Annotated in this window: 51 protein-coding genes, 1 tRNA gene and 1 pseudogene (1 of these 53 running past the window's edge); 39 read left to right on the top strand and 14 right to left on the bottom strand. The window is 36.1% G+C overall.

Annotated features, from left to right (window positions below):
- The 12 genes and pseudogenes from LQV47_RS21095 to LQV47_RS21040 all read left to right on the top strand — a co-directional run.
- Positions 1-189 (top strand): annotated as a pseudogene (locus tag LQV47_RS21095) (four helix bundle protein); it begins 166 nt to the left of the window's first position.
- A gap of 40 nt (positions 190-229) precedes the next feature.
- A complete protein-coding gene (locus tag LQV47_RS21090; RefSeq protein WP_230041096.1) occupies positions 230-1,360 on the top strand; it encodes a 3-hydroxyacyl-CoA dehydrogenase NAD-binding domain-containing protein in 1,131 nt (376 codons plus the stop codon).
- Complete coding sequence (locus tag LQV47_RS21085) at positions 1,272-1,745, top strand: hypothetical protein (protein ID WP_230041114.1); 474 nt, start codon at positions 1,272-1,274, stop codon at positions 1,743-1,745. Before LQV47_RS21090 ends, LQV47_RS21085 begins: the two co-directional genes overlap by 89 nt.
- 1 nt (position 1,746) lies before the next feature.
- Entirely contained in the window at positions 1,747-2,160 is a 414-nt protein-coding gene (locus LQV47_RS21080) for a hotdog fold thioesterase (RefSeq protein ID WP_230041095.1), read from the top strand.
- 109 nt (positions 2,161-2,269) lie between these two features.
- Positions 2,270-3,475, top strand: coding sequence for a 3-oxoadipyl-CoA thiolase (pcaF, locus tag LQV47_RS21075; protein WP_230041094.1), 1,206 nt, complete (start codon positions 2,270-2,272; stop codon positions 3,473-3,475).
- A 194-nt stretch (positions 3,476-3,669) separates the two neighbouring features.
- A complete protein-coding gene (locus tag LQV47_RS21070; RefSeq protein WP_230041093.1) occupies positions 3,670-4,263 on the top strand; it encodes a transferase hexapeptide repeat family protein in 594 nt (197 codons plus the stop codon).
- 253 nt (positions 4,264-4,516) lie between these two features.
- Positions 4,517-5,344 (top strand): alpha/beta hydrolase-fold protein, encoded by an 828-nt coding sequence (locus LQV47_RS21065; RefSeq protein ID WP_230041092.1) that lies wholly within the window; start codon positions 4,517-4,519, stop codon positions 5,342-5,344.
- A 141-nt stretch (positions 5,345-5,485) separates the two neighbouring features.
- A complete protein-coding gene (paaZ, locus tag LQV47_RS21060) occupies positions 5,486-7,981 on the top strand; it encodes a phenylacetic acid degradation bifunctional protein PaaZ (protein WP_230041091.1) in 2,496 nt (831 codons plus the stop codon).
- A 133-nt stretch (positions 7,982-8,114) separates the two neighbouring features.
- Entirely contained in the window at positions 8,115-8,738 is a 624-nt protein-coding gene (locus tag LQV47_RS21055; protein ID WP_230041090.1) for a transposase, read from the top strand.
- A 79-nt stretch (positions 8,739-8,817) separates the two neighbouring features.
- Positions 8,818-9,351, top strand: a complete 534-nt coding sequence (locus LQV47_RS21050) for an SMI1/KNR4 family protein (RefSeq protein ID WP_230041089.1) — start codon at positions 8,818-8,820, stop codon at positions 9,349-9,351.
- A gap of 303 nt (positions 9,352-9,654) precedes the next feature.
- Complete coding sequence (locus tag LQV47_RS21045) at positions 9,655-10,431, top strand: DUF4241 domain-containing protein (protein ID WP_230041088.1); 777 nt, start codon at positions 9,655-9,657, stop codon at positions 10,429-10,431.
- 7 nt (positions 10,432-10,438) lie between these two features.
- On the top strand, positions 10,439-11,125 hold the full coding sequence (locus tag LQV47_RS21040) for an SMUG2 DNA glycosylase family protein (protein WP_230041087.1): 687 nt from the start codon (positions 10,439-10,441) through the stop codon (positions 11,123-11,125).
- Positions 11,126-11,205: 80 nt separating this feature from the next.
- On the opposite strand, the gene LQV47_RS21035 is transcribed toward LQV47_RS21040, so the two are convergent.
- Entirely contained in the window at positions 11,206-12,027 is an 822-nt protein-coding gene (locus tag LQV47_RS21035; protein WP_230041086.1) for a T9SS type A sorting domain-containing protein, read from the bottom strand.
- A 19-nt stretch (positions 12,028-12,046) separates the two neighbouring features.
- Positions 12,047-12,592: a tail fiber protein gene (locus tag LQV47_RS21030; RefSeq protein WP_230041085.1), complete on the bottom strand. Its 546-nt coding sequence runs from the start codon at positions 12,590-12,592 to the stop codon at positions 12,047-12,049.
- Positions 12,593-12,869: 277 nt separating this feature from the next.
- On the opposite strand from LQV47_RS21030, the gene LQV47_RS21025 reads away from it, so the two are divergent.
- Positions 12,870-13,634, top strand: coding sequence for an enoyl-CoA hydratase/isomerase family protein (locus LQV47_RS21025; RefSeq protein WP_230041084.1), 765 nt, complete (start codon positions 12,870-12,872; stop codon positions 13,632-13,634).
- Between the two features lie 70 nt (positions 13,635-13,704).
- On the opposite strand, the gene LQV47_RS21020 is transcribed toward LQV47_RS21025, so the two are convergent.
- Complete coding sequence (locus LQV47_RS21020) at positions 13,705-14,229, bottom strand: hypothetical protein (protein ID WP_230041083.1); 525 nt, start codon at positions 14,227-14,229, stop codon at positions 13,705-13,707.
- A gap of 142 nt (positions 14,230-14,371) precedes the next feature.
- Between LQV47_RS21020 and LQV47_RS21015 the strand changes: the two genes are divergently transcribed.
- The 9 genes from LQV47_RS21015 to LQV47_RS20975 all read left to right on the top strand — a co-directional run bounded on the left by LQV47_RS21015 (position 14,372) and on the right by LQV47_RS20975 (position 19,793).
- Positions 14,372-14,989, top strand: a complete 618-nt coding sequence (locus tag LQV47_RS21015) for a hypothetical protein (RefSeq protein WP_230041082.1) — start codon at positions 14,372-14,374, stop codon at positions 14,987-14,989.
- Positions 14,990-15,034: 45 nt separating this feature from the next.
- Positions 15,035-15,325 (top strand): transcriptional regulator, encoded by a 291-nt coding sequence (locus tag LQV47_RS21010; protein ID WP_230041081.1) that lies wholly within the window; start codon positions 15,035-15,037, stop codon positions 15,323-15,325.
- 71 nt (positions 15,326-15,396) lie between these two features.
- The gene (locus LQV47_RS21005; protein ID WP_230041080.1) at positions 15,397-15,693 is read left to right on the top strand and encodes a hypothetical protein; all 297 of its coding nucleotides are present in this window, start codon (positions 15,397-15,399) and stop codon (positions 15,691-15,693) included.
- A 14-nt stretch (positions 15,694-15,707) separates the two neighbouring features.
- Positions 15,708-16,193 carry a ubiquinone biosynthesis protein COQ4 gene (locus LQV47_RS21000; RefSeq protein WP_230041079.1) on the top strand — a complete coding sequence of 162 codons (486 nt, stop codon included), beginning with the start codon at positions 15,708-15,710 and terminating at the stop codon, positions 16,191-16,193.
- An 11-nt stretch (positions 16,194-16,204) separates the two neighbouring features.
- Positions 16,205-16,498: a hypothetical protein gene (locus LQV47_RS20995; protein ID WP_230041078.1), complete on the top strand. Its 294-nt coding sequence runs from the start codon at positions 16,205-16,207 to the stop codon at positions 16,496-16,498.
- 37 nt (positions 16,499-16,535) lie between these two features.
- Entirely contained in the window at positions 16,536-17,906 is a 1,371-nt protein-coding gene (locus tag LQV47_RS20990; protein WP_230041077.1) for a DUF4153 domain-containing protein, read from the top strand.
- Positions 17,907-17,913: 7 nt separating this feature from the next.
- Positions 17,914-18,603 carry a DUF1361 domain-containing protein gene (locus LQV47_RS20985; protein WP_230041076.1) on the top strand — a complete coding sequence of 230 codons (690 nt, stop codon included), beginning with the start codon at positions 17,914-17,916 and terminating at the stop codon, positions 18,601-18,603.
- Positions 18,604-18,682: 79 nt separating this feature from the next.
- Entirely contained in the window at positions 18,683-19,222 is a 540-nt protein-coding gene (locus tag LQV47_RS20980; RefSeq protein WP_230041075.1) for a hypothetical protein, read from the top strand.
- A 58-nt stretch (positions 19,223-19,280) separates the two neighbouring features.
- A complete protein-coding gene (locus tag LQV47_RS20975) occupies positions 19,281-19,793 on the top strand; it encodes a hypothetical protein (protein WP_230041074.1) in 513 nt (170 codons plus the stop codon).
- Between the two features lie 57 nt (positions 19,794-19,850).
- On the opposite strand, the gene LQV47_RS20970 is transcribed toward LQV47_RS20975, so the two are convergent.
- The 3 genes from LQV47_RS20970 to dtd form a co-directional block, all read right to left on the bottom strand.
- Complete coding sequence (locus LQV47_RS20970; protein ID WP_230041073.1) at positions 19,851-21,503, bottom strand: S8 family peptidase; 1,653 nt, start codon at positions 21,501-21,503, stop codon at positions 19,851-19,853.
- Between the two features lie 260 nt (positions 21,504-21,763).
- Positions 21,764-22,360 carry a hypothetical protein gene (locus LQV47_RS20965; protein ID WP_230041072.1) on the bottom strand — a complete coding sequence of 199 codons (597 nt, stop codon included), beginning with the start codon at positions 22,358-22,360 and terminating at the stop codon, positions 21,764-21,766.
- Between the two features lie 8 nt (positions 22,361-22,368).
- On the bottom strand, positions 22,369-22,818 hold the full coding sequence (gene dtd / locus LQV47_RS20960; protein WP_230041071.1) for a D-aminoacyl-tRNA deacylase: 450 nt from the start codon (positions 22,816-22,818) through the stop codon (positions 22,369-22,371).
- Positions 22,819-23,099: 281 nt separating this feature from the next.
- On the opposite strand from dtd, the gene LQV47_RS20955 reads away from it, so the two are divergent.
- Positions 23,100-23,936 (top strand): GLPGLI family protein, encoded by an 837-nt coding sequence (locus LQV47_RS20955; RefSeq protein ID WP_230041070.1) that lies wholly within the window; start codon positions 23,100-23,102, stop codon positions 23,934-23,936.
- A 38-nt stretch (positions 23,937-23,974) separates the two neighbouring features.
- Here the strand turns inward: LQV47_RS20955 and LQV47_RS20950 are convergent, their stop codons facing one another.
- Positions 23,975-24,415, bottom strand: coding sequence for a hypothetical protein (locus tag LQV47_RS20950; RefSeq protein ID WP_230041069.1), 441 nt, complete (start codon positions 24,413-24,415; stop codon positions 23,975-23,977).
- Positions 24,416-24,525: 110 nt separating this feature from the next.
- On the opposite strand from LQV47_RS20950, the gene greA reads away from it, so the two are divergent.
- The 9 genes from greA to LQV47_RS20905 all read left to right on the top strand — a co-directional run bounded on the left by greA (position 24,526) and on the right by LQV47_RS20905 (position 34,044).
- On the top strand, positions 24,526-24,996 hold the full coding sequence (gene greA, locus LQV47_RS20945; RefSeq protein ID WP_230041068.1) for a transcription elongation factor GreA: 471 nt from the start codon (positions 24,526-24,528) through the stop codon (positions 24,994-24,996).
- A gap of 56 nt (positions 24,997-25,052) precedes the next feature.
- Positions 25,053-25,442 carry an HIT family protein gene (locus LQV47_RS20940; RefSeq protein WP_047496696.1) on the top strand — a complete coding sequence of 130 codons (390 nt, stop codon included), beginning with the start codon at positions 25,053-25,055 and terminating at the stop codon, positions 25,440-25,442.
- A 64-nt stretch (positions 25,443-25,506) separates the two neighbouring features.
- Positions 25,507-26,694 carry an ATP-dependent Clp protease ATP-binding subunit ClpX gene (gene clpX, locus LQV47_RS20935; protein WP_209804660.1) on the top strand — a complete coding sequence of 396 codons (1,188 nt, stop codon included), beginning with the start codon at positions 25,507-25,509 and terminating at the stop codon, positions 26,692-26,694.
- Between the two features lie 73 nt (positions 26,695-26,767).
- Entirely contained in the window at positions 26,768-28,723 is a 1,956-nt protein-coding gene (locus LQV47_RS20930) for a T9SS type A sorting domain-containing protein (protein ID WP_230041067.1), read from the top strand.
- 5 nt (positions 28,724-28,728) lie between these two features.
- Positions 28,729-28,941, top strand: a complete 213-nt coding sequence (locus LQV47_RS20925; protein WP_230041066.1) for a signal peptidase — start codon at positions 28,729-28,731, stop codon at positions 28,939-28,941.
- 61 nt (positions 28,942-29,002) lie between these two features.
- Complete coding sequence (locus LQV47_RS20920; RefSeq protein WP_230041065.1) at positions 29,003-30,295, top strand: TlpA disulfide reductase family protein; 1,293 nt, start codon at positions 29,003-29,005, stop codon at positions 30,293-30,295.
- Positions 30,296-30,339: 44 nt separating this feature from the next.
- Positions 30,340-30,413 (top strand) — tRNA-Met (locus LQV47_RS20915).
- Between the two features lie 524 nt (positions 30,414-30,937).
- Positions 30,938-32,674 (top strand): hypothetical protein, encoded by a 1,737-nt coding sequence (locus LQV47_RS20910; protein ID WP_230041064.1) that lies wholly within the window; start codon positions 30,938-30,940, stop codon positions 32,672-32,674.
- A complete protein-coding gene (locus tag LQV47_RS20905; protein WP_230041063.1) occupies positions 32,671-34,044 on the top strand; it encodes a hypothetical protein in 1,374 nt (457 codons plus the stop codon). The genes LQV47_RS20910 and LQV47_RS20905 overlap by 4 nt, the downstream gene beginning before the upstream one ends.
- A 61-nt stretch (positions 34,045-34,105) precedes the next feature.
- Here the strand turns inward: LQV47_RS20905 and LQV47_RS20900 are convergent, their stop codons facing one another.
- The 7 genes from LQV47_RS20900 to LQV47_RS20870 form a co-directional block, all read right to left on the bottom strand.
- Positions 34,106-35,404, bottom strand: coding sequence for an HlyD family efflux transporter periplasmic adaptor subunit (locus LQV47_RS20900; protein ID WP_230041062.1), 1,299 nt, complete (start codon positions 35,402-35,404; stop codon positions 34,106-34,108).
- Between the two features lie 54 nt (positions 35,405-35,458).
- On the bottom strand, positions 35,459-37,651 hold the full coding sequence (locus tag LQV47_RS20895; RefSeq protein WP_230041061.1) for a peptidase domain-containing ABC transporter: 2,193 nt from the start codon (positions 37,649-37,651) through the stop codon (positions 35,459-35,461).
- Between the two features lie 345 nt (positions 37,652-37,996).
- Positions 37,997-39,505, bottom strand: a complete 1,509-nt coding sequence (locus LQV47_RS20890; protein ID WP_230041060.1) for a vitamin K epoxide reductase family protein — start codon at positions 39,503-39,505, stop codon at positions 37,997-37,999.
- A 705-nt stretch (positions 39,506-40,210) separates the two neighbouring features.
- Positions 40,211-41,167, bottom strand: a complete 957-nt coding sequence (locus tag LQV47_RS20885) for a DUF3810 domain-containing protein (RefSeq protein ID WP_306552799.1) — start codon at positions 41,165-41,167, stop codon at positions 40,211-40,213.
- A gap of 91 nt (positions 41,168-41,258) precedes the next feature.
- Positions 41,259-43,028, bottom strand: coding sequence for an MFS transporter (locus LQV47_RS20880; protein ID WP_230041059.1), 1,770 nt, complete (start codon positions 43,026-43,028; stop codon positions 41,259-41,261).
- Positions 43,029-43,068: 40 nt separating this feature from the next.
- Positions 43,069-43,797 carry a lysophospholipid acyltransferase family protein gene (locus tag LQV47_RS20875; RefSeq protein ID WP_230041058.1) on the bottom strand — a complete coding sequence of 243 codons (729 nt, stop codon included), beginning with the start codon at positions 43,795-43,797 and terminating at the stop codon, positions 43,069-43,071.
- A 3-nt stretch (positions 43,798-43,800) separates the two neighbouring features.
- Positions 43,801-44,259, bottom strand: a complete 459-nt coding sequence (locus LQV47_RS20870; RefSeq protein WP_230041057.1) for a GtrA family protein — start codon at positions 44,257-44,259, stop codon at positions 43,801-43,803.
- A gap of 233 nt (positions 44,260-44,492) precedes the next feature.
- Here LQV47_RS20870 and LQV47_RS20865 point away from each other — a divergent pair, with 233 nt between their 5' ends.
- From LQV47_RS20865 to LQV47_RS20835, 7 genes are all read left to right on the top strand, one after another.
- Complete coding sequence (locus LQV47_RS20865) at positions 44,493-44,756, top strand: hypothetical protein (RefSeq protein ID WP_047496631.1); 264 nt, start codon at positions 44,493-44,495, stop codon at positions 44,754-44,756.
- An 84-nt stretch (positions 44,757-44,840) separates the two neighbouring features.
- Complete coding sequence (locus tag LQV47_RS20860; protein ID WP_230041056.1) at positions 44,841-45,692, top strand: ATPase; 852 nt, start codon at positions 44,841-44,843, stop codon at positions 45,690-45,692.
- A 15-nt stretch (positions 45,693-45,707) separates the two neighbouring features.
- The gene (locus LQV47_RS20855; protein ID WP_230041055.1) at positions 45,708-47,993 is read left to right on the top strand and encodes an NADP-dependent malic enzyme; all 2,286 of its coding nucleotides are present in this window, start codon (positions 45,708-45,710) and stop codon (positions 47,991-47,993) included.
- Between the two features lie 210 nt (positions 47,994-48,203).
- A complete protein-coding gene (ruvA, locus tag LQV47_RS20850; protein WP_230041054.1) occupies positions 48,204-48,788 on the top strand; it encodes a Holliday junction branch migration protein RuvA in 585 nt (194 codons plus the stop codon).
- Between the two features lie 57 nt (positions 48,789-48,845).
- Positions 48,846-55,871, top strand: coding sequence for a cell surface protein SprA (gene sprA, locus LQV47_RS20845; RefSeq protein ID WP_230041111.1), 7,026 nt, complete (start codon positions 48,846-48,848; stop codon positions 55,869-55,871).
- A gap of 328 nt (positions 55,872-56,199) precedes the next feature.
- Positions 56,200-56,577: a glycine cleavage system protein GcvH gene (gene gcvH, locus LQV47_RS20840; protein WP_047496612.1), complete on the top strand. Its 378-nt coding sequence runs from the start codon at positions 56,200-56,202 to the stop codon at positions 56,575-56,577.
- A 55-nt stretch (positions 56,578-56,632) separates the two neighbouring features.
- A complete protein-coding gene (locus LQV47_RS20835; RefSeq protein WP_354961382.1) occupies positions 56,633-56,929 on the top strand; it encodes a VanZ family protein in 297 nt (98 codons plus the stop codon).
- Positions 56,930-57,671 lie beyond the last annotated feature (742 nt).

The following is a 57,671-nucleotide window of genomic DNA, read 5'->3' as shown; positions in this document are numbered from 1 at the left end:
CAGAAAGCAGGGCCGATTTTATTCATAAAGTAAAAATTGCAGCTAAAGAAAGCTGATGAAACAGAATATTGGTTATCATTGTGTTTGCAATCAGAATATTTGTGTTCACCTGATGAGAAGTTATTTAAAGATTTAAGAGAAATTATATTAATTCTGTCTAAAATTATTTCTACATCAAAATTTAAATAATTTTCAAATTAACTCATTTTCAAATTTTCAAATTAAAACTATGAATATTGGAATTATTGGGGCAGGAACTATGGGCGTAGGAATAGCTCAGGTAGCTGCCACAGCAGGATGCAAAGTTGTTTTATTCGACGCTAATGCTCCACAAATAGACAAAGCACTTTCAGGCTTAGGAAAAACACTTCAGAAACTGGTTGAAAAAGGCAAAATTTCTCAGGAAAAAGCCTCTGAAATCAGAAACAACATCGTAAAAGGAGAAGTCCTTCAGGATTTAAAAGATTCAAATCTGGTTATTGAAGCGATTATTGAAAACAAAGATATTAAGACCAAGGTTTTTACAGAGCTTGAAAATTATGTTTCAGAAGACTGTATCATCGGTTCCAATACCTCATCCATTTCCATCACTTCCCTCGGGGCAGAGCTCAAGAAACCGGAGCGTTTCATCGGAATTCACTTTTTCAATCCTGCTCCATTGATGCCTTTAGTGGAAGTTATTCCTTCTTTATTAACAGAACAAACGTTAGCTGAAAAAATATATAACCTCATGAAAGTATGGGGCAAAATACCTGTTATCGCCAAAGATATTCCGGGGTTCATTGTGAACAGAATTGCCCGTCCCTATTATGGGGAAGGGTTAAGAATTGTTGAAGAAAATATAGCCACACCGGAACAGGTAGATGAGGCAATGAAAACATTGGGTAACTTCAAAATGGGGCCTTTTGAACTCATGGATCTTATTGGTATTGATGTCAATTTTTCAGTAACGACAACGGTTTACAAAGATTATTTCTATGATCCAAAGTATAAGCCTTCTTTACTTCAGCAAAGAATGTCTGAAGCTAAGCTCCATGGCCGGAAAACAGGAAAAGGATTCTATGATTATAGTGAGGGTGCACAAAAACCGGTTGCTCAAAAAGATGAGGCATTGTATGAGCAGATTTTCTTAAGAATTATTTCAATGTTGATCAATGAAGCTGTTGAAGCTAAAAGATTAGGTGTTGCCAATGATGATGATCTTGAACTAGCGATGCAGAAAGGAGTTAATTATCCAAAAGGACTGTTAAGCTGGGGTAAAGAAATCGGATATGCAAAAGTTTCGGAAACCCTACAGAACCTTTACGAAGAATATCGGGAAGAAAGGTACAGACAGAGCCCTTTGCTTCGTAAAATATAAAGAAATACGGCCATGTATCCGTTGTATAATAACAGCAACTGGTGCATTGCTCAATTATGATAGTGAAGAATTAATGAATATAGATGAATTCAGAGCCGAATTGGGAGTGAGGCTTTCAATAGAGAAAGATTATTTGATTCAGGAGGCTGCTTCTATTGAAGATCAGGAAAGGCTTGAATTATTGGGAAAGTTTAATGAGAAATATAAAGAGCTGATCAAAAGATTGGCCAATGAAAACGGAATTGATTTAAGTGCTTCTTATCCAACTGAAAATTCATCAGGTTCATCAAATCTCTCCTATGAGCAAATCATTCTGGGTAAAACGATGAGTGTTTACGATAGATTATCGGATGAATTATATGAAGAAATAACAAACGTACAGTAAAATGAATCCAAGACAGGTAGCAGATTATATGTTCAATCAGGATTATTTTTCCCAGTGGATGAATATCAAAATGATTGAAGTAAAAGAAAATTATTGTTTAATAGAAATGCCCATTAAGAAAGATATGATCAATGGGCTTAAAACAGTTCATGGTGGGGTTACATTTGCTTTTGCAGATTCAGCACTGGCATTTTCATCCAATAATACAGGGGATGCTGCTGTAGCTTTGAATTGTATTATCAACTTTACCAAAGCCGGAAAAGAAGGCGATGTTTTCAGAGCAGAAAGTATCTTGGTGAATGATACCAGAAAAACAGCTGTTTATGATATTCAGATTACCAATCAAAATCAGGAGCTGATAGCAAAATTTGTAGGAACAGTTTACAAAATCGGAAAAAAAGTAACAGAATTATAAAGAATTTGAAAATTTGAAGATGAGGTAATTTGAAAATTATCGAACACCTTTAATTTTACTTCCCTTAAATTTTCAAATTCTCAAATTGACTCATTTTCAAATTAAAAATATGAACAACGTATACATCATAGACTATGTCAGAACTCCTATTTCAAAACTGCAGGGAGGATTATCAGAAGTAAGAGCAGATGATTTGGCTGCTATTGTTATCAAAGAAGTGGTGGCAAGGAATCCTGACGTTCCCGTACATGAAATTGAAGATGTGATTTTCGGATGTGCCAATCAGGCAGGGGAAGATAACAGAAATGTGGCAAGAATGGGGCTTTTATTGGCTGGTCTTCCTTATAAAATTGGAGGTGAAACGGTAAACAGACTTTGTGCTTCCGGGATGTCGGCTGTAGCGAATGCTTTTCGTTCCATTGCTGCAGGAGAAGGTGAAATTTATATTGCAGGTGGAGTAGAGCATATGACGCGTTCTCCGTATGTAATGTCAAAACCAAGTGCGGCGTTTGGCAGAGACAGTCAGCTATTTGATACTACTTTCGGATGGCGTTTTGTGAACCCGAAAATGAAAGAAATGTATGGCGTTGATGGGATGGGAGAAACTGCAGAAAATTTAGCAGATATGCATCAGATCAGCAGAGAAGATCAGGATAAATTTGCTCTTTGGTCTCAGCAGAAAGCTACCAAAGCACAGGAAAATGGAAGACTGGCAGAAGAAATTGTAAAAGTAGAAATCCCTCAGAGAAAAGGTGATCCTGTCATTTTTGAAAAAGATGAATTCATTAAACCTGCATCATCCATGGAAGGTCTGGGGAAACTTCGTCCGGCTTTCAGGAAAGAAGGAACGGTAACAGCCGGAAATGCATCGGGAATGAATGATGGAGCTGCTGCACTTATTTTAGCAAGTGAAGAAGCCGTTAAAAAATATGGATTAAAACCAAAAGCAAAAATATTAGGATCTTCCGTAGCAGGCGTTGAACCAAGAATTATGGGAATAGGACCGGTAGAAGCTACTCAGAAACTATTGAAAAGACTGAATCTTTCACTGGAAGATATGGATATTATTGAACTCAATGAAGCATTTGCTGCACAGGCCCTGGCGGTAACAAGAAGCTTAGGTTTAAAAGATGACGATGCAAGAATAAACCCGAACGGAGGTGCTATTGCCATTGGCCACCCACTGGGAGTTTCTGGAGCAAGAATTGTGGGTTCTGCGGCTATAGAATTACAGAAGCAGGATAAAAAATATGCATTGTGCACCCTTTGTATTGGTGTTGGACAAGGCTATGCAATGATCATTGAAAAAGTATAATCAATTTGAAAATGGGATAATCTGAGAATGTGAAAATGTTTATTGGAAGATACTCCGTAAAGAGCAGCTGCTTTGTAGGACTTTGGACAGTATAGTCAAAAGACAAACATCGAAAAACAGAAACATTATTTAATTGATTTTCAAATTATCTCATTTTCAAATTATCTCATTTTCAAATTTTCAAATTAATAAATATGAATATCTACTCATACCATGGTATCCGTCCCATTATAAAACCCTCTGCTTACATTCATCCGCAAGCAGTCATTATCGGGAATGTAGAAATAGGTGAAGAAGTCTATATTGGGCCCAATGCGGTAATTCGCGGCGACTGGGGGAAAATTATCATTAAGGATGGGGCTAATGTACAGGAAAACTGTACGCTTCATGTTTTCCCAAATATAGAAACCATCTTAGAAGAATCTGCACATATCGGTCATGGGGCAATTATTCATTCCGGACATATCGGGAAGAATTGTTTAATAGGAATGAATTCTGTAATAATGGATAAAGCTTATATCGGTGACGAAAGTATTGTCGGTGCTTTAGCTTTTGTTCCTGCTAATTTCAGATGCGAACCGAGAAAATTAATTGTAGGAAGCCCCGCAAAAATCATCCGTGATGTTTCTGATGAAATGATCCACTGGAAAACAGAAGGTACAAAATTATACCAGGAATTGGCCAGAGAAGGGAAAGAAGCGATTTTACCTTGCGAGCCCTTTACAGAATACGTACAGCAGATCCCAACAAAAATTGTTGATTACAGCATTTGGGATGATGTAAAATAATTGTCTAAACCTTATAGGTTTTTAAAACTTATAAGGTTTGAATTCAGTAAAATAAAACACAAAATGAGAAATAAATGGTTAATAATACAGAAAGTTTTGAATGAGGGTATATCTATCATATATATTCCCACGCTAATGGAAAAGATTTGATTTTCCGTGAAGATGAAAATTATCAGTTTTCTAATGTGGAATATGATTGTATGGATTTAGAATAAAAATTTCTAAGAATAAACGAGAAGACAAAAATTAAATTATGATTAAAAAAGCTTTTATTATCTGCAGTATACTGCTTGCTGCCAATTTTACGGTATTAGCGCAAACTGCAACAGTAAAACCGCTTACGGTGGGAGAGGTAAGGACCATTAAATCTAAAACTCTGAATGAAGAAAGAACTCTAAATATCTACCTGCCTCAAGGTTTTGATAAAGCTAAGTCATATCCGGTGATCTATTTGTTGGACGGAAGTATGAATGAAGACTTTATCCATGTTTCAGGATTAGTGCAGTTCTTTAATCAAATGTACTCGATGCCGGAAACAATTGTAGTAGGAATTGCTAATGTTGACAGAAAAAGAGATTTCACATTTCATACAGATTTAAAGGATTTGCAGAAAGATTATCCTACCACAGGGCATTCTGATAAGTTTATAACGTTCCTTGAAAAAGAATTAAAGCCTTACATTGAAAGCCAGTTTAAAACGACGGAGAAGTATCTGTTCGGACAATCTCTAGGTGGGCTGTTAGCAACAGAAATTCTTTTGAAAAAACCGGAAATGTTTAACAATTATTTTATCATTAGTCCAAGTTTATGGTGGGATGATGAAAGTTTACTAAAACAGGCACCTCAATTACTTGCAAAGTCTCCCGATACTAAGAAATTTGTTTATGTTTCTGTGGGAAAAGGAGAACATCCTGTCATGATTAAAGATGCAGAAACGTTCTATGATATTCTTAAAAAATCAAATAAGAAAAACTGGACATTAGAGTATAAAATGATGGAAACGGATAATCATGCAACCATTCTTCACAGAAGTTTGTATGAAGGATTAGTGAAACTGTTTCCATATCAGGAACAGAAGTAAATTAGTTTCAATTGATCAAAATTCTAAAAAATAATGGCTTTTAGTATTGATATTTTAATCATATATGTACGGACTCAAACCTTATAGGTTTTTAAAACCTATAAGGTTTCAACAGAAGCAAAAAATAAAGTAAAAATAAATATGGAAAAACTAAAAAACTATATCTACGGAGAATGGGTAGAAGGATCCGGAAACGGCATCCCTTTATACAATGCCGTTACAGGAGAGCAGGTAGCTGTTTCAGATACGGAAGGACTTAATTTTGAACAGGCTCTTGATTATGGAAGAACAGTAGGATACAAAAACCTTTCTTCCATGACTTTCTATGATCGTGGGGAAATGCTGAAAAAAGTAGCGTTGTATCTATTGGAAAGAAAGAAAAAATATTACGAATTATCATATAAAACAGGAGCTACGCATGTAGATTCATGGGTAGATATTGAAGGAGGTTTCGGTACCTTCTTTACCTATTCGGGACTGGCAAAAAGAATGCTTCCCAATACTCCGTTTTGGGTAGACGGAGATACACAGAAAATTTCAGCAAACGGAACTTTCTTAGGAACTCATATTCTGACTCCAAGTGAAGGGGTTTCAGTACAGATCAATGCTTATAACTTTCCTGTTTGGGGAATGCTGGAGAAATTATCAACGTCATTATTGGCGGGTGTTCCTTCTATTGTAAAACCTTCTCCTTTTGGTTCTTATTTGACAAATGCTGTTTTTCAGGATATGATTGAGAGTGGAGTGCTTCCTGAAGGAGCCGTTCAGTTGGTATGTGGGGAACCTGGAAATATCCTGGACTATATTAAAGACGGAGACTCTGTATTATTTACAGGTTCAGCTCATACAGGCCGAAAATTAAAATCAATGCCTTCTATCGCTGGGAATGCAGTACGTTTCAATATGGAGGCGGATTCTCTGAACTGTTCAATCCTTGGATTGGAAGCAAAGCCGGGAACTCCTGAATTTGATTTGTTTATCAAAGAAGTTCGTAACGAAATGACCACGAAAGCAGGACAGAAATGTACGGCTATCAGAAGAATTATTGTTCCGGAACATTTAATCGGTGATGTTCAGAATGCTTTGTCTAAAGCTTTGGATCAGACAAAAATAGGAAATCCATTAAGCAGAGAAACCAAAATGGGTTCTTTGGTGGGAAGACAGCAATACGAAGAAGTAGTAAGAAAAGTAAATATTTTAAAAACAGAAACAGAGCTTGTGTATGACGGAAAGCATGAACTGGTAGATGCAGATTATGAAAACGGAGCATTTATGAGTCCTAAACTATTCCTGAATGATAAGCCTTTTGAGAAAAATATCTCTCATGATGTAGAAGCTTTCGGGCCGGTATCTACATTAATGCCGTATAAAGATGCTGAAGAAGCAGCTGCACTGGCAAAGAGAGGAAAAGGAAGTTTAGTGGGATCCATCATTTCTCATGATGAGAACTTTATTGCAGAAACGTCATGGAAAATGGCTTCCCAACACGGAAGAATCTTTGTCCTGAACAGAGATAATGCTAAAGAAAGCACAGGGCACGGTTCACCACTTCCTACGCTGATGCACGGAGGGCCTGGCAGAGCAGGCGGAGGTGAGGAAATGGGAGGTTTGAGCGGTCTTCATTTCTTCTTGCAGAAAACAGCAATTCAGGGATCTCCGGATGTACTGAAAGCAATTACCAAGATTTATCAGCAGGGTGCTGAGAAGAAATTCTCAGACAAACATCCTTTCCAGAAATATTTTGAAGAAGTTGAAGTGGGAGATTCTCTAGAAACAGCTGGCAGAACCGTTACCGATGCAGATATCGTTAACTTCTCCAATGTTTCATGGGATCACTTCTATGCTCATACAGATGCTACGAGCTTAACAGGAACTATTTTTGATAAAACTGTTGCCCATGGATATTTCATCCTTTCAGCAGCAGCAGGATTGTTTGTTTCCGGTAAAAAAGGACCTGTTATTGCCAACTACGGATTAGAAGAATGCAGTTTCTTTAAACCTGTATATGCTGGTGATACCATTACTGTTTACCTAACAGCAAAAGAAAAAATCAACAGAGGAGTAAAAGGCAGAAACATTCCTTCAGGAGTTGTTAAATGGCTGGTTGAGGTGATAAATCAAAGAGATGAGATCGTATGTGTAGCTACAATTTTAACATTAGTAGCGAAACAATCTCCTTTCATTGATCTGAATGTGAAAAATGTTCAGAAAATACTGAATGGTTTAACCGAAAATACTTCCTCTCAATGGGGGAAAATGTCTCCACAACAGATGATTGAGCATTTGGAACACGGAATTTTAGTAAGTCTTGGAGAACCGGAAGCTGAAAAATGCTTCACTCCGGAGGAGAATATTGAAAAATACCAGGACTCTCTTTACAACCACAGAAAAATGCCGAAAGAATTTATTGCTCCGTTCTTACCACAGAATGGCTCACTTCCGGCACTCACACATAAGAATCTGGATGCAGCAAAACAGTCATTCATTGATAACCTGAAGCGATTTGTGATCTACTACAAAGAAAATCCCCAGGCAGAACATCTGAATTTTGTGTTTGGGAAGTTAAACAGGGAAATGTGGGAACTGATGCATAAAAAACATTTTACCCATCATTTTGAGCAGTTTGGATTAATTTAATTCAAAATATAAATTTATAGTCCCTTTAGGTTTTTACTTAAAGGGATTTTTTTAACCGTGTCAAGGTTCAAAACCTTGACACGGTTAAATTTAAAAGTTTTTTTTATCTTTCTAAGATTAAATTAAAAACACAATGATGGCAGATATCAGAACTACTCCAATTGAAGCAGACTGTTTTTACCATATTTATAATCGTGGTATTAACGGAGAAAATATTTTTAAATCGGATCGAAATTATTCATTCTTTTTGAATAAAGTAGTTGAATTTCTTATTCCCACCTGTGATGTATATGCATATTGCCTTATGCCTAATCATTTTCATCTTTTAGTTAAGATTAAATCTGATCTTGAATTGAGTAGCCTTGTCAAGGTTCAAAACCTTGACAAGGCTACTCAAACAGGACTTCATTCTCCCCAGAATATTTTCTCAAAACAATTTGCCCGACTTTTCAATTCTTACTCCCAATCTTTTAATAAGGAATACAAAAGACATGGTGCTCTTATTGAATCTCCATTTAAAAGGAAATTGATTATTTCGGATAAATATTTAATTAATATGATAATTTATATTCATCAAAATCCGCAAAATCACTCTATCGTGCATCGGTTTTCAAAATATAATTTTTCCTCTTACCAATCCATTTTGAGTACGTCGCGCACTCTTTTAAAAAGAGATGAGATTATTGAATTATTTAATGGTGTAGAAAATTTTAAGCTGTCCCATCAAAGGACAATTAACCTTAAAGAAGAGTTTTAGTTTTTATCCGTGTCAAAGGCTTAAAACTTTACACGGATAATACTTACCTTTATATTACAATATCACTTATTGAAACAATATGGAATTACAATTTTTCAAGGACTTTGACTTTACAGGCTTCTGGGATCAAAGTACTTATTCACAAAGAGATTATATCGAAGATCTTCCCAAAGACGAAATGATAGCTTCAATAGAAGAAGAACTGGGATATAAACTTCCTGCTTCATATATCGAATTGATGAAAATTCAGAATGGAGGAATGGTAGACAGATGTTGCTTTCCCACCACAGAACCTAATTCCTGGGCTGATGATCATATTGCTGTTACCGGAATTATGGGGATTGGAAGAGAAAAGACCTATTCTGTTTGTGGAGAACTGGGAAGTCGGTTTATGATGGAAGAATGGGGCTATCCTGATGATGGAGTTTATATTGGAGATTGCCCTTCAGCAGGTCATGATATGATTCTTCTCGATTATACAAAATGTGGAAAAACGGGGGAACCGGAAGTGGTACACGTTGATCAGGAAGATAATTACAGGAAAACATTTCTGGCTAAAGATTTTGAGACCTTTATTAAAGGACTGAAAGATGAAGATGATTTTGACAATTGATTACGAACTTGTTTACACTTTTTATTTTAACCACAAATCGAAGATTGGACGTAGTCAAAAGTCACAAAGTTTCTTGAACACTTAAGCTTAATAAAGCTGTGAAAATAAGCTCACGTAAGTTTTAAAAAAATCAAAGATTTTTTGCTTAAGTGTACTTTTTATTTTCAATCAGTTTAAACTTAAAATAAACTAAAGTGTTTATAGTGTTTTACTCAGCTTTTGTGATTCAATTTCTAATTAGTTTAAGCAGGCTTTACATAAAAAAGTATTTTTAAATTTTAATACAACTATAAACATAAAATTATGAATGAGGCATGGATGCAAAAATGGGAAGAGGTAAAAGATAGACTTATATCCCCTGTAGATATTGAAACCTATTTTACTGCTGATGAAATTATGGATCAGAAAATGGAGGTGATGGAAATAGGAAATGTTTCCCTGCCTTCCGGAAAAGTAATTGTAAGAGATCCTTTAGTCTATTTAAATACAAGGGAAAAACCCTATTTTGTTGATGTACCCAAAGGTAATTTTCCCGTTAAGATTGCTGTGGCAAAATTAGAAGATTGGGGAAACCGTTATGCTGCCGTAAAAGTAGAATTTACAAAAGAAAAGGCTGTTGTATACAGAGAGGCATTAATAGGAGAAGAAGAACTTGGGGACTCTGAAGAAGAAGATTATTTTGGCTTTGTAGTAGACGCGGGGTTGGCATGTATTACAGATACACAGGTAGTACCTTATGTGGATCAGTTTATTTCAGAACTCGATGTAGAGAATATTTATGATGATTATTTTGCAGAACTTTTTGCGAAAAATTACAAAGAAAATCCAACAAATCAGAGAGATTTAGGAGATTGGATCAATTGGAAAGTACCGGAGACAGAATATCATATTCCAATATTTGCAAGTGGTTTGGGAGATGGGGTATATCCTGTATACTTTGGATATGATGCTAACGAAGAAATCTGCAGTCTTTATATTCATTTTATTGATATCGAAATGGAATTATCCGAAGTAGAAGAGGACGATGATGACGAAGATGAAATTTCAGATCAGCCGGATAATTTCGTGTTTTTAAAATAATTTCACAATGAATAAAACTTTTGCTGATCTGGTTATTACATTCAATGAACACCTTACTTTTTCCGGAGAGCTTCCGGAAGGTTTTGAAGCTTTGAATCCGTATCTTGATAATCCGGAAACAATAGAGGTCATGCAAAAGTTTTATCACAAGTACTATAATGATTCCGATAAAAGAAAGTTTATCATAGGGATTAATCCCAGCCGTCACGGCGCAGGGGTAACGGGGGTTCCGTTTACAGATACCAAAAGACTGGAAGCTGTATGTGGTATAAAAATGAAATCGGCCCGCACTCATGAAGTATCTTCTGTTTTTATATATGATATGATTGAAGACTATGGTGGAGCAGATCTATTCTATAAAGATATTTATATCAATTCCCCATTTCCTCTGGCTATCGTAAAAAAGACAAAAAATGGATGGGTTAATGCCAATTATTATGATGATAAAAAACTGTTTGAAGCAGTCAAAGACTTTATGATTGATTCACTGAAAAAACATATCAGCCTGAACCTGGATACCTCAGAGGTTTTTGTTTTAGGAAAAAAGAATGCTGAGTTTATTTCAAAATTAAATAAAGAAGAAAAGCTGTTTGATACAATGACCGTCCTTGAACATCCCAGGTATATCCAACAGTATAAATCAAAAGAGAAACAATTGTATATTGACAAATACATCCTGGCTCTGAAAAAGTAAAAATCCCTCAATCAGTTTTGATCAAGGGATTGTCATTCATGTATTAGAATCTTTATCGGGGGATGACTGTGTCTGAACTGTTAGTTTTTAATGATTTTAGTGCTTTCTGTGGATATTTTTATAAAATAGGTTCCTTTTGGAAGCTCTGAAATATTGATGTCGTTAGCTCCTTCACTTATCGGAAGTTTTTTTACCAGTTTTCCGTCTGCACTATAAACCTGGGCATCGGTAGCTTTCCCTGCATATATCGTAAGCGGACCGTTGGTAGGATTAGGATAAATGGTCATCTTTTGTTTGGCGGTTTTAGTTTCTGCCGTACTTAGTACTATGCCAGAATCTTTTACCCAGGTAAAAGCATCAAAACCTGCATATCTGAATTCACCTCCCAGGGTAATTTGAAGTTCATCAATGATAATATTACTGTAATTTTGCCCATTCAGATTGGTGAGATCAATCAATGTATATCCGTTTGAAGGAACCATAGAAGTAGCAAACCCTGTCGTTTTAGTTTGGATAAATTTTGTTACTCCACTCAATTTTCCGGCGACTGTAAGGGTTCCTGCTGCATTAAGATCCAGGTTTAATTTTGAAAGATACATCCAGAACCTGTTTACTTTAAATAAATTGGAGGTTGTTTTAATACTGAATGATGGTGGTGAAGCAGTATCATTAGAGTTATCAATATATTTGTTGTCAATACTGGTGCCGTTCCAGCCTGTTGAAGGATAATTGGCTTGAACATCAAAAATTCCTATATGGGAAATGAGATTAAAAATCACGCCGTTATCAATGAAACTGGAGCTTCCGTGTGATTCTGTTTCAAATGTTTCTGTGCTTGTCTGTCCGAAAGACAATAGAGAAGTGAACAGACAGCAGATGATAAAAAAGATAGTTCTTTTCATGATTTAGGTTTTAATGAGATTAATCTCGGGGAGGATAAATCCCCTCTACACAGATGATATAGTTAAGTCCTAAATAAGGAGGCATATTATTCATCGGAAGGTTTTGCCCTGTAAATGAAATTGCTCTTGGGTCAATTGTTGTATTGGGTTCTGCCTGTACAAAACTTGGTACAGCAGTGAAATCTCTTCCTATCTGATTTCCTGTTACTGCAATGGATGTGCTAATGGATGGAGTAGAGGTAGTTGCATTAGCATTCGATATCTTTAATTGAAATCCGCTTCCAATACTAGGTAAATTCTGTGCTAAGATCGTATTTTTATCAGCTCCCGAAACAATCCCTACCGGGTATGATTTTCCAGTCTGTGATCCTGCTCCTAAAGCCATACGTCCAATTAAATTGGGCAGTGCAAAAGAGGTAACACCATCACCGCCATATATGGTTCCTAACAGAGAAAACAGCGCTGAATTCTGAGCAATACTCAGAAGCCTGCCGTCACAAAGCATCCAGCCTCTAGGTACAAAACTTCCTGCAAATAATTTTACAATTCCCATGTATTCTTCCATAATAATAGTTTTTCAATTTTAAATTTCCTACTCTCTTCCTGGCTTTTCGGATTCGGCCATTGATTGTTTATTTTCTAAGCCAAAGGAACAATTAATGATAAGGCAAGACTAGAGTAGAAAATACCAAATTTCACAGTCCGTATTTATACGTAATTTGTTTTGGTTTACCAGGGAAGCAGAATAATTTGAAATGATCATTAATACGTAATTTCTGTCATTTAATTTTCGTTAAAAGCCTTCTATTTAGTATTTTTGTAAGAATCCAATAAAAGTAAAAATGAACGAATTTGTAGCGTCAGAAATTAAAAACAATATTGCCGAAATTACATTCGGAACCCCAAAAAGTAACTCACTTCCCGGTGCCATTTTAGAAAAACTGGCTCAAACGATCTTAGATGAAGCGGCAAAAGATGAGGTAAAAGCAATTGTAGTGAAGAGTGAAGGTGAAAAAGCATTTTGTGCAGGAGCAAGCTTTGATGAATTATTGGCTATTGAAGAACTGGAAGCTTCTACAAAGTTTTTTGGAGGATTTGCTAAGGTTTTAAATGCAATGAGGAACTGTGGTAAAATTGTGGTGGTAAGAGTTCAGGGAAAAACAACAGGTGGCGGAGTAGGAATTGCTTGCGGTGCAGATTATTGCTTTGCCACAAAAGATTCTGCATTGGCACTTACTGAAGTTAATCTGGGAATAGGCCCATTTGTAATAGGCCCATATGTGGAAAGAAAAATAGGAAAATCACAGTTCTCTGCTATGGCGATTGATGCAGATTTCAGATCAGCAGAATGGGCAGAACAGCATAATGTTTATCATTCTGTGTCAGATACGATTCAGGAAATGGATGAAAAGCTTGAGAAATTCTTACAGACCTTAGCTTCAAGAAGCAGCGATGCCTTAGCATTAATCAAAAAAGTTTCCTGGGAAGGAACAGATCATTTCAATGAATTGATGCCGGCAAGAATCCATATGAGCGCAAGCCTTATCTTGGAAGATTCCGCAAAGAAAAATATAGAAAGCATTAAAGAAAGGTTAAGAGCAAAATAGATAAGCAAAACCAAAAGCCACTGATTAATTCAGTGGTTTTTTTTCGCCATGAATTTGTATTTCGGTTTTATTATGTATCCAGCTCATGAATGAAGAGTATTACTTTGCTGTATTTTAAATAGCTTACGACTACTTTTGTTCCTGTTTCATAGCGGTAGTAATCTTCTTTTTCAGCGGGAAGCCTTATTTTCTCATGTTGGTTACGTCCTGCAAAGGTCATCATGTATTCATCATTTTCAGTTTTGTGACGGGAAATAACAATACTGGTCAGTTGATTTTTTCCAGTTTCAATATCTTTTTTCCAGTTTCGTAGATAATACTTATAGGTCAGCCATATCAGGAAATAGAAGAATGCGTACAATGCCAATACGATACCGATAAATAAAAGATAATGGTAGTATTTGAAATTCTTAAAATCATTCTGCAAAAAGTAGCAGGCAATAAGTACCATGATAATGAGCGCTACTAATAGGGAAGCTGGAGTATTTTTGAAAAAATCTTTTTTCTGAGTGGCAATATTGTTGATCTCTTCCTCATGTAAGGGAATATTCTCTTGTAAATGAATTTGTGAATAATCAACTAGTATTTTTTCCATAAGGTTCAATAATATTAGCACTTATCTCAGCTTTCTTAAAGATAAGACATTAAAAGACCCGGTGAGAAAAAGCGATTAAATTTTTAAAAATATTTTGCACATTCAAAATAAATTATAACTTTGTAATTCAAAGTTCTTTTTTATGGAGACAAAAAACTATCACGAAGACTTATCTCATATCCGTTCCATGATGGAGCGGTCTTCCAGATTCATTTCACTAAGTGGACTTTCTGGTGTTGTTGCTGGGCTTACAGCTCTTATTGGGGCAACATATGTATACTTTGTTTTTAAAAGAGAAGGAATTGATTACTTTCAGGGGGAGAGAAATTTTTTTGCTCCGGCATTAGTTAAAGAATTGACCCTTATTGGAACCATAATTTTATTGGCAGCAGTTTTTAGTGGCTATATTTTTACAGCTCATAAAAGCAAAAAGAAGGGACTGAAGATTTGGGATGCCACTACCAAAAGGCTTTTGATTACTTTTGCAGTGCCATTATTGGCTGGTGGGGTTTTCTGTTTAGCACTGCTTTTTCACCACCTTTTTGTCTGGATTGCCCCTACTACCCTGATCTTTTATGGTTTGGCGTTGGTAAGTGCAGAAAGATATACTTTGACTGATGTAAAATACCTTGGATATTGCGAAATCATCTTAGGGTTGTTTTCATTATTTTTTCTCGGTTGGGGATTAGTTTTCTGGTCTGTTGGTTTTGGAGTTCTGCATATTGTGTATGGCCTTATTATGCATAAAAAATATAAATAAAAACTAAATTTGCAGTTCGTCGGATGCATCTGCAATCTATTTGTTATGATAAAAATAAATCAACTCAACAAAGAATTTGAAAGTCGTGTAAGATTGGGCATTATGTCTGTTCTTATGGTTAATGACTGGGTTGATTTTTCTGAAATGAAAGGGATACTGGAGATTACAGACGGTAACCTGGCCAGCCATAGCAGTGCCTTGGAAAAAAACGGTTATATTGAAGTGAAAAAAGAATTTGTGGGAAAGAAACCAAAAACATCTTACCGTGTTACACAAAGTGGGAGACAGGCTTTTACCGATCACCTGGACGCACTGGAAAAATTATTGGGACGATGATCCTATATTTTTTTGAAATTATACTTTGTAATTCAAAGTTCTTTGTATTAAAATTTAATTTAGGATAAATAATGAAAGATCAAAACATTTTAAAACTTGGCAAAGCTGGATTCGGACTGTCTTTTCTGGCAGGAAATACCTGCCTGTTTGGATATCTGATAACGAAAAATTTTTGGTTTGCCGATTCAGGATTCTTGTTGCTGGTGTATGGAACCGTTGTCAACCTCATGATCGTATCTGGATTATTGATCTATGGAGCGATCAGAAAAGCTAAACGTACAACGTGTTTTCAATCTGTCGGCATCCTTCTGATCAATATACCGATTGCCATTATTTATACGATGATAGGAATTACCCATTTAAAATAAACAAACAACATAGTATGAAAAAAATGCGCGTTCAGTTCCTGCTTTTTGTGTATGATAAAACTCAAAAGCTATACAGGAAATATTTTAAAAAGAAAAAAAGACAGTGGCAGTTTACAGAAAAACAACTGCTGGAATTTCAGGAAGATTCCTTAGGGAGAAAACTTGGTGAGTTCTATAAAAAGTACGGATTCTCAATGATCCCAAAAATGGAAAACCACGATGTTCATCACCTGATCACCGGTTGCGGAACCAATTTCGAGGATGAAATCGCCATGCAGTACCTTTTGTTGGGGAATGGTAAACTCAATGCCCATCTTTTGGCAGCAATCGTATTGGGAACATTTATTTTACCGGAATATGTGAAAATTTATATCAAAGCCTATAAGAAGGGACAGCGTATGAAAGCTTTCCATACATGGGACTTTGAAGGCCTGCTTTGGCAAAATTTTGACCATCTGAAAGATTTTATTCACCAGAAAGATCATGTTGTACTTCATTAAAAATTATTCTTATGAAAAACAGAATATTCAGTCAGCTGGGAAGGCGAACGTTCCTTATATCCTTCCTTTGCGGGACCTTTTTACTCATATCCTTTCTTTTCACAAGACTAGACTTTCTGCTTATAACAGGCTTTTATTATGTGGTAGGTGCAGCAGTCGTAAACCTGCTTATCCTTCTGTATGAATTGATAGAATATGCCAACAATGCAGCTGAAAATAAAAGTTCCGGAAACGCTGTGCTGTTATTATTAATCAATATTCCGGTTACAATAGGATATTTCTTTGTAGTCTATGAATCCTTGTAGTTATTGATGACTTTTTAATCCTTAAATATTTATTATTATGAAAACACATCATTATATATTTCTTACAACTGCCTTATTTGTCTTTGTATTTTATGATCAGGACATGGGACTGAACCTCGGAATTCTGGGAACAGTATATGCCGTTTTAACTCTATTTAAAACAGCAGAAAAAAATAAAACCAGAACTTTGTATCTGCTATTCGGAGCAAGTATTCTCTCAAGCATAGCTTTTGCATGGTATGGAGATTTTCCGTCTTTTCTGGCAGTTGTAAGTTCACTTTTACTTCTGTCCTATAAATCGAAGAACAGAACAATGAAAATACTTTTCCTCATTCCTGTCTTTATTGTGAACAGCTGTACCTCATTCTGCCGGTTTTTCAGTTTTGACGCATGGCTGCCTCAAAGAAATATTTCCGGCTTATGGCAGAAAATATTGTCTTTTATCCTAATTCCCCTCGTATTGCTCTCCGTATTTTTTGGGATTTACTCAGCAGGAAGCGATCATTTTGCCGCTCTTTTTACAGACTATGAGCTGGACATAAACCTTTGGCAGATATTCTGTCTTTCTGCGTTAGGATTTTTTATAGCCTTTAATTACTGGAATTATGCTGTGGAAAGACTGATCTATAAAAACCATCATATCCTGAATGACGAATTTCAGAAAGATTCCCAGGTCCCGAAATCTACCTATTCTTTTCTCGACCTTAATTCTGAAAGGATAAGCGGAGTGATGTCTTTACTTTTACTTAATATACTGTTGGTCTTTTTTATTATTACCTACAATTACGAACAGTTTTATGAAGTGACCAAAACTCCCGTACAGCTTTCAGAAGAAACCCATGAGAGAGTAAATGCTGTTATCATGTCCATTATCATGGCTATTTTGGTGATCATGTTTTACTTTAAAGGTGGCTTTAATTTTGATCCCAAAGCTGGTCTGATGAAAGTTTTAGCCAAAATATGGATCTTCCTGAATGCTGTTCTGGTATTGTCAGCTGCAGTGAAAAATTATGAATATATTGTCAGTTATGCCTTTACTTATAAAAGATTGGGGGTCTTTGCCTTTCTGCTTTTATCACTGATCGGGCTGGCACTTACCTATATTAAAATTCAGAAGAAAAAAAGGAATGCTTTTCTGTTCAATACTATGGTTTGGTACATCTATGGGGTAATTTTGGTTTGTAGTTCTATCAACTGGGGTGGCTTTATTACTTCTCAGAATATGAAACGCAAAGACTTTGCTGTTAATTATCATTTTAACTCTGTAAATTTCAGTGAGAAAGGACTATGGAAATATGCAAAAGAAAAGAATGATATCAAGCTCAAAAAGAAGCTGGAGCAGAGGATTAAAAATGAAGAGTCAAAAACTTTTCTTTCAAAGGTCATCTATTATCAAACCATAGAATAATTTTAATATGAAACAGCTCACTGAATCTCCAAGGTTTAAAATAACCTTATTGCTCATATCCATGACTTTATTTTGTCTTAGCCTGTCTGTTTTCAGGTATTATATCAGTGAAACTAAAGTGTTTTTTTTCCTAAACTGGAATTTATTCCTTGCATGGATCCCTTTGGCTTTAAGTAGCTTTCTCGTCGCCTTTACGATTAGAAGTAAAGTTTCATTATCATTGATTATAGTAGTTTGGATCTTGTTTTTCCCCAACTCTCCCTATATTCTGACCGACCTTTTTCATTTAAAAGTAAGAAGTGCCATTCCTATATGGTATGATCTTATTGTTATCCTTTCATATGCCTGGACAGGGTTAGTTTGTGGTTTTATAAGCCTCAACGATATCGAAAAACGGCTTTCAGAGTATTGTCAGGGAACTGTGATCAACGGTATTGTTATTAGTTTCCTTTTTATGAGCAGTTTCGGAGTTTATCTGGGAAGATTTCTCAGATGGAACAGCTGGGATATTCTCAATAATCCTTTTGGATTATTCAATGATATTGTGGTAAGATTTATTTACCCTCTGGAATATACAAAAACCTGGGGTGTTACCATTTTAATGGGTGTTTTGCTCAATTTCATGTACTTCACGTTTAAGCTTGTGAAAAATAATAATGAAAGAATTGTACAGCCGGAAAATATAAACAATCTATAAGAGTTGGAACAGTTTTAGCATTTACAATGGACAATATCTAACAGAATGCTGATTGCAGACATTCTTAAAATTAATTATTATGAAAAAAAGCTTATTCTTAATACCATTGATTATTATCTCCTGTAAAAAAGAAGCCAACGTACCGGTAGTATCAGATAAAGATTCTGCGGTGGTAACAGAAATGCCGGATTCTGTAATGAAACCGGATTCTGCAGCATTGAGAAAAAAAGATTCAATCATTAACAATGCGCCTGCTACAAAAGAAGTACTGCGTAAAGGTGTAATGAGAAGTGAAAAAGACGGACAGATCATCAGAACTGCAGATGCTTCCCAGCTTCCTTTTACATTGGGAGAAGAATTTACGAAAGATGGTCAGGAACTGGTCTTAAAGATTACCAATTATGAGAAACCTGCTATCAAGGCAGTAATTACCACCAAACAAAAAGATTTTAATATCCGTTTTAACCAGATTAAACTTCCAAACGGAGATTATGACGGACCTTTCGGAAGAGGAATTACCCATGAAATTTCCGGGAAAGGAGAAGTGTGGCTGATTATTGGAAAAAGTAATATGGCTTCAGGAAATACAAAAGGAAACTTTACAGTAAGTATTGACTAAGGTCAACCAATTTGGTACAATTTCTGCAAACTAAACTTTAAAGTTTAAATTTAATATTATGAAAAATATAGTTCTAACCGCAATGGCTGCTTCAGCTGTACTTGTAAGCTGCGGAACTGTACAATCGCTGGTTCAGAATACCTTCCCATACACAACGAATGTTTTAGTTTCTACAGGGGTGCCAGCCGATAAAGAAGTTTCTTCTACAGCAACGGCTACCAACGTACAAACGTGGTTTGGAGGAAATAATAATGCCAGGATTAAAGATGTAAGGATTTCTGATGCCAAAGTATCTGTAATATCTCCTGCTGGAGGTAATCTAAGCGCATTCAAGTCCGTTAAGATATATGTTTCTTCTACAGGATCTAATGAAAGGCTTATTGCTTCGCGTTCCAATATATCCTCCAATTCATCCAGCTTAAATTTAGATCTGAATGATACGGGATTTCTTGATGAAATAGTAAAAAGTTCAGGGCTTACCGTAAGAACAGTTTATGAGCTGAAAAATCAAACCACTTCAGACATGAACATAAAAGTAGCTCTTAATTTCAGCAGCGTTCCTGCAAAATAAGAGTATAAAAACAAATTAAAAAACGTCTTTCAAATAGTTGAAAGACGTTTTTGCTTATTATAATTTTGAAAATTTCTCTACGGCTCTTCGCTGGCCATCATTGAAGTTGATGATATACTGGCCCTGCGGAAGTTGTGAAATATTGATTTTTTCATCAGGAACAATGGAACCTTTGCTTACAGTCCGTCCATTCATATTGATAATTTCAAAATCAAGATTCTTAGTTTCTTTGCTTTGAACTGCAATATAGCTTGTTGCAGGATTAGGATAAATCTTAATTTCTAAAGGAAGCTGGCTTTTCATTTTGCCCGGAAGACTACCTTCCAATTGTAAGATGGCATTTTTTACATTAGGAAGAGGCCCTATTTTTTGGTTGGCCACTGTGCCACCTTGAGGAATTCCTGTACTGATTAAAAGGTTTTTCATCGCAGCCGGGCTTAGGTACTGGCCTGTATTCTGATAATAATAAGACTGGATCAGCGTTGCTGCGGAGGCTACTACCGGAGTCGCCGAGCTCGTTCCATTAAAATAAGTATAAGTCCTGTTATTGTCATTATCATACTTTTGATAAGAACCGTATCCTGCCGCCAGAACATTACTTCCCCAGCCCTGTACATCCACTCTGTTTCCGTAGGTGCTAAAACTTAGTTTTGAATGGGTAGTGTTGGGAGAACCTGCTCCTACAATAATGGCTCCACTATTTCCTCTTGCCAAATAAGTGGCATAGAAAGGATCATCAAGGTTTTGATTACCATTTCCTGCTGCCGCAATGATAATTATTCCGGAATCAGTAGCCGCTTTTGTAAGATCCCAGATAACGCTGTCATATTCTGCAGGACAATATTGGTTATCTTTTCCTCCTGTCTGCATTTCATATAAAATAATATCACCGGCCTGAGAAGCATTGATTGATCTGCTTACTGCCGAAGCTCTGTTGTAGCCTAAAGTAGTCCATTCCATATATCCCTTTATCTCAGAGGCGTTGTAGGCGGCTCCGGAAAGTCCGATATTGTCTTTTACAGACCCTAAAATACTTACCACCGCAGTTCCGTGATCACGGTAGTTATTGTTTGATAAACCAGAATTGGGACTGTATCCGGGTTCCAGTTGTATAGAGTTTTGGTTAGCCAGCATTTCGTGTGTTTTGTAAAAACCATATTCAACATCACGGATCTTGATATTTTGCCCCGTAATTCCCCTGGACCATGCATAAGTTGCGTTGATTCCCGGATTGTCGGTCAGATAAGTCTGCAGACTTTCTAAATTAGGGGTGATTGCAAATGTAGTAATGGATGGCGGTTCAATAGGCTCACTGCTCATGACCGATACATATTCTATTTCAGGAAATCTTTCAAGTGTCTGAATAAGTTTTTTAGCCATGTCTTCATTTTGAACCGGGACATCGGCTTTAAAAATCCTTTTCAGTTTTTCCACAGACTCCCCGGAAAAACCGTTCATTCTGCTGTTTTTTGCCATTTCATCCAGTTTGGCATCACTGAAGCCAAGATCATAAGTAAATGAAATTTTATTTTCACTGATGAATTTTTCCAAATCCGGATTTTGATCGAATGCCGCTTTCTCTGAGGTGATACCTTTTGAAAAACATACATAAATATTTGAATTAAGATCAGTATTCCGGCCTGAAGAATGCTGACCGAAAGACAGAGAGCAGAAGAGCAGTAATGCTAAAAGATTAATTTTTGTTTTCATAAAATAATTGTTAAATGGTTGTGAATTAAGTTTGTTTGTAGTAAAAATAGTAATAAAATCAAAACAAAATCACAATATTGTGAATTTATTTAAAGAGAGAGCTTCCTTTTAAACAGACGGTTAGGTTCTTTGGGCTGTAATAAAGTATTTAGCCGGACTTATTAAATCATATAATAAAAAAATACCTTCCAGCGTCACTGAAAGGTATTTTTTAGATTGGTGAATCAAAGCAAACTACTCAGATTCCAGATATAATGTGATCAGTTATAAAACTCATCATCTTCTTGGTTTTTATGATAAAAGACATGCTTTTTATCCATAATCTGATACTCAATTCCAATACTGTCTTTATTGCTGCTGATTAATTTTGCCTGTTGAATCTGGGGATCTTTTTGACCGGGTTCACGTTTGAGAGGGTTTTGAATAACATGTTCTACAATTTCTAAATACGGGGTTTTGTAGATTTTTTTTTCAAGGATACCTTCTTTTTGGTAAATATAAATTTGGGGTTTGCTTAAGGCCCCGGGCCTTGTTCTCTCAATTCTGTAGCTATCATTAAGTTCCACCTGCTGATAATCATCGATGGTTGAAAAATAATAGATGATCCCAAAGAAAGGAATCATCATAGGAAGTATGCTTAAAATAATGACAGAAACGAGCAATGTAAAGTAAGCTTTTGCTGCTTTTCTCTTCCAAAATCTGATGATCATAAATACAGTCATCGCAAGCCAGGCCCAGTTAATCACTTTATCAGTATAATAACCAGCGAAACTATATTGCTTCCAGCCTAAAATGATTTCAATAACAAATAAAACAGTAATGGCCACGTAAATAATAGGCAGGTGTTTACTTTTCATCAAGGTCATTAGTTTTTTGTGATTGAATCCATAACAATAGTAACAGGACCATCGTTGATCAGAGAAACTTTCATATCAGCACCAAAGATTCCGCTTTCCATTTTTAATCCTGATTTTGCTATTTCTTCTTTAAAATAATCAAATAAAGGAATAGCTTTATCCGGTTTTGCAGCTTTGATAAAAGAAGGACGGTTTCCTTTTTTATAATCTGCAATCAATGTAAACTGGCTGATGCAGAGGAGTTCTCCTGAAATATCTTTTACAGAAAGATTAAGTTTGTCTTCTTCATCACCAAAAATTCTGAGATGTAAGATTTTCTGTACAAGCCAGTCGGCGTCTTTTTTTTCATCATTTTCATCAATGCCTACCAAAAGCATTAATCCTTTCCCGATTTCTCCAACGGTTTTCTCATCTACTTTTACACGGGCTTCAGAAACTCTTTGTATAACGATCTTCATTTTAATTATAATTGTGCTTTAAAAAAAGTAGGAAAGAAACATTCCTGATCTTAATCACGAGAGTAGATGTCAGTATGTGAGAACCTGCCCTCTTTCTTTTTTTATATTATCTGTAAAAATACTGGATTTTATTCATATCATTGTCTTTCATACTCAATTTAAGGAATACATCTTACGACGGAAAAGCAAGAGGTGACTCAAAGAAAGTATTATCAGGTGTATTCCTGTGAGATTAAAAACTATTGACCAGGGTGAAATTTTTTTAAACATTTTTATTATTTATGAAAAAGATTGTTGCATTAGTATTATTCGTTAATCAATGCTGGTTGCATGCCCAGAATGACAGGTTTATTTATGCAGTCGACTACAAAAAAGACTCCACCTCTCAGGATATGACCAGAGAGAATTATATTTTAGATATTACCAAAGAAGACCTTACGTATTATAGCCGGATTGATTATATTAATGATTCTGTATTCGCAAGTACCGGAAAAGATGGTTTTAAAGGATTTAAACTGACTTCATTTTTTACTAAAAAACTCAATAATCCTTTGTATGAAAATTATGAATATATAGGAGACGTTAATTTTTATAAAATAGAAGAGGCTGTTACCCTTGATTGGAAAATTACCGATCATACAAAACGGATCAATGAGTTAAAGGTACAACAGGCAGAAACGAACTTTGGTGGAAGAAAATGGATTGCCTGGTTTACTCCGGAAATTCCATTGTCCTATGGACCTTACAAATTTAACGGGTTACCGGGGCTGATTATAGAAATATATGATACCCGTAAAAATTATTTTTTTCAACTGATTAAAAGTGAGAAAATTGCGGATAATTACCAAAGTCATACCTTGAAAACACGCAAGACTAACGCGATAAAAACAAATTATAAAAAACTGGATCACTTAAAATTAGAATTATATAAGGACCCTTTTAAATATGTTTTTAACGGAAAACTGAGTATTCCGGAAGGGAAAAAATTGCAATTGGATGACGGAACGATCTTAAGCAAAGAAGAATTAAAACCTGCCGAGAAAAGAGAAAGAGAAAAGATAAGGTCTTTTAATAATCCGATAGAATTGGATAAAGCCGTTAAATATCCTAACTATTAAATACAACCCGCAATACAATCACTGCGGGTTTATAGTAATTAATAGTTATAAACCCTAATGGTATTGGTTCCGGGATTAACTTCACAGAAATAGCTTTTAAGAGGTAAAGGAGCAACATCGGTGGGCCCGCCATTTAAAATATTCCATTTTGCATTGTCTTTCGGACAAATCACCAAAGGGTATTCTACCTTCAGGGTTGTATTTTCACCGGGACAAATATGGGGAGCATTTCTATCGTAGGCTTTATAGCCATTGCTTACCTTCACTACTATTAATCCGCGGGTCCCGGCGCCGGCTATATCTACGTAGGTCCATTGTTTGGTAAGAAGGTCATTATAGTGGTTAGGCAGTAAGGTAACATCAATTGGAACTGTTGGAAAACAACTTACGGTATCTTGGGTGCTTCCGCATGAGTTTATAGATAAATTACTGAAAATCAATAAGGTGAAAATAGATATTATTGAGAAAGTTTTTTTCATTTCAATTTAAATTTTTATATATTTGTAAAAGTTAAACGATTATAACACGTAAAACATTGTCCGGCAAATGTCGGATTATTTTTTTATACTAAAACTAAATTTCGAAAATTATGGCAAGCTATGTAACCAAGGAGGGACTAGGGAAAATGAAAGCTGAGCTGGAACAGTTGGAAACTGTGGAAAGACCAAAAATTACTCAGCAGATCGCAGAAGCAAGAGATAAAGGAGATTTGTCTGAAAATGCTGAATATGATGCGGCTAAAGAAGCGCAGGGAATGCTTGAAATGAGAATTTCAAAGCTGAAAGATGCTGTAGCAAGTTCTAAAATTATAGACGAAAGTCAACTAGATACATCAAAAGTTTCCATTTTAACAACAGTGAAGCTTAAGAACAACGCTACAAACCAGGAACAGGTATTTAAATTAGTGCCTGATAATGAAAGCGATCTTAAAACAGGGAAAATTTCTGTAAACACACCTATTGCAAAAGGTCTGTTAGGAAAAGTGATTGGCGAAACGGCAGAAATTACTTTACCAAACGGAAACAAACTGTCTTTTGAAGTATTAGACATTTCTCTATAGTCTGATATAAAATTTCTATTTCTAACTTCTCATATATAACGCTAACTTCATACAAAATGAGCACTATCTTCACAAAAATCATCAACGGCGAAATTCCCTCTTATAAAATTGCTGAGGATGAAAACTTTATAGCATTCTTAGACGCAATGCCTTTGGTGAAAGGACATACTTTGGTAGTTCCGAAAAAAGAAGTGGATTTGATTTTTGATCTTGAAAGTGAAGAATACAAAAACCTATGGGGATTTGCCCAGGAGGTAGCCAAGAAGATCAAAACTGCAGTTCCATGTGTAAGAGTAGGAGTAGCGGTAGTAGGACTTGAAGTGCCTCACGCCCACATTCATCTCATCCCTTTGAATAAGATGGAAGATATGAACTTTAGAAATGAGAGATTAAAATTAACGAACGAAGAATATACAGAGATTCAAAACTCAATTATTAATTCTTAAAAACATAAATCGTAAAAAAGAAATTTTTTACGATTTTCTTTAACATATACATTATATATATATTATGAATTCAAACCAGTGTTCTTTCTGCGGTAGAAAAAGAAATGAAGTACAGATGCTGATTTCTGGGCAGAACGGTTTTATTTGTGAAAATTGTATAGAGCAGGCACACACTATCGTAAAAGATGGTGCTTCCAAAACAGAATATTCACCTGCGGATAATATGGAGGAGCTTAAAAAGCCAAAAGAAATCAAAGTATTTCTTGATCAGTATGTAATTGGACAGGATCAGGCAAAAAAACAACTTTCCATTGCGGTATACAATCATTATAAAAGACTCCTTCATGCTAAAGATGAAAACCGAGAAGTAGAGCTTGAAAAGTCCAATATTATTATGATAGGGGAGACGGGTACAGGGAAGACACTTCTTGCAAAAACCATTGCGAGAGAACTTAATGTTCCGTTTTGTATCGTAGATGCTACCATTCTTACCGAAGCGGGATATGTAGGGGAAGATGTTGAAAGTATCTTATCAAGACTGCTGATGGTAGCAGATTATGATGTGGAGAAAGCTGAAAAAGGAATTGTATTTATTGATGAGATTGATAAAATTGCAAGAAAGTCAGATAACCCTAGTATCACAAGAGATGTTTCCGGAGAAGGAGTACAGCAGGGATTGCTGAAGCTGCTGGAGGGAAGTATTGTAAATGTTCCGCCACAGGGAGGAAGAAAACATCCTGACCAGAAATATATCCAGGTGAATACCCAAAATATCTTGTTTATTGCCGGAGGAGCTTTTGACGGGATCAAGGAGATCATCGAAAGAAGAATGAACAAACAGGCCATAGGTTTCAGCTCTGAAAAAATCAATAAAGTAGATGAAGATGAGTATGTATTAACAAATATTAATGCTGTTGATCTTCGTTCTTTCGGATTAATTCCCGAACTTTTAGGAAGATTTCCAATCATCACTTACCTTGATAAACTCACAAAAGAAACGTTGGTAAGAATTATGAATGAACCTAAAAATTCAATTGTGAATCAATTTGTAGAACTTTTTAAGATGGATGGCACGGATTTAGTTTTCACAGAAAGCGCAATTGAAAAAATTGTAGAAGAAACCATGGAAAAAGGGTTGGGCGCAAGAGGGCTTCGAGGAACAACTGAAAAGGTTTTGGAGGACTATATGTTCTCAATTGGAGAAGAGAAAAATATTGTGTTAACTGGAGATAATATTTTGATTAATAGATAAAATGTTTTTTTTTTAAAGAAAAAAAATATACCTTTGCGGGTGAGATTGTATTAACACACAAATTATTTATACAATGAGAAAAAGTTTATTTGCTATTGGTCTTTTAGCCGTTAGCTATTCTGTTCAGGCGCAGAATGTTTTATGTCACGTAGACACTAACGCTAATATGTATGTGAGCGAAGGCACCCTAGTATATAGTGGTGGTGGTGTACAAACCAGAGGTAATGGCCTTTTGGATGTACACGGGAATATTATGGTTGTAGGAACAATCGGAGATGCTTTTAAAACAATTGATGCTGCAGGTGCAGCTAAAACCGATGGTGGAAATATTGTTTTAAGAATGAACACTCCAACTTCCTTTGCAACTTCTACTTATGGACAACTGTACATTGATGGACTATCCCAATCCAACATTACTGGTATTGTAACTAAAGAGTACAGAACTATAAGCCAAGGTAATGGTAATTATTTCCAACACATTGCCTTACCTTTTTATGGTAAAGCTTTAAGTTCTTTATCTACTGAACTTGGTAAAAATTTCAATACTGGGCGATACAGTAATCCAATTTTAAAATGGAACAATCCTAATGCAGTATCCGATCACTTTACAAATTTAGCAACTACTACTAGCGATGGTTCTGGTGACTACATGTTGAAAGTTACAAATAATGATTGGAATCCGAGTGTACCTGCTTCAGGAAACGTTTTTGCGGTTAACGGAGCACCTTATGCACAGTTTGCTAGTGCTACAAATCTACAGAATGCAGGAAATGTAAATTTTGGAGTTAATGGTAGTAATAATAATGCCTATAACGAGAAATATAATACATATCTTGATGACCTATTTGAATTTACAGCAAGTCCATGGGCCGGAACGTTTGGTAAAAACTGGTACCAATTCGGAAATCCATTCCTTACTAATATTGATTTATCTAAAATCGGATATGACGAAGGAGGAATATCGGATGGAAATGCAGTAACAAATATTTGGGGAGTTCAATATGATCCAGGTACTATTCATACTTTGCCATCAGGGTCTACATATGCAACCGATTCTAGAGTTGTAACCTATCAGCCTACAGGTAACGGTGTAGCTCCAGTTGGAGACGTAGATTTGGTAGTTATTAAACCTATGCAGACCTTCAAGATAAAGTTAAGAGATAATAATCTCCAAACTTTAAACTTCAATACTTTAAGAAGGTTTAAGGAAACGGCAAGAGCAGCGGGTACTGATTATAATGTAACAGCAGCTAGGTCTGCTCAAAGGACTGATAAAGGTACTATCAAACAGCTTGGTGTTATTGGTCTTGATGCCAATCAAAAAGAAATTGCAAGAACTTATTATGTAGTTTCTTCTGGATCAACAACGGGACATCAGACATCTGTCGCAACAACTGTTCAGGCTTCAGCGGGTAAGAACATCATTGGTACTTTTGAAGAAGCATTAACTGGAGGATATGATAATAACAATACGAACTATTGGTTATATATCAATGAAGCTAATGAAGATACTTTCAAAGGTAAAAATGTTAAGTTGGTAAACTATTATCAGGATAAAGTTAAGTTTTATAAATTTGAGGTGAGAGAAAATGCAGAATTAATTCCTGCAGGAAGTCACCAGTTATCTTCAGGTATCGGTTTCTACTATAAAGCAGAAAACGGAAGTATACTACAGGCTAAGCAGGGAGATATTGTTCCTGTTACCAATGAAGAAGCAAATTTATACTATGGACAGCCTAACGATGCTACTTTAGCTGTAAATAAAGATAAGAAAACGACATCATCAGCGTCAAGAACATTGGTGATATACGATCCGTCAATTACAAATTATATTGTTAGATTTGATCCACAATGGAAAAAAGCAGATATTGAAGTTTATGATATGAGCGGTAAACTGGTAATCTCTAAAAAAGCGGTTGATGCATCTAGGGATTTTGTAATCGAGCTTAATAACTCTATTAAAAATTCTTATATAGTAAAAATTGTCTCTGACAAGGGTGAAACTGTTAACACAAAAATCTTAAAATAATCAATATGAAAACTATTAGTAAACTAGCATCCGCTTTTTTTCTCTTCACCATATTATTGGTGAACGCTGCTCCCCCAATCCCTGGAGGAGGAGGTGGTGGTGGAGACGGTACAGGAGCACCATCCTCGCCAATTGATATGTATGTATATGTACTTTCTGCTATTGCAATTACATTTATTGTATTCTTTACAAAAAAGTACAAAAATCAAAAAGCATAAAATTTTATTAAAATAATATTAAACTCTCTGATTAGTCAGAGAGTTTTTTTATTTTTACTATATGAAAAAGATTTATATATTATCTGCGGTTTTAGCCGCATTTTCTCTGCAGGCACAATTTACTGTTACAGTGCAGACACCGGCAGATTTTAAAGATCAGGATGCTATTCTATATACATTAAACGGTTCAAAGGATATTATTGTTACCAAAGAACAAAGTAAGAATAATACATGGACTTTTAAATATCCCAGTAACTATATGGGAATGATGAAAGTTTACTTCCCAAGTAGTAATAATACAATCAATTTTATTTCTGAAAATAAAAATGTCAATGTAAAACTGGATATCCAGAATAATAAAATCAAAGATGTTTTCTATCTGGATGAAGCGAATGAGCTGATGAGCAAACAACAAGAAGGTTCACAAAAGAAAGAGCTTATTCTTCCTGCTTTAACTCAGATTAAAGAATATTATAAAGACAATACTGAGTTTGGAAAAGCTTTGAGTGCTGAAATTGGCAGGCTTTCCGGTACCTCATCTTCTGTTGATGCAGCAAATCATCCGTTTATTTCTTATTATAACAGCAATTATAGTAAGTTTCTGTCCAATTCATCTGACCCTGCTAAAAAGGTTAATCCTGATGATATTATCAATTTCCTGGATAAATCCAATGATATGCTTGAAAGTTCATCTTTGCTGAGACCTGTACTGGTTGCCTATCTGAATTCAGGAGGCAATACCAATGTGGGCGGATCAGTGGATAAGCTTTTAGACCGTTTAAAGGTGGAAACTCCAAGAGGGCAGACTGTTTTGTCAGAATTGATAGATATCTTTGATGTATACCAGATGGACGAATTTAAGGATAAGTATCTGGGCCTTGCCAAGAATCTTAAATGTACCATTAATGACAGGCTGGCTTCTACACTGAAGTCTAATGCTAATGTTCAGATAGGAGCTGCCTTTCCTAATTATAAATTCCAGGCACCGGCCAACACCAATGCCAAGTCACTTTATGATGTAAAAGCAGATAAAAAAGTAATTATCTTCTGGTCATCCACATGTTCTCACTGTGAAAGTGAACTTCCAAAGCTGTTGGAAAAATACAATGAGCTTAAAGCAAAAAATATTCAGGTGGTTGCCCTATCTTTAGATGTTGATAAGAATTCTTATGCTACAAAGATTGCTGCCTTTCCTTGGATCAACGATACAGAATTAAGAGGATGGAACAGTACTTATGTAGATACTTATAATATTCATGCAACACCAACGTATTTTATTTTAGATGCTAACAATAAGATAATCAATAAACCAGAACATGTTGGCGATGTTTTAGAATATTTTAAGCTAAAATAATTTTGGAGGTAAAGAAATATTTTCTATATTTGCACCACCAAAAAGGCGAGGTAGCTCAGTCGGTTAGAGCGCAGGATTCATAACCCTGAGGTCACGGGTTCAATTCCCGTCTTCGCTACAATAAACGGAAAAGTAATCATTACTTTTCCGTTTTTCTTTTATATATACTTTCTTATTTTTTTTTTCAGTATTCGAGATCAGAGGCAAAAGTTGGGGACAGAGCAAAATTTTGCTTACCATATGTAAATTCTTTACATTTTTAAAGACATACAACATAAACACGAAATCCAACTCACTTAATAATTAACTCATCGCTTGACTGAATACTTTACCATACAACTTTCAAAAATCTTATTACTGCAAATTTGGCAGTCAATCTCAATCATCCCACACATGTTTTTCAGTTCTCTTAAAATAGTACACTGATTTATTTTTTTCAGGGCTTCGTATTTTTCACGGATCGGAGAAAATGGGTAGAAATACGTAATCTATTCCCACAGATAATTTCTAGCTTTGAAATATCAATAATCATCTTTATCGATCCTATGAAAACCGATCTAAGGTTTTACTCATTATGTACTATCTGCATATTTTAGATTACAATAATTTATTTAAGATAAAACTATAATAAAACTTAACACCATGAAAACATTTGACACCCCAGCCTATCAGGCAGAAAAAGATTTTAAAGACCATCCGAATTTGAGAGAACAGCTTCATAATGCATGGAGTAATTACGTAAAATACTGTACGGTAAATTCGATAATGGGAAATCCGTGGTCAAGCACGTATGATCATCCCAGAAGTTGGTATTACAATCCATTGGTCACTCCTTCGATACCTAACGAAAGTAATACGGTTCCTATACAGTGGAATGCTTTTCCCAACAGAATCAATCACTATTTTACTACTTTGTTTACTGACAAATTTGGTAAGCTGGATTATGAGGATAAATTACACGAACTGGCAGATATTGGTCCCCTAGCTTTTGGACAAAAGTATAATATGACCCTTACGGTTCCAAGAAACCCTTGTGATCCTACTGATACAGGAACTAAAGCTTTCGGACCTTCCGGGCCCAGAGGGTGGCAGGATGAATATTGCGAGTGGGCCGTCACAAGAGATGAGAATGGAGATATCATTGCCGTTAATTTTACGCACGAAAATCCGGAATATTGGTTCCACATGTGGAAAGTCTCTCCGGATACGGTAGTTTTATTATACCAGGAAATTCTTAATAATAAAAATGTTCAGAAAGAAGATTTATATCTGTTGGACAGCAATGGAAATCCTGTTATTGTAAGAGAAACCGGGCTTCCGGCCTATAATCCAATTAATAAATGGAATAGCGGACCGGATGCTACTCCTTCAGGAGGTGGGGCAGTACATCTTACAAGTCCTCCCAATTCATTAGGAGCAGAAATATATCTTGGGGCAGCAGCTACTATACTTAGAGTGCAAAACGGACATGTAATAACCGATGCCAATACATTGATTTGCGCAGCGCAGTATGGGCAGATCTATAGAAACAGTGATCCCCGTATCGGGCAGAACGTAAATTCCTTGGTTTATAATCATAACATTCAGGTATCCTTAACGAACCCAATTGCATTGTATGGGCAAATTCCTCATTTTGATCAATTTGAAATGCCGGCTTCTGCCAATTATAAGATTGAAGACTGTTATACTGTAGTAAGGGGAGCATTGAAGAATAAAGGAATTACCTACTATCCTCACAATATGTTGCTTCATACAAGGTTTTCCGTACCTGCTGATGCGAACTTTAAGCTGAGTGATATATTGGTGAATAAGAAACCGCTAAAATGGGGTTCCCAGATTGCAGATACCTTTTTCGTACAGCTTGCCGGTACAGGATTGAATCCGGAACAGGGACAGCAGCCTGAAAAATTTCCTCCGGTGGGAATGCCTGCCACCACACTTCCAAGCGTACAATATCTGCTGGATAACAATTTGCTACAGGCCAGCCTTTATAATCAACTGAATACTTTTTCAAACCTGACTTCCTGTATTACCCAGGTTGAGGCCGGAGCTACCACAGAAGGAATTGCAGTTCTGGCTAACGGAGCCACCCAGCAAACAGGTTTTGATTTTGGCCCGGGGATTAGAGTTGCAATAACGGATTTTCAGAATCTGGGCGAGGATACACAGCTTTTCCTGATTAATATAACAACGGATGCAGGGGTGGCTTTGGGAGAAAAACCGCTTACCCTGTATAACAATACTTCGGATCCTAAATTTGCATTATCGGGAGTATTGGAAGTAGTTGAAGCAGGTTCGTTACCCAAAGCAGATACTACTCCAAACCGTACATTACTTTCCAGCCAGCAAATAGAACAGGTTAAAAAAATATTGAAATGAAAGCTTTAATTTTAATATGGTCATTTGCCATAGTGAGTGTAGTCTCGTGCGAATCCGGTAAAAAGGATAAAAAGCTAAACTCTGCAACAGGCTTTTCGAAAAAAGTAACCGGTGAAACAATTTTCTGTGGCGCCTATTGTAACCCACCTGCAATTAGTTATGAACTGGCCGCAGATTCTACCTGTGCCCACAGTTCCCAGGAAGTATTGAATTGTTTTGCCTGGAAAAATTTTATCGCATTAAACTGGGTTGCTTCTGCACAGCGCGGTATTCCGGATACTACAGCAACTGCTGCCAATTACGGGATGCCTGGAGATTACAGTCCTACAGTATGGGAAAGCTTTTTAAGTATTGATGATGTATTTGCTTCGAAGCCACCTTTAGCATGGAATCTTAAAAGTAAAACAGGCTATATCAAGAGAATTAATGAGATCAATAAATTTACGGATATCATCTCAAGTCTTCCTAAGGCTACTCTTAGAGCAGCAGTAGGCAGTAGTAATGTAGATGAAATCATGCAGGCAGAAGGAGCCTGGCTTACTGATCAGAATGGAAATATAGTCTGGTATGAAATTAAAATAAATAACCTTGAAAGTGATTTTATACGGCAAAATAAACTTTATGATTATGATAATCTGAAAGCTTTTGGTACAAAAAATAATGGAGTATGGCTACCGAATGAATCTATGGAATTAAAAGCTGCGTGGCGTGTAATTCCTGACGATCAGCTAGACTCCCTGAAAAATTATTATAAAATATCCAAAGCCATGGTGCCGGAAATTAAAGGGTTTAACGGGAAGAAACCTATCTATGGGAAATATACACAAAAATATCTCGGACTGGTAGGTTTACATATTATCCGTAAAACGCCACAGTCTCCACAGCTGAACTGGATGACCTTCGAACATGTCAATAATGCACCCGGCCCCGGCCCTGCTGATCCTTCTGTAAAATACAGCTTTTACAATCCAAATAGTAAAGACCCGGCTAATCAGTCTCCGGTTCCCGGAAAAGACAGTTTAAATAGGCCTGTTCAAGTGGTAAGGGTGAATAAAATAAGTCAGAGTGTTCAAAAACTGAATGCCCAGATGCAACAGCTGATCAGATCCAGTAATCCGAAATCAGTATGGCAGTATTATCAGCTTGTGAATATCCAATGGCCCGAAAATCCGGTTGCCGATAAAGACAATAATAAGCAGACTCCACTTATGGATGGAGGAATAAAGCCCAACCAGATCTCAAATACTACCATGGAAACCTATGCCCAGAGCAAACAGTGTATGGACTGTCACAAAAATGCCCCTGTGATTGGTACCAATATCCCTACAGATTATAGTTTTATCTTTTTAAAAGTGAAACCTAAAAAATAAATCTAATCTTATAAGTCTTTAAAAAAATTAAACCCGCACATCTGCGGGTTTAATTTTATGTTTAGCTTTGATAGCCTAGTAATTTTCTGATCTGGTAGAAGAACCTTTCAATAAGTCTTAAATCCTGAGTGACAATTTCAGCACTCCCTCTAAGCTCTTTATCAAAGGTAAGCGTTTTATTATAGCTTGTCTTTAATCCTTTGGGCAAAACCACATCTACGTAATAGTTACCTTTATCATCAGGGATAAGGGAGATATTCTGTACTTTACCTTCTATGATACCATACTCCTGGAAACGGTAATTATCAAGTTTAATCAAAACCTTTTCTCCGGGAATAATCTTTCCGGAGTTTACGGTAGGAACAGACATTCTACCGACTAATTTTTCTTTATTCTCCGGAAGAATAGATAGGATAGGGTCTCCAACTTTTACAAACTGATTTTCTCCGAAGAACTGCTGGAAACTGGCGATACCATCTGTAGAAGAGATCACAAGAAAATTCTGTTCCCATTGTTTTAAAGATTTACGCAGTTGTTCAAACAATTGTAGGGTTTGAGAAGAATAGGTGATCTTATCTTTTTCCGTATTGATGGCAGTACCGCTTTTGGTCTTATTAAGATTGGAGATGCCTTCTTCCATTTGAGAGATGGAAATGTTAAGGTTTTCAATGTTCTGCTGAGCCTGGATATATTTTATTTTTTCATTTTCAAGCTCCAAAGAAGAAATTACTCCTTGATTAAAAAGCTCCTGAGATCTCTGGAAGTTTTTCTTCGTAAGGTCATATTTAGCGAGCTCCAGATTTTTTTGCTGTCTTAAGGTAGATATTCTTCCTCTGTTTTCCAAAATGCTCTGATTAGCAGCCAGGTTTTCCGGTGCATAAGGCTGAAGTCTTGTAAAAAGCTCCTCATCCTGAAATGCTTTTGCAAAATTATTATAATCCCCCTGAAGTTCTCCAAGTTTAAATCTTGAAGTTACGGAAAGAGGAAAAGAGTAGAGTTGATTAGGTGCGGTAGAATCTACCAGCTTTTTCAGCTCCAGTACATCTTTATAATTGGCCGCGGACTGCATTACCATCAGAAGGTCATTTTTCTTTACTTCCTGATGATCTTTGATAAAGATTTTTTCAATTTTGGAACTCGTTCTTGCCTCTAATTTTTCGGGAGGGTTTTGTGATGTTACAATAATGGGAGCCGGAACAAATTCCGGATATTTTATAATGTAGCTCATTACAAGGATGAGCAGGAGAATAACAAAAATAATGGTATTTCCCCAGCGTATCATCCAATGTGGCGGCTGGGTAAGGATATCCTGTACGCTTTCTGAGCGGAGTTCTATATTGTCTAAAATGTCTTCTTTCATGTTTTAAAATAAAATTTCATCAATGTTCCGGGAGAAACAATTTTTACGGTTTTATTAATTTCCTAATTCCAGTTGGTTTTTAACAAGTCTATAATATTCTCCCCGCATATCTACAAGCTCGGCATGGCTGCCTTCTTCTACCACCTTTCCTTTATCCAGTACAATGATATTGTCGGCATGTTTAACGGTTGAAAGCCGGTGGGCGATCACTACTGCAGTTTTACCTTTGAAGAACTGCTCAAGATTTTCCATAATAATCTTCTCATTATTGGCATCCAGTGCTGATGTTGCTTCATCAAATAAAATATATTCCGGTGACTTGTATACTGCTCTTGCTATAAAAAGCCTCTGCTTTTGGCCTCCACTTACCCCAACTCCTTCATTTCCTATCTTTGTATTATAGCTAAGGGGAAGGCTTTCTATAAAGTCTTTGATATTGGCAATTTCTACCGCACGTCTGAGTTTTTTCTTATCAATATGGTCTTCTCCTACAGCAATGTTGTTGGCAATAGTATCATTGAATACATAACCCTCCTGCATAACCACTCCGCAATGGTCTCTCCAGTGTCTTGGTGAGATATTTTTCAGACTGGTACTTCCTATTCTGATCTCTCCCTGATCAGGATCGTAAAACTTCATTAATAGTTTAAGCAGCGTTGTTTTTCCACTTCCGCTGGCTCCCACGATAGCAGTAGTCTTCTGAAAAGGAATACGAAGACTTAAATTTTCAAAAACGGGAACATCAGAACCGATATATCTGAAGGAAATATCCTTTACTTCAATATCTTTATGGGGAATATCCGTAGCATACTGCTCATTTTTATCCTCTTCATCATCTTTATCATGAATTTCACCTAATCTTTCCAGAGAGATCTTAGCGTCCTGGGTTTGTTTTATAAAATCGATCAACTGAAGCAGTGGGCTGTTAAGCTGTCCGATGATATACTGTACAGAAAGCATCATCCCTAGAGTAAGGTTTCCGCTTAAAACCAATTTTGCAGAAAGGAAGCTGACCAGGATATCTTTCATCTGGTTGATAAAGTTTCCTCCTACAGACTGCCACTGTTCAAGGCTGAGAGATTTTATTCTTATTTTAAATAGCTTTACCTGTAAAAACTCCCAATCCCATCTTTTCTGTTTTTCGGCATTATGCATTTTAATCTCCTGCATACCGTTGATAAGCTCAATTACTTTACTCTGCTCCTGAGAAACCTGAGAAAACCGCTTATAATCAAGTTCCTTTCTCTTTTTAAGGAAGAAACTGATCCAGCCTATGTATAAGATAGCTCCTACAAAATAAACCAGAAACAATCTGTAGTCATACAAAAGTAAAACGATACTAAAGATGATAAGATTGACTAATGAGAACAGGGTATTTAATGAAGAACTTGTAAGAAGTTGTTCTATCCTGTGATGGTCATTAATTCTCTGCATGATATCTCCAGTCATTCTCGTATCGAAGAAGCTTATAGGAAGCCTCATCAGTTTGATAAAGAAATCTGAGATAATGGAGATGTTAATTCTGGCAGAGAGGTGGAGCAGGATCCAGCTTCGGATCATTTCTATTCCCATTCTTCCAAGGAAAAGCATAATCTGTGCAGTAAGTACAAGATAAATAAAATTAATATCCTGATTTTGAATACCCACGTCTACAATACTCTGGGTAAGAAACGGGAAAATCAGGGATAGTAAGCTTCCTGCGAGAAGGCCTACCGCCAGCTGAATGACCAATGATTTATATTTAAATAAATACCTGGAAAGAAAAGAAAAGCTGGCCTTACTTTGGTCAGTATCAAATTCAGTCTGGAAAAAAGTGGGTGTTGTTTCCAGAATAAGAACAATACCTTCTTCCGTGTTTTCATTGGCATTTTCACCAATCCAGAATTTGATAAACTCATCACGGTCATAGGTGATGAGCCCATAGCTGGGATCGGATATATAAACCTTGTTATTTTTATCAATCTTATAAATAACTACGAAGTGATTTTTGTTCCAATGGGCAATACAGGGAAATGGAACTTCCTGTGTAAGGGTATTAAAATCTATTTGTACACCTAAGGAACGGAATCCTAAGTTTTCTGCGGCATCACTTAGCCCCAGAAGGCTGCTTCCTTCACGAGTGGTTTCAGAAAGGGCACGAATTTGCTGTAACGATATGCTTTTGCCATAATATTTGCTTACAATCCTGAGGCAGGTAGGGCCGCAGTCTTTGGCATCTGGTTGCTTATAAAAAGGAAATTTCTTCAAAACTAATACTCATTATAAAATGCCGTCATAAGGTGACGACATTTTTTACTTTATTCAATGTTCTAACTCAATAAAATGGATTACTAGAAATAGCACCATTTGTTGCATGTATCTGTAGTACCTTCTTTAGATGGTTCTGTTTTCGATCCGTGATAGTATGCTAAAGCCTGTATTAAAGTACAGTCTGGAGCAATTCCTCGTTTTGGAGGTATTAGATTCTCTCTTGAAAGATTCTTTATATGTTTCATATTACTAGTTTTCATTTTGCCGCTCTCATGTAGTTTTTAGAACGCTGTTTTGTTTTCCTAAGATAGTGAAATTTTTAATTCAATTGTATTTCTTAGTTTAAAAGTCTTCATCCTCTATTAATTCATCAATGAAGAACCAAATATCTTCACGATCATATTTGTCCGGGAACTGATATCCATTGATAAGGAAAATAGGGGTAAAGTTCAGCCCTGCATTATTATTTTCTGCGGACATCGCTATTAAAGGATTCAGATTTTCAGAAGTAGGAACTCCTCCGGATAATAGATTGATCTTATTCTCATCTTTGCTTTCAAACCATTCTTCTACTGCATGCAGGAATTCTTTTTCCGATTTGTTGTTGTAAATATGAGTGAGGTCTGAAATAAGCTGAGTATATTTTTCATTGGCTCTTTCAGGGGTATAATTAAACCTCATTTGTACGGAAATATCGTTTGGATATTTTTCCAGAAGGTTTTCCATTATTTTATGGCCATCTTTACAAAAACCACAATAAGGGTTGGAAATTATAGAAATACGAAGCTTTGAATCTTTTTGTCCTACCGAAAAAGTTTGTGTATCCTGAAATGTTATTTTTTCATTTTCCAGCAGCTGACTTTTAAAAAGTTCATAATTTCTTTTGAACCTAAGATTTTTAGCATTTGATTTTTGAAGATTTTCTTTTTGTTCAAGAAGATTATTGAAATATAAAATGGCCGAGAAAATAAGAACCCATAATATAACGGTTAATAAAAGTGCTCCTATTCCAAAAGACAGATTTTGGAAGAATAGGCTGCTGATCACCAATTGACCAATCAGTACAGAAATAATCAATAAGCAAACCCTGCAAAATGTTTTCTCTACAAAAGCCTGTATATACAGGGAATAAGCTATAGCAATTACTGAAACAAAGGTAAATCCTTTTACGATATAAGCCGTGGAAGGAAGGAAAAGTCCTAATACCGCAAGCCCAGCAAAGTATATTAATGAAAAATCCGAAAATTTTAGCCCCAAAATACTGGTTTTATCCTGTTTGATAATCTTATCACATGAATTTGCGGTCTGGACCGTAGATGCTCCACCGCAGATACTTCCAATAACAGCAGAGGTATTTCCGAATTTCTGGTTAAAGATTTCCAAAGATATATATACCCCGGCAAGAGAAAGTAAATTAAATAATGCTTCGTAGATGGTCTGACTCAAGAAAGAATATATAAGAACTGTTGCAAAAATAAAATAGAGAATAGGTTTAAAATTAAACGTAAGCTTATTTTCTGCAGCTACAGTTTTTTCAAATAAAAGCACAAAGTCCGTAGAGTTTTTGTAAAGCTCATCTTTATCAATCGTTTTTGATTTTTCTGAATAGACAGCATAACTATTTCCTGACTTTTTTACCAATGAAAAAGAATTTTCAACTATGGCAATAAATTCTTCCGGCAATTCGTCCCAATATTCTTTATCCAGCTCATAAGCATCATTTTTTATCCCCATGAAATTTAAAGTATCACTGAAAGCCAGTGCTGAAGGGTAATTGGGGTGGGAATTGAACTGGAAAATAAACTCCTGTTTATCAAGTTTTAGATAGTTAATTAGTTTGTCGAAAATCATATTAATATTTTCATCTAAAATACATAGATGTTTTAAATATACAAAAATATTTTTCTTTTATTAGTGAGATATAACTTAATCTTATAGGATTTGGTTTGACTTTCAATATTTTGTTGATGCGGTTGCCTTCTTAGTCATTACACTGTTTTTGATCTAAAAATGACTGTTATCTATCAGATCAAAACATTTTTAGGCCCGGACAGTAAATTTTTTTCCTAATCATTTTAATTATTACATCGAACAAATAATGTCGGAATTCCGAAATTAAACGTCAAAATAGTTAAATTTCCGTTTAATATTTTCGAGGATAAATAGCATAATTTTTTTTGAAATACTTTTATTTTTTGATAGATAACTCTAATTTTTTTGTTCATAAAAAACAGAGAATAAGTCGGATGTTTTATCTTTAAACAAATATTTTATTTCATAGATTTTTTATAGCCTGTAGCCACTTTTAATGATGTTTTCTTATTAAATAAGGGAATTTTTAAAGTTAATAATAAGGGCGTTTGGACTCAAAAAAACTTAAAAAATCATAAAGTTTTCATAAAGTTTTAAAAAAGGGATTAAATGTTTTTGTATTTATAAAATATATTGTACTTTTACATCGCCTTGAATGAGGGAACAAGTCAAGGTAATAAATTTTTTTTCATCATTTGTGTTTTTAGAATCGTATCGCCTGATACGATTCTTTTTTTTATACAATTATTTTTCGTAATTTAAAAGGAGATCTATAAAATAGGAATAGGTAACGGAGCCTTCCTGTTGATTGCTCTGCAAGAATAGATTGTTGGTGAATCCAAAAAAATCATCCAGCCAGCCCTGATGACTGGTAATAAATGCCTTTTCATATGCCCGGTCTCTTTTCATGGCAGGAGAGTAGCCCAGAAGAGCAGATTTTACAAAATCAGGATCCTGTTCTGCAATGAATCTTAAAAGGCTTTTTAAAGTAAAATATTCAGTACTGTAGCGCAAATCAGTATTGTCAGATTGCGTTCCTATTAAATATCCCACAAAATTAGCTTCCTGTTCCCTGGCAAATCCAAGTTGATGAGAACTTTCATGAGCAGTTGTGAAGGGGATCAAGGTAGAGGGCAGTTCAGAATTATACTGTGCTTCAGCAGTGAAGGGATTGTAGTAGCCCAGAATCCCTGTAAAACTCATTATATTTTTAAATAAGCTTGGTTTAATAGTGAGAATCTCCGGAGCTTTTTTACCCGAAATATATTTTGGGAGCCTGGTTTGCTGAAAGAGAATTTCCTGTTGTATAGATTTCAGATCAGTAATCACAAATACCCCATTATGATCTTCTTTTACATGCTGCCGGGTTATTTTACACTTCTCAAGATACTTTAAAGCCAGTGTTTTTGCCTTATTCAGGTGCGGTGCGTCCTGGTTTGATAGCTTTTTAATAATAGGGGTCTGGAAGTACAGCATTCCCCAGAATAGCTGGTATGTAAAATAAAAAATATTAATAACCCCCAGCATCCGGATGATAGAATTATTCCGCGTTTTCTTCCTGAATAATGCACAGAAGTGATACAGAAAAAAGATACCTAATGCAATATAAATAACATCTCCTGCAGAGAAAGGGAGCCAGCTGAAAAGAACCTGATGAAGAGGCTTTTGAAGTTCAAAAAATCCTTCAAAAAGAGAAATCATCAGTTTCAATTTTGAAAAACAGTAAAACAAAAGAAATTGGGCAAGTAATAAACCTGCCCAAAATCTCTTTTTCTTATATGTGTGTATATTCTTAATGAGCACCTTCGGATTCTAAAACGTCAACATTAATTCCTTGTCTAAATAAAGATTTTTTAGCCAAATAAGCAAATATTGTAATGTAAACAAAACATAACACAGGAATAATGTACGAGCTGTGAATACCGATAATATCAGCAAGTTTCCCCTGTAATGGAGGAATAATACCTCCACCTAAAATCATCATGACCAGGAACGCGGAACCCTGAGCCGTGTATTTTCCTAAACCGGTAATGGCTAAGGTGAAAATAGATGGCCACATAATACTGCAGGCAAGACCTCCGGAAAGGAATGCATAAATGGCAAAATTACCCGTTGTAAGTAATCCGGTAATCATAGCCGCAGTTCCGAATAAACCGAAAATAATCAGGGTAACGGCTGGTTTATTTTTGCTGATCAGGAATAATATAACCTGAATGGCTACACAAATTGCATAATAGTATAAATGGGACATATCTTTCTGTGCAATCGTATTGATCCCGATAATCACTGAAAATGCAATAAAAGGAACAATGATTGTGGCAATAGTCTGCTGTTGTTTATTAAGGTTGAAAACAGCAATGGCACCGGTCCAACGTCCAATCATTAAACTTCCCCAGTACATAGAAATATAAGGGGCAAGATCAGAAGATTGGTGTCCGCCAAACTCAGGCATGCTTAACAGTTCTCCAAGGTTACTTCCTATGGCAACTTCTACACCCACATAGGCCAGAATAGCAATCATTCCTAATAAAAGCTGTGGATACTTCATGGCTCCCCAGCCTTCAGCATTTTTCTTGGCACTGTTATTAGCAAATAAAAGAGAAATCACTACGGCAAGTAAAGCTCCTCCAAGATAAAGCATTCTCTTCTTTTCTAAAGGGTGTTTGATGGTTTCCAGTTCTGTTTTTTTATCAGTGATCTGTTTTTTGACTGCTGTGATTTTTGCAGCATCAGTTTCTTTTTCTAAAGTCTGATCCAATACCGTGATTTCATTACCCAGTATTTCAATATTTTTAGCTTCTGCAGAATTGTAACTGCTGAACACCGGAATAAAGAAAAGAATAACCAGTATAGTCATTACAACCAGCGTTTTTCTGGCTTTTCCTGCTTTTTCCATAGGTTCTGTAGAGATTCCGTCAGGAAGTTTCTTCGAAAAATAAAAAATTCCGGCAGCAATTAAGAAAAGCGCTCCCACTGCCGTATACAGTAAAATAACTTTATCAAGAGCCAAATGTTTAATCTGGTCATCATCTACAGTAGCTGTAGTTCCGAACAGGGCCAGCCCTACAATGATAGGTCCTATGGATGTTCCAAAGGAATTGATCCCTCCTGCAAGGTTTTGTCTGCTTGCTCCGGTTTTAGGATCTCCCAGTAGAACCGCAAAAGGATTGGCGGCAGTCTGCTGAATTGAAAATCCTAATGCAACTACAAAAAGCCCTATCAGCATCCCGTAATAAACATTGCTTTTAACGGCAATGATCATAATGGCAGCACCTACGGCAGAAAGCAGAAGCCCATAAACAATACTCTTTTTATATCCCCATTTACCAATTATATCAGTCCCTTTTATAGTACTGAATATAAAGAGCACCAATGCTCCCAGGAAATAAGCTGTATAAAATGCAAAATCTATTAACTGAGACTGAAATTGGTCAAGAGAAAAATAGTTTTTACAGAAAGGGATAAAAATACTATTGCCGGCAGCAATAAAACCCCAGAAAAAAAATACAAGTACAAGTGTGTACAGCGCCGGGTAATTAGTCGGCTGATTGGTTTTTGACATATTTTATTGAAAATTTCGCAAACAAATATAACTATTTCTTTTAAATAGAGTGCTTCAATAAGGTTTTTTTAATTTCGTGGTAAGCTTCTGATTTTGAGTCTTTTGGAGAATTTGTGGGTTCTATAATTCCATTGAAATAGACCTTCACTCTTCCAGGGTAGCCCTGAGAACTGTCAAAAGGAAACATTTCTTTAAGTCCTATAAAGGTGTATACAGCAATGGGAGAATGGTATTTTGAAGACAACATAAATGCCCCATCCTTAAATTCATCCAGGATAATACTGGTATCATCAGGCACTCCGCCTTCAGGAAAGATAGCAATGCTGTTTCCTTCTCCCATTTTCTCAGCACATCTCCTGTATACATCCGCCCTGCTTCTTGCGCTGGTTCTATCTACCATGACGCATATTCTTTTATAGATGGTTCCAAAGATAGGGATCTTTACAAGCTCTTTTTTTCCTACAAAACAAACGGGATGATCCGGAAAAAGAATGCAGGTAAGCATAATATCCATAATAGAAGTGTGGTTGGAAATGAAAACATATTGTTTATTCTTATCTTTCTTCTGTTCAGAAAGTTTTATGAGGTCATACCTGAACCCCATTCCATAGAACATTCCGAAACACCAGATCCTTATAAATTTATAAGCGTATTTATAGTGCTTTTTATTAAAGGATAAAATATAAACAGGGATTCCCATCGTAACTGTTAGGATAAATGCAAGTAACAGCAACCAGAACCTCCAGAGATAATTTAAAATTTTTGTCACAGTTTAACCATTAAAAATTACTTTCTTTTTTACAGAATAATTGAGAATAGAAACCAGCAGAATGGCAGCAATCTTACTGATCATTTCAGGGCTTAAGGTATAAAAAATTAAATTGATATTATCCTTAAAGACAAAGCTGTAAAATACCTGGAAGAAACCTAAGCTAAATAAAGTGGAGATAAAGGAAACCACCATGAAATAGGCAAACTCTTTTTTCTTGGAATGTTTTCCTCTTTCAAAAACAAACCATATACTGAGAAAGTAATTGGTAATAATTCCACAGCTGGTAGAGAAAATATTACTTAAAGGATAATGAATGCCATGGAAATTGGTCTCTCTGGCAAGAAATTGAGGAAGATAGGTGCTGAATACCTTAAAGCTCCCAATTTCTACAATTGCACTGAGTCCTCCAGCTATGATAAAAAACAAAACCTGTTTCTGGCGTATGAGTATTTCTTTCATTCAATAGATATGAGCTGCAAATTTATAACTATATGTTAAACACTGAAAAAAGATGTTAAAATATTTTTTTTAATAAAATTTATTTCTAAATTTATTATTCAAAACAGTGTAAAAATAACCTGATAATAAATTCATTTTCAACTTCTTGTGTTGATGGTTTTTTCTATCTTGTAATGCGTGGTTGAAAGCATACTACCCCTATATTTAATGACCCAAATTTTAATAATATTTGTATGAAACGTCAAAACAAATACAGAAAATTCCAGCTTCAACAGAAAAATATTGAGGCTCTTGAGAGAGAAAATTCTCGCTTCAAAAGAGTATATTCTGAATATGAAAATATGTCTAATGAACTTTGGAATCTTGAAAATTCCAGTGGCGAACCTGTTCCCGATGATTTTATCAATGCAATGGTTTTACAGACGTCTTATCTGGAAGATGAGATCGAAGACTGGCTTTTGCAATTCAATGAAAAAAAAACTGATATAAAACATTAGTAATTTTAAATAGCTTCCAGTTTGTTTTAAACGCTAATTGAAGATAAATTCATAATTTAGCATCCTTAAATTAAAATCTAAAATATGGTTGCTATTGTAGATAGTGGTTCTACCAAATCGGATTGGGTAATACTTGATGACTTTAAGAAAGTCTTTCTGAAAACAGAAACCATTGGCTTTAATCCGAATTTTATCAGCAAAGAACTTATCACTCCTGAAATAGAGAAAAACAGCAATCTAATATCGGTAAGAAATTCAATTACCAAAATTTTTTTCTATGGTTCCGGATGCGGAGTACAAAAAAACTGTGAAACCATTGAAAACGAACTTAAGAAAGTATTTGGAAAAGCAGAAATTATTGTCAAGGAAGATCTGATGGCCGCAGCTTATGCTGCATATAGCGGAAAACCGGCAATTGTCTGTATTCTGGGAACTGGCTCAAATTCTTGTTTTTTTGATGGTGAAAATCTTAAAATTGAATTACCGTCTCTTGGTTTCCTTATAGGAGACGAGGGAAGTGGAAGTGCTATTGGAAAACAGCTGGTGCGCAGGTATTTTATGAAAAAGCTGCCTGCTGATCTTCACTGTGAATTTGAATCAGATTATCAACTGACCATAGAAGATGCATTGAGAAATATGTATCATGCTCCAAGGCCAAATGCTTATTTGGCTAACTTCAATAAATTTGTTGTGGATAGAAAAGATCATCCTTATCTAAGAGATATGGTTTTTGAAGAAATGAAAAATTTCTTTGAATACCAGGTTCTTCCTTATGATGAAGTGAAAGAGGCTGAGATTAATTTTATCGGCTCCATTGCTTATTATTACGAAAATATTCTACGTTCTGTTGCTACAGAACTTAATTTAAATGTGGGACATGTTGTTCAGAAACCAATTGAAAGCTTAGTAGATTACCACATTAAATATATACTCTAACAAAAAATAAAACCTATGTCAAGTAACAATAATCGCGACGAAAAGAACTTTAGTCAGGCCGCGTTAGACTATCATAAAGCAGAACCTAAAGGGAAAATAGAAGTGATCCCGTCAAAACCACACTCTTCTCAAAGAGATTTGTCATTGGCCTATTCTCCGGGAGTAGCAGTTCCTTGTATGGAGATCTTCGAAAAACCTGAAACGGTTTATGACTACACGGGAAAAGGAAACCTGGTAGCTGTAATTTCTAACGGTACTGCTGTACTTGGATTGGGAGATATTGGAGCTGAAGCTTCAAAACCGGTAATGGAAGGGAAAGGCCTTTTGTTTAAAATCTTTGCTGATATCAATGTTTTTGATATTGAGATCAATGAGAAAGATCCGGATAAATTTATTGAAATTGTAAAAGGTATTGCTCCCACTTTTGGAGGGATCAATCTTGAAGATATTAAAGCTCCGGAAGCATTTTATATAGAGCAAAAACTGAAAGAGGAATTGAATATTCCTTTGATGCATGATGACCAGCACGGAACAGCTATTATTTCTGCTGCGGCACTCATTAACTCATTGCAGATTGCCAATAAAAATATTGATGAAGTGAAAATGGTGGTGAATGGAGCCGGAGCAGCGGCCATTGCCTGTACCAAGCTTTATATTTCATTGGGGCTGAAAAAAGAAAATGTCCTGATGTGCGACAGTAAAGGGGTCATCAACCATGAAAGAGAAAATCTTACTCCTGAAAAATTAGACTTTATTGCTCAGACAGATATTGAAACATTGGAAGATGCAGTAAAAGGATCTGATGTTTTCGTTGGGTTGTCTAAAGGAAATGTAATGACACCCGGAATGTTGTCGAGCATGGGAGAAAATCCAATTGTATTCGCGTTGGCCAATCCGGATCCGGAGATTGCTTATGATCTTGCTATTGAAACCCGTAAAGATGTTATTCTTGCAACAGGAAGAAGTGATTATCCTAACCAGGTTAACAACGTGCTGGGATTCCCTTATATCTTCCGTGGAGCATTAGATGTTCAGGCTACAGGAATTAATGAAGAAATGAAGCTGGCAGCGGTACACGCTATTGCTGATTTGGCAAAAGAGCCGGTACCTGAGGCTGTTATTCTTGCATATAACGTTCAGAGTTTACAGTTTGGGAGAGATTATTTCATACCAAAACCTTTTGATAACAGACTGATCACAAAAGTATCAAGCGCTGTTGCAAAAGCTGCTATTGAAAGTGGTGTTGCAAGAAAAACAATTACCGATTTTGAAGAATATGAGCACCAGCTTTTAGACAGAATGGGAAGAGATGAAAGATTGGTAAGAATGATGCAGAGCCGTGCAAAATCCAATCCGAAAAGAATTACCCTTGGAAATGCTGAAGAATATAACGTATTGAAAGCTGCCCAAATTCTTTATGAAGAAGGAATTGCTTACCCGAGTCTTTTGGGAGACAAAAAATACATCAAAGAGCAAATGGAGCGCTTTGGAATTACCCTAGATATTCCAATCATTGATCCTAGTGATGATGACCAAAAAGAAAACAGAAAAAAATACAGAGAAACACTTTGGAAACTTCGTCAGAGAAAAGGGATGAATGAGTACAAGGCGAAGAGATATGTTCGTCAGAGAGATTATTTTGGACCTCTAATGTTAAAGCATGGAGATACCGATGGTCTTATTGTAGGATTCTCTAAAAATTATACATCAGTACTACGCCCTATTTTGGAAGTTATTGAAAAAGATAAAGGAGTAGATAAAGTAGCTGCAATGATGATGATCCTTTCTGAAAAGAAGCCTATTTTCTTTGCAGATACTTCCATCAATCAGAATCCTACAGCAGAAGATCTTGTGAACATTGCTAAAATGGCAGAATTTACTGTGAAATCTTTTGCTATAGAACCTAGAATTGCCATGCTGGGATTCGAAAACTTTGCGGCAATTTCCGATACTTCCAAAAAAGTAGCGAAGGCTGTGAGTATCCTTCACGAGAAATATCCTAAAATGATTGTAGATGGTGAGATTCAGCCGGATTTTGCGATGAATGCAGATCATTTGAGTGATTATCCTTTCTCCAAATTAGGAACAACACCTGCCAATACATTTATCTTCCCGAATCTTGAAAGCGCCAATCTATCCTATAAAATAATCAGAGGAATGAAAGTAGCACAGGTAATAGGGCCTATCTTAATGGGGCTAAAACAACCGGTGCATGTACTTCAAATGCGTTCAAGTGTTGATGAGATTGTGAATCTTGCCACCATTGCTGTTCTTGATGCACAGAGAAGAGAGAAAAAATAATTAATATCTGCTAATCAGTAGATTTACGCAGTATTGAAATACACTTTTATTAGTGATTATCTGTTGAAAGACTCCATATTTTTGGAGTCTTTTGCTTTTATGTTAATTCCTTGAATTTTTATTTAAAAATTAAGTTAAAAATCATTCGCACGTGAAATGAAAATATTAATTAGTTTAAATTGCTATATTTGGGAGTTTTAAAAATTAATAATGATATTTTCTTTACAAGGCACCGTTCAGGAACTTACGCCTACCTACGCAGTAATTAATGTACAAGGAGTTGGTTACTATGTAGGTATCAGTTTAATGACCTCACAGACGCTGGTTTTGAATCAGCAGACCTTTCTATTTATTCAGCAGATCATTCGTGAAGATGCTCATCTCCTCTTTGGATTTAACACTCGTTCAGAAAAAGAGATGTTTAATCTGTTAATAAGCGTTAATGGAGTAGGAGCTGTTTCAGCCCTTATTCTGCTCTCAACATTGAGCCTTGATGAGATCGCTTCTGCAATACTTTCAAAGAACAGTGCTTTGATCCAAAAAGCAAAAGGAATCGGAGCAAAAACTGCTGAAAGAATTATTGTTGATCTTAAAGATAAAGTCCAGAAATTCAGTGATCCTGCAGAGAATATTTCTGCATGGGTAGATAATAAAATTAAGGAAGAATCGTTATCTGCATTAGAAGTTTTAGGGATTCCTAAGCGGATGAGCGAGAAGATTGCTGATAGAATATTAAAACAAGATCCAAGCATCTCGGTTGAAGAATTGGTAAAACAAATTTTAAAAAACATTTAACATTTGGTGACGAATAATAAGCATCTTAACATATTTTTGTTCCTGTCGTTTCTTTGTATGTCTGTCAGTGCTTTTGCACAGCAGCAGAAGAAAGATACAGCAATCATAAGAAAAGAATATGAAGTGGCTGACCCTACAAGGTATGAAGCCTATTACGACATAAAAACCGGGATGTACTATGTGTATCCTAAAGTTGGGAATACCATTACAGGACCTCCCACAGCCATGTCTCCTGAAGAATATAAAGACTATATGCTGGCCACGCAGACCCGGGCATATTATAAGGAGAAATCTGAAAAATACAATCTCCTTTTCAGAAAAGATAAAACAGATGCGCGTAAAAAAGGATTAATCCCGTCTGTGCAGATCAATAACAGGCTTTTTGAAACTATTTTCGGAGGAAATAAGATTGAAATCATTCCTACAGGATATGCTTCCCTTGATTTTGCAGGTCTTTACCAAAAAATAGATAACCCGATGATTCTGCCTCAGAACAGAACCAGCTTTACTTTTGATATTAATCAGAGAATTCAGCTGGGATTATTGGGTAAAGTTGGGGAAAACCTTCAGTTAAAAGCCAATTATGATACCCAAAGTGGTTTTGCTTTTGAAAACAGGATGAACCTTGTATGGCAGGCCAAAGGAAACTGGAAGGATCTTCAGAGCAAAGGGCTTGGAAATGTAGATAAACCTAATGCAGGTGGCGAGGATAAAATCATCAAAAGGGTTGAATTTGGTAACGTAAATATGCCGCTTTCAACAAGTTTGATCCGTGGGTCACAATCTTTATTCGGGGTGAAGGCTGAATTTCAGCTGGGTAAAACCTTTGGAACAGTTGTCCTTTCCCAGCAACAAGGTGAGGCCAGGAATATCGTAGTACAGGGTGGTGGAGTAATGAATAATTTTAAAGTCAATGCTGTCGACTATGAAGATAACCAACACTACTTTTTAGGACATTACTTCCTGGGTAAATATGAGGCTGCTTTAGCTAATTACCCACAGATCAATTCTACTATTAATATTACCAGAGCGGAAGTTTGGGTATTGGATCAGGGAAATAGCAATCTGGCTTATCAAAAGAATATTATCGGGATCCGAGATCTTGGAGAAGGTGCTGGTGGAGCAATGCTGCCAGACAACTCTCTGAACGGATTATATACTGCTGTGAGCACTACAGCGGGTACCAGAGAACCAGGTAAAAATTATGTTGCTATTTTTCAGGGTCAGGTTTTTCCGGGAAGTGCAGTACCTTATGACAATAGTGAAGAATTTATCGTCAATACAAAAGCAAGAAGGCTTAATGCCAATGAGTATACATTACAGCCGCAGTTAGGATATATTTCATTAAACCAAAAACTAAATAATGACCAGATTTTAGCGGTATCTTACTCTTATACTGTTGGGGGAAGTAATAAAGTATATAAAGTCGGGGAATTTTCGGAAGAAAGTCCGGTTTTAATTACCAAGGTTTTAAAAGTAAACAATAGAGTAAATACAGAATCTCCAATGTGGAAGCTGATGATGAAGAATATTTATTCTTTGGATGCAGGGCAGGTTGCACAGGATGGTTTTATGCTGAATTTATATTATAGAGATCAGAAAACAGGAGGAAAAGTAAATTATCTTCCCGGTACTCCGGTACAGGATCAGAACTTACTGAAATTAATGAACTGGGACCGTTTGAATATGAATGGTGATATTCAGAATAATCAGGACGGCTCTAAAGGTGATGGTATTTTTGACTTTGTCAATGGGATTACAGTAAGACCTGAAAACGGGAAAATAATTTTTACTAAAGTACAACCTTTTGGAGATTATATGCAGAGCTTAGTAGGAAATGATCCAAAATATGTTCTTCATGATTTATATGACAAGCAAAAATTAGCTCTGGCACAATCTACTGTTCCTCAGTGGTATACGATAGAGGGGCGTTATAAAGGAACACAGGGTCAGGGTATCTCCTTAGGAGCTGTCAATGTTCCGCAAGGATCTGTAAAAGTTTCTGCCAATGGAGTACAGCTGAATGAAGGGGTAGACTATACCGTAGACTATATGCTGGGAACCGTGACGATCATTAATGAAAATGTGAAGCAGTCAGGTCAGGCAATTAATATTTCATTAGAAAACCAATTGACATTTAATACCCAGCGAAAAAGATTCTTAGGATTAAATTTAGAAAGAAGGTTTAGTGAAAACTTTATTTTAGGAGCCACAGTCGTCAATTATTCGGAATCCCCACTTACCCAGAAAGTAAATTACGGACAGGAAGCCGTAAATAATACAATGGCAGGGATCAATTTGATGTACAATAATCAGGTTCCGTTCCTGACAAGGCTTACCGATAAACTGCCATTGGTAAAAACGGAAGCTCCGTCCAACGTAAACTTTAAAATGGAAGGAGCCTACCTGCTTCCGGGACTGAATAAAGGAACCAACGATCAGTCCTATATTGATGACTTTGAACAAACGACTTCTAAAATATCCTTAAAAGAACCTGCCGCCTGGAGTTTAGCCTCAAAACCTGAGAAAAATACGGTTGCTCCGTTCAATAATCCTCCTCTTAACGATGATTTGACCAGCGGCTATGGAAGAGGTTTATTATCATGGTATAATATCGACCCAAGATTTTGGGGAGTAGGGGGAAGAACACCTGCGGGGATTACCCCACAGTCTGTATCCAATCACGCCTCAAGAAGAGTACAATTATCCGAGATCTATAATAACAGGGATTTTGTAGCAGGTGAACAAACCTTTACAAATACTTTTGATATTTCATATTACCCTCAGGAAAGAGGTCCATATAACGTTAATCAGGCCACTGAGCTGGCACAAAACAGATGGGCCGGAATCATGAGACCAATAGGTGTCTCCAACTTTGTAAACTCAAACATTGAGTATGTAGAGTTTTGGATGATGGATCCCTATGCGGATGGAAACCAATTGGGAGCTAATCCCAAACTTTTACTGCATTTAGGAAATGTTTCTGAAGATGTACTGAAAGATGGGAAAATGCAATATGAAAATGGACTCCCAACTCCGGCAACTCCTTCCACTACCACCAACTCAAATTGGGGAGTACAGCCAAAACAGCCACCTATTCTTTACGCATTCTCTACGGAAGGGGAAAATAGAAAAGCTCAGGATGTAGGATATGATGGATTAAGTTCTGATCAGGAGTCAATGAGATTTGGAAATACATTTGTGAACCCGATCACTAATACATCTGACCCTGCTTTAGATGACTTCGTATTCTTTATGTCTGACCGGTTTACAGGAAGCCAGGCTTCTTCACTGGTTCAGCGATATAAATATTTCAGAAACCCGGACGGAAACTCTGAAGCCAACTCTTTGAATGTAGCTTCACAAACGCCGGATGCTGAAGATATCAACAAAGATTATAACCTTGATCAAACTGAAAATTATAACCAATATGTGGTAAAACTGGATAAACCAAGTCTTACATTGGGAGATAACAATATTGTTGATGTAAAGACAGTAAAAGCCAATTTCCAGAACGGACAGTCTTCGGATGTAAAATGGTATCTTTTCAGAATTCCGGTTTCTAAATATGATCTGAATGAAGGAACACACGAACCTTCTGTTTTAAATAATGTAAGATTTGCCAGATTAATGTTAACAGGATTTGAGCAAACTTCTACATTAAGATTCGGAACAATGGATCTTGTAAGATCTGACTGGAGAAAATATCCATATAAAATTGCCAGCCCTCTTGTAGAGAATCCTGAAGAAGGAACGGCAGGAAGTACTACGTTAAATGATAATTTTGATGTAGGAAGTGTAAATATTGAAGAAAATGCATTTAACCAACCCCCTTATGTACTGCCTCCGGGTATTGACAGACAGGTATTGAGTGGAAATGCAGGAGCACAAAGACAGAATGAAGCTTCCCTTTATATGAAAGCAACTGATCTTCAGGCTGAAGCGAGAGGAGTGTTTAAAAATACAACATTGGATATGAGAAGATATAAGAAGCTTAAGCTTTTTGTTCATACTCATGTTCCTGGAGATAGAGATAATAACATTGGAAAGATTGACCCCAGAACTAAATTTTTCATCCGTTTTGGAAGTGATGCTACAGATAACTATTATGAGTATGAAGCATCTCTAAAAATTACTCCAACCTCTGCAACAGCTCCAATGGAGATATGGCCAATGGAAAACGAGGTAGATTTTGATATCCAGAATTTTGTGGACGCTAAGATCAGAAGAGATAAGAATTCAGCTATAAAATTAACAGATCGAACTTCAGATCCCGTGTTTCAACAGGCTAATGCAGGTGCTAATAAAGATATTTATATTAAAGGTCGGCCTAGTTTAGGAAACATTACAACAATAATGATTGGGGTAAGAAATGCTGATAGATCACAAGGAGCAATGACCAGAGTACTTTGGGTCAACGAAATCCGTCTCTCTGAGATTGAAAATGATGGGGGATACGCAGGAAATGCCAGCTTAAATTTCAATATGGGAGATTTTGCAACAGTTAACGCAAATGCTTCCTATACCTCAGTTGGTTTCGGAAATATAGATTCAAAACCCGCAGAAAGAAACCAGTCTACCCAATCAGCATTCAGTATTAATACAGCCGTTAACGTTGATAAACTATTACCGGAGAAAACAGGTATGAAAATACCTTTGAATTACTCTTATTCACAAACCATCGAGGATCCGAAATATAATCCTCTGGATACGGATGTTGAGTTTAGTAAGGCTGCCAATAAAGCCCAATTGAAAAAGGTGGCACGAACGTATACTCAGCAGAGAAGTATTGGAGTGGTGAATATGCGTAAAGAAAGAGTGAATCAAAATAAGAAACCTAAATTCTATGATATAGAAAACGTTTCTGTGACTGCTGTTTATAACGATGATTATTTCAGGGACATCTATACAAAGAAAAACTATAGACAATACCTGAGAGGATATATTGATTACAATTATACCTTTAAACCATGGGTGATTAAACCGTTCAATAAAATGATCAGTGATACGGCAAAATCTGCCAAATATCTGAGATGGGTGAAGGAATTCAACTTTAATCCGGTTCCTACAAGGTTATCATTCAGAACGGAAATCGACAGGAATTATAATGAGCTTGAATTCAGAAATGTAGAAGCTATTTTAGGAGGAGATACCAGTGGTGATCTTGGTGCATTAAGAAACAGAAACTTCTATTTTGGATGGCAGTACGGATTAGGATTCAACTTTACAAAATCATTAAAACTGGAAATCAATTCTGCAACCAGAACTTTAAATGATAATGTGGATGTTAACACCATGGATAATAAAGCTATTTTTGGAAATATATTCAGAGCAGGAAGGCCGGTATTGTATAACCACAGGGTTCAGCTGAACTATAAACTGCCATTCCAGTATCTTCCTTATTTAGATTTCATTAATGCTGAAGTAGGATATGGATTTACCTATAACTGGAATGCGAGATCTACGGCATTACTTGCAAGCCCGGAAGGCTCATTAGGATCTGTGGGACAGAATACCAATGTTATCCAGGCAACGGCCACAGCAGATATTCCGAAGTTCTTCGGACAGTTTAAATATTTTAAAAATATTTCTACCAAACTGCAAAAGCGTAAGCAGGAAATTGATTCTCTGAACAATGTGTATACACAGCAGTGGGCAAAGAACAGATACAGATATAAAGGCTATAAGTTTAAAAATAAACTTACCGTACTTCAAAGTGCAGCATTCTTCCTGACCTCTTTCAAGCAGTTGGATGTGAACTATAATGAAACGAATGGTACTGTACTTCCGGGATTATTGTCTGCCCCGAACTGGTATGGTTCCGGACAGACATTAGGAGGTCCTACATTAGGATTCCTGTTTGGATCACAGGCCGATATCAGAAGAACGGTGATGGAAAATGGCTGGGTAAGTGATTCCCCATACATGACAGATCCATATGTAAGAATGTCGACCAAAGAACTAAGAGCAAATCTCCAAATTGTTCCAATGAATGATTTTAGAATAGATCTTAATATATTGCATAATTATAACAGGAATTTTTCACATTCCGGATTTAACTATACAAACGGAGGTGTTGCAAACCCAGACTTTACGTTTGCTACTGATTTAATAACCTATTCCAACTCTACAGTACTTCTAAGTACTTCATTTAAGGATGGACAGGCTGTTTATCAGGCCATCAGAGAAAATGCACGCGTACTTTCAACCCGTTTAGGAGGTCCGAATGCAGTTATTGGCAATGATGGTTTTGCTGAACATTACAGCATATCCAATGCTTATGTATTAATTCCAGCGTTTAGAGCGGCTGTTGAAGGTAAAGCTGTGAAAACAATGGGAAATCCTAAAAAAGCAGGATTCCCGCTACCAAACTGGCGAATTACGTACTCTGGACTAAGAAATGTACCAATGATTAATGGGCAGTTTACCAAGTTTGATATTCTGCATGGATATACCGCAACCTATACCGCAACTGGAATTCAGTCTAGTATTGACTATTTCAATAGTTTAATTACTAAGGTTAGTGATCCAAATTCTGCGTTTGATGTGAATAAAGATTACATCAATCCATTTACTTTTGCTCAGGTTGGTTATGTAGAATCGTTTGCACCGCTTATCGGAGTAGATGTGACCATGAGAAACAATATGCAGTTCGGATTACAGTATAACAGAAATAGAATGATGGTACTGGGATTAGTGAATCATACCCTTACTGAAGATTCCAATTCAGAATATGTGGTAAGACTGGGATATATTGTCCGGAACTTCAGATTAGGAATGGCGAATGTAAGAGGATCAAAAGGAAAAGGAAGCGATCTTAATATCAGAGGAGATATCTCATTGAGAGACAGTAAAACCTCTATTATGAATATATTGTTAGATGATTCCCAAATCACAGGAGGACAGAGACTTTTAAATATCAAACTTTCGGCAGACTATAATGTTTCCGAGAATCTGAATTTAAGAGTGTTCTACGAGCAGATGACCTCTAAGTATAAGATATCAACCGCATTCCCATTGTCAACGGTTAGAGCAGGTATTTCTGCAACGTTTACATTTGGTGATGCTGGCGGTGGTTTCTAAGAAGAAAATTAACATATAATTGCTAAAACTAAAATCCCTTTCTGCTATAGAGAGGGATCTTTAGTTTAATTTTATAAGGACCATAGCCAATGTTGGTGTAGGCCACAATTCTCCTGAAGAAAAATTTACAGTTTTAGTATCTTTTTATGTTGGTTATTTGCTTGATGCAAAAACCTATCCTAATAAGGTGATCAAAAAATAATATTCAACCTGAATCGCTGCTCCGGCAGCGATTTTTTTATTTCCATTCAAAATTTCTGTAAGATGCTTATTAAAGCTTTGAACCTTTTAGAATTTTGAATACATTTGTAAAAATAAAAATTTAAAAATGAACACACCATCAGAATTAAAGTACACTAAAGATCACGAATGGATCAAGATTGAAGGTAATGTGGCTACAATTGGTATTACAGACTTTGCTCAGGGAGAACTTGGAGACATCGTATATGTAGATGTAGATACCGTAGATGATGACCTTAATGGAGGAGATGTTTTCGGAAGTGTAGAAGCGGTAAAAACTGTTTCAGATTTATTCTTACCTATTGCAGGAAAGGTTATTGAATTTAATTCAGAATTAGAAGACCAGCCTGAGCTGTTGAATACAGACCCTTATGGAAATGGATGGATTATCAAATTAGAACTTGCTGATGGAGCAGATCAGTCTGAATTACTTTCAGCTGAAGATTACCAGGCTATCATTGGATAAGATTTCAAAAATATTTAGTAAGATATTGCCCATTTATTGGGCATTTCTTACTTACATGCTTCTCAAGCCCGGAGAAGAAAACCATGAATATTGGTTCATGTTCAGTGGTATAGACAAAGTTTTGCACCTGAGTATATTTGCCGCATTGGGATTCGCTTTCATTGCCACATTTCCCAAAATAAAATTCTCTTACTTTTTTCAGATCATCCTTATATATGCTTTCCTCACTGAAATTCTGCAGGAGGAAATGGGATTGGGCAGATCTATGGAAACACTGGATATCGTAGCAGACACTGTTGGCTGTCTTATCGGGTACTACACCTATAGATTACTGGTCAAACGTTTTTTCTGATCATACTTATAATTTGAAACCGGAAAACTCCCATATTTCAAATTTTCCAAAAAATAGTAAGATACTTACATTCCCAACGATCTCCCTCTCGATCTCTAGGTCTCTACATCTCTCCAACCCTCCAACTCTCGAACTCTCGAACTCAAGAGGAGCTTTTTCCCGCTATCCACTCATACTCCTCGCGCCAAGGCTCCCTGCGCTGTATCCCTCTATTTTCCAAGCTATGCTGCGGGGTACCCGTTACTATCGGGGCTAGGGTAGGAGTGATACATTACAAAAGAAGCCTGATAAAAAAGTAGTAAGTGAACGGTCAATAGCCAATAGTGAATGATCAATGATCAATAGCCAGCCGCCAATAATAAACCCATTCTTTCCGGAACACCTGTTCAATAGGGATGGGCTAAAGCCCATCCGCATAAAACAAACCCCATCCATTGGCTTTAGCCAAAACCCAATCCGGGAACCTTCAGATAAGACAACCTGATCATATAAAAGTAATATATGGTAAAAGAACAATACCATATATATGGAATAACTTCCATCACCGTTCACCTATCACCTATCACTCACAACTCATAACTCCTCAAACATTTGTTTAAAACTTTTCACCTTACCTTCCAGCGTGTTAAGATAAAAAATGAACGTAATATGAATTTAGTGTTACATAAACTTGTTTGGTATAGGTAAGTTGGCTTACCTTTGCCGCACTGAAAAACGAAAGAAGATCAGTAAGCGCAGAAGA

It is taken from the genome of Chryseobacterium sp. Bi04 (assembly GCF_918698085.1).
Taxonomy (GTDB): Bacteria; Bacteroidota; Bacteroidia; order Flavobacteriales; family Weeksellaceae; genus Chryseobacterium.
This window is presented reverse-complemented; position numbering and strand designations above follow the sequence as displayed.

What these genes read in the sequence shown, in the direction of transcription:
- LQV47_RS21090 (WP_230041096.1), top strand. Translation starts at nt 230, where the DNA reads ATGAATATTGGAATTATTGGGGCAGGAACTATGGGCGTAGGAATAGCT.
- LQV47_RS21085 (WP_230041114.1), top strand. Translation starts at nt 1,272, where the DNA reads ATGCAAAAGTTTCGGAAACCCTACAGAACCTTTACGAAGAATATCGGG.
- LQV47_RS21080 (WP_230041095.1), top strand. Translation starts at nt 1,747, where the DNA reads ATGAATCCAAGACAGGTAGCAGATTATATGTTCAATCAGGATTATTTT.
- pcaF (WP_230041094.1), top strand. Translation starts at nt 2,270, where the DNA reads ATGAACAACGTATACATCATAGACTATGTCAGAACTCCTATTTCAAAA.
- LQV47_RS21070 (WP_230041093.1), top strand. Translation starts at nt 3,670, where the DNA reads ATGAATATCTACTCATACCATGGTATCCGTCCCATTATAAAACCCTCT.
- LQV47_RS21065 (WP_230041092.1), top strand. Translation starts at nt 4,517, where the DNA reads ATGATTAAAAAAGCTTTTATTATCTGCAGTATACTGCTTGCTGCCAAT.
- paaZ (WP_230041091.1), top strand. Translation starts at nt 5,486, where the DNA reads ATGGAAAAACTAAAAAACTATATCTACGGAGAATGGGTAGAAGGATCC.
- LQV47_RS21055 (WP_230041090.1), top strand. Translation starts at nt 8,115, where the DNA reads ATGATGGCAGATATCAGAACTACTCCAATTGAAGCAGACTGTTTTTAC.
- LQV47_RS21050 (WP_230041089.1), top strand. Translation starts at nt 8,818, where the DNA reads ATGGAATTACAATTTTTCAAGGACTTTGACTTTACAGGCTTCTGGGAT.
- LQV47_RS21045 (WP_230041088.1), top strand. Translation starts at nt 9,655, where the DNA reads ATGAATGAGGCATGGATGCAAAAATGGGAAGAGGTAAAAGATAGACTT.
- LQV47_RS21040 (WP_230041087.1), top strand. Translation starts at nt 10,439, where the DNA reads ATGAATAAAACTTTTGCTGATCTGGTTATTACATTCAATGAACACCTT.
- LQV47_RS21035 (WP_230041086.1), bottom strand. Translation starts at nt 12,027, where the DNA reads ATGAAAAGAACTATCTTTTTTATCATCTGCTGTCTGTTCACTTCTCTA.
- LQV47_RS21030 (WP_230041085.1), bottom strand. Translation starts at nt 12,592, where the DNA reads ATGGAAGAATACATGGGAATTGTAAAATTATTTGCAGGAAGTTTTGTA.
- LQV47_RS21025 (WP_230041084.1), top strand. Translation starts at nt 12,870, where the DNA reads ATGAACGAATTTGTAGCGTCAGAAATTAAAAACAATATTGCCGAAATT.
- LQV47_RS21020 (WP_230041083.1), bottom strand. Translation starts at nt 14,229, where the DNA reads ATGGAAAAAATACTAGTTGATTATTCACAAATTCATTTACAAGAGAAT.
- LQV47_RS21015 (WP_230041082.1), top strand. Translation starts at nt 14,372, where the DNA reads ATGGAGACAAAAAACTATCACGAAGACTTATCTCATATCCGTTCCATG.
- LQV47_RS21010 (WP_230041081.1), top strand. Translation starts at nt 15,035, where the DNA reads ATGATAAAAATAAATCAACTCAACAAAGAATTTGAAAGTCGTGTAAGA.
- LQV47_RS21005 (WP_230041080.1), top strand. Translation starts at nt 15,397, where the DNA reads ATGAAAGATCAAAACATTTTAAAACTTGGCAAAGCTGGATTCGGACTG.
- LQV47_RS21000 (WP_230041079.1), top strand. Translation starts at nt 15,708, where the DNA reads ATGAAAAAAATGCGCGTTCAGTTCCTGCTTTTTGTGTATGATAAAACT.
- LQV47_RS20995 (WP_230041078.1), top strand. Translation starts at nt 16,205, where the DNA reads ATGAAAAACAGAATATTCAGTCAGCTGGGAAGGCGAACGTTCCTTATA.
- LQV47_RS20990 (WP_230041077.1), top strand. Translation starts at nt 16,536, where the DNA reads ATGAAAACACATCATTATATATTTCTTACAACTGCCTTATTTGTCTTT.
- LQV47_RS20985 (WP_230041076.1), top strand. Translation starts at nt 17,914, where the DNA reads ATGAAACAGCTCACTGAATCTCCAAGGTTTAAAATAACCTTATTGCTC.
- LQV47_RS20980 (WP_230041075.1), top strand. Translation starts at nt 18,683, where the DNA reads ATGAAAAAAAGCTTATTCTTAATACCATTGATTATTATCTCCTGTAAA.
- LQV47_RS20975 (WP_230041074.1), top strand. Translation starts at nt 19,281, where the DNA reads ATGAAAAATATAGTTCTAACCGCAATGGCTGCTTCAGCTGTACTTGTA.
- LQV47_RS20970 (WP_230041073.1), bottom strand. Translation starts at nt 21,503, where the DNA reads ATGAAAACAAAAATTAATCTTTTAGCATTACTGCTCTTCTGCTCTCTG.
- LQV47_RS20965 (WP_230041072.1), bottom strand. Translation starts at nt 22,360, where the DNA reads ATGAAAAGTAAACACCTGCCTATTATTTACGTGGCCATTACTGTTTTA.
- dtd (WP_230041071.1), bottom strand. Translation starts at nt 22,818, where the DNA reads ATGAAGATCGTTATACAAAGAGTTTCTGAAGCCCGTGTAAAAGTAGAT.
- LQV47_RS20955 (WP_230041070.1), top strand. Translation starts at nt 23,100, where the DNA reads ATGAAAAAGATTGTTGCATTAGTATTATTCGTTAATCAATGCTGGTTG.
- LQV47_RS20950 (WP_230041069.1), bottom strand. Translation starts at nt 24,415, where the DNA reads ATGAAAAAAACTTTCTCAATAATATCTATTTTCACCTTATTGATTTTC.
- greA (WP_230041068.1), top strand. Translation starts at nt 24,526, where the DNA reads ATGGCAAGCTATGTAACCAAGGAGGGACTAGGGAAAATGAAAGCTGAG.
- LQV47_RS20940 (WP_047496696.1), top strand. Translation starts at nt 25,053, where the DNA reads ATGAGCACTATCTTCACAAAAATCATCAACGGCGAAATTCCCTCTTAT.
- clpX (WP_209804660.1), top strand. Translation starts at nt 25,507, where the DNA reads ATGAATTCAAACCAGTGTTCTTTCTGCGGTAGAAAAAGAAATGAAGTA.
- LQV47_RS20930 (WP_230041067.1), top strand. Translation starts at nt 26,768, where the DNA reads ATGAGAAAAAGTTTATTTGCTATTGGTCTTTTAGCCGTTAGCTATTCT.
- LQV47_RS20925 (WP_230041066.1), top strand. Translation starts at nt 28,729, where the DNA reads ATGAAAACTATTAGTAAACTAGCATCCGCTTTTTTTCTCTTCACCATA.
- LQV47_RS20920 (WP_230041065.1), top strand. Translation starts at nt 29,003, where the DNA reads ATGAAAAAGATTTATATATTATCTGCGGTTTTAGCCGCATTTTCTCTG.
- LQV47_RS20910 (WP_230041064.1), top strand. Translation starts at nt 30,938, where the DNA reads ATGAAAACATTTGACACCCCAGCCTATCAGGCAGAAAAAGATTTTAAA.
- LQV47_RS20905 (WP_230041063.1), top strand. Translation starts at nt 32,671, where the DNA reads ATGAAAGCTTTAATTTTAATATGGTCATTTGCCATAGTGAGTGTAGTC.
- LQV47_RS20900 (WP_230041062.1), bottom strand. Translation starts at nt 35,404, where the DNA reads ATGAAAGAAGACATTTTAGACAATATAGAACTCCGCTCAGAAAGCGTA.
- LQV47_RS20890 (WP_230041060.1), bottom strand. Translation starts at nt 39,505, where the DNA reads ATGATTTTCGACAAACTAATTAACTATCTAAAACTTGATAAACAGGAG.
- LQV47_RS20885 (WP_306552799.1), bottom strand. Translation starts at nt 41,167, where the DNA reads ATGATTTCTCTTTTTGAAGGATTTTTTGAACTTCAAAAGCCTCTTCAT.
- LQV47_RS20880 (WP_230041059.1), bottom strand. Translation starts at nt 43,028, where the DNA reads ATGTCAAAAACCAATCAGCCGACTAATTACCCGGCGCTGTACACACTT.
- LQV47_RS20870 (WP_230041057.1), bottom strand. Translation starts at nt 44,259, where the DNA reads ATGAAAGAAATACTCATACGCCAGAAACAGGTTTTGTTTTTTATCATA.
- LQV47_RS20865 (WP_047496631.1), top strand. Translation starts at nt 44,493, where the DNA reads ATGAAACGTCAAAACAAATACAGAAAATTCCAGCTTCAACAGAAAAAT.
- LQV47_RS20860 (WP_230041056.1), top strand. Translation starts at nt 44,841, where the DNA reads ATGGTTGCTATTGTAGATAGTGGTTCTACCAAATCGGATTGGGTAATA.
- LQV47_RS20855 (WP_230041055.1), top strand. Translation starts at nt 45,708, where the DNA reads ATGTCAAGTAACAATAATCGCGACGAAAAGAACTTTAGTCAGGCCGCG.
- ruvA (WP_230041054.1), top strand. Translation starts at nt 48,204, where the DNA reads ATGATATTTTCTTTACAAGGCACCGTTCAGGAACTTACGCCTACCTAC.
- sprA (WP_230041111.1), top strand. Translation starts at nt 48,846, where the DNA reads ATGTCTGTCAGTGCTTTTGCACAGCAGCAGAAGAAAGATACAGCAATC.
- gcvH (WP_047496612.1), top strand. Translation starts at nt 56,200, where the DNA reads ATGAACACACCATCAGAATTAAAGTACACTAAAGATCACGAATGGATC.
- LQV47_RS20835 (WP_354961382.1), top strand. Translation starts at nt 56,633, where the DNA reads ATGCTTCTCAAGCCCGGAGAAGAAAACCATGAATATTGGTTCATGTTC.